38 protein-coding genes, 1 tRNA gene and 1 other annotated feature are annotated in these 41711 nt (G+C 40.2%); of the genes, 7 read left to right on the top strand and 32 right to left on the bottom strand.

From position 1 onward, the window contains the following. The 8 genes from Q0J48_RS00780 to fmt form a co-directional block, all read right to left on the bottom strand. Nucleotides 1–324 (bottom strand): thioredoxin family protein (locus tag Q0J48_RS00780; RefSeq protein WP_296240705.1); only part of this gene is annotated, 324 nt, incomplete at its 3' end. Next, nucleotides 321–959: a tRNA (guanosine(46)-N7)-methyltransferase TrmB gene (gene trmB, locus Q0J48_RS00785; RefSeq protein ID WP_296240707.1), complete on the bottom strand. Its 639-nt coding sequence runs from the start codon at nucleotides 957–959 to the stop codon at nucleotides 321–323. The genes trmB and Q0J48_RS00780, both read right to left, overlap by 4 nt. Before the next feature lies 1 nt (nucleotide 960). Continuing rightward, nucleotides 961–2337, bottom strand: coding sequence for a dipeptidase PepV (gene pepV / locus Q0J48_RS00790; RefSeq protein WP_296240711.1), 1377 nt, complete (start codon nucleotides 2335–2337; stop codon nucleotides 961–963). Between the two features lie 96 nt (nucleotides 2338–2433). Beyond that, complete coding sequence (gene pnp / locus Q0J48_RS00795; RefSeq protein ID WP_296240713.1) at nucleotides 2434–4563, bottom strand: polyribonucleotide nucleotidyltransferase; 2130 nt, start codon at nucleotides 4561–4563, stop codon at nucleotides 2434–2436. Between the two features lie 69 nt (nucleotides 4564–4632). Next, complete coding sequence (gene rpsO, locus Q0J48_RS00800) at nucleotides 4633–4899, bottom strand: 30S ribosomal protein S15 (RefSeq protein WP_296240716.1); 267 nt, start codon at nucleotides 4897–4899, stop codon at nucleotides 4633–4635. A gap of 86 nt (nucleotides 4900–4985) precedes the next feature. Next, a complete protein-coding gene (gene hemW, locus Q0J48_RS00805; protein ID WP_296240718.1) occupies nucleotides 4986–6077 on the bottom strand; it encodes a radical SAM family heme chaperone HemW in 1092 nt (363 codons plus the stop codon). Further along, on the bottom strand, nucleotides 6077–7879 hold the full coding sequence (lepA, locus tag Q0J48_RS00810) for a translation elongation factor 4 (RefSeq protein WP_296240720.1): 1803 nt from the start codon (nucleotides 7877–7879) through the stop codon (nucleotides 6077–6079). Before lepA ends, hemW begins: the two co-directional genes overlap by 1 nt. A gap of 10 nt (nucleotides 7880–7889) precedes the next feature. Next, complete coding sequence (gene fmt, locus Q0J48_RS00815) at nucleotides 7890–8822, bottom strand: methionyl-tRNA formyltransferase (protein WP_296240722.1); 933 nt, start codon at nucleotides 8820–8822, stop codon at nucleotides 7890–7892. Nucleotides 8823–8934: 112 nt separating this feature from the next. On the opposite strand from fmt, the gene rpsT reads away from it, so the two are divergent. Next, nucleotides 8935–9198: a 30S ribosomal protein S20 gene (gene rpsT / locus Q0J48_RS00820; protein WP_183374505.1), complete on the top strand. Its 264-nt coding sequence runs from the start codon at nucleotides 8935–8937 to the stop codon at nucleotides 9196–9198. A gap of 25 nt (nucleotides 9199–9223) precedes the next feature. On the opposite strand, the gene holA is transcribed toward rpsT, so the two are convergent. The 10 genes from holA to Q0J48_RS00870 form a co-directional block, all read right to left on the bottom strand. After that, complete coding sequence (gene holA / locus Q0J48_RS00825) at nucleotides 9224–10153, bottom strand: DNA polymerase III subunit delta (protein ID WP_296240729.1); 930 nt, start codon at nucleotides 10151–10153, stop codon at nucleotides 9224–9226. A gap of 13 nt (nucleotides 10154–10166) precedes the next feature. Beyond that, entirely contained in the window at nucleotides 10167–12083 is a 1917-nt protein-coding gene (locus tag Q0J48_RS00830) for an MBL fold metallo-hydrolase (protein WP_296240733.1), read from the bottom strand. Then, nucleotides 12080–12562, bottom strand: a complete 483-nt coding sequence (locus Q0J48_RS00835; protein WP_296240736.1) for a DUF655 domain-containing protein — start codon at nucleotides 12560–12562, stop codon at nucleotides 12080–12082. The genes Q0J48_RS00830 and Q0J48_RS00835 overlap by 4 nt, the downstream gene beginning before the upstream one ends. A 33-nt stretch (nucleotides 12563–12595) precedes the next feature. Further along, nucleotides 12596–13084 (bottom strand): transcription elongation factor GreA, encoded by a 489-nt coding sequence (gene greA / locus Q0J48_RS00840; protein ID WP_296240738.1) that lies wholly within the window; start codon nucleotides 13082–13084, stop codon nucleotides 12596–12598. 61 nt (nucleotides 13085–13145) lie between these two features. Then, complete coding sequence (gene mltG / locus Q0J48_RS00845; RefSeq protein ID WP_296240740.1) at nucleotides 13146–14231, bottom strand: endolytic transglycosylase MltG; 1086 nt, start codon at nucleotides 14229–14231, stop codon at nucleotides 13146–13148. After that, nucleotides 14224–14478 (bottom strand): DUF1292 domain-containing protein, encoded by a 255-nt coding sequence (locus Q0J48_RS00850; RefSeq protein ID WP_296240741.1) that lies wholly within the window; start codon nucleotides 14476–14478, stop codon nucleotides 14224–14226. Before Q0J48_RS00850 ends, mltG begins: the two co-directional genes overlap by 8 nt. A 38-nt stretch (nucleotides 14479–14516) precedes the next feature. Next, complete coding sequence (gene ruvX, locus Q0J48_RS00855) at nucleotides 14517–14942, bottom strand: Holliday junction resolvase RuvX (RefSeq protein ID WP_296240743.1); 426 nt, start codon at nucleotides 14940–14942, stop codon at nucleotides 14517–14519. After that, nucleotides 14942–15193: an IreB family regulatory phosphoprotein gene (locus Q0J48_RS00860; protein ID WP_296240746.1), complete on the bottom strand. Its 252-nt coding sequence runs from the start codon at nucleotides 15191–15193 to the stop codon at nucleotides 14942–14944. The genes ruvX and Q0J48_RS00860 overlap by 1 nt, the downstream gene beginning before the upstream one ends. Before the next feature lie 110 nt (nucleotides 15194–15303). After that, nucleotides 15304–17925, bottom strand: a complete 2622-nt coding sequence (gene alaS, locus Q0J48_RS00865) for an alanine--tRNA ligase (RefSeq protein WP_296240749.1) — start codon at nucleotides 17923–17925, stop codon at nucleotides 15304–15306. A gap of 39 nt (nucleotides 17926–17964) precedes the next feature. Beyond that, nucleotides 17965–18153: a binding site (T-box leader), on the bottom strand. Between the two features lie 8 nt (nucleotides 18154–18161). Next, the gene (locus tag Q0J48_RS00870) at nucleotides 18162–19463 is read right to left on the bottom strand and encodes a PLP-dependent aminotransferase family protein (protein WP_296240750.1); all 1302 of its coding nucleotides are present in this window, start codon (nucleotides 19461–19463) and stop codon (nucleotides 18162–18164) included. An 87-nt stretch (nucleotides 19464–19550) separates the two neighbouring features. Here Q0J48_RS00870 and Q0J48_RS00875 point away from each other — a divergent pair, with 87 nt between their 5' ends. From Q0J48_RS00875 to Q0J48_RS00890, 4 genes are all read left to right on the top strand, one after another. Then, complete coding sequence (locus tag Q0J48_RS00875) at nucleotides 19551–20051, top strand: ECF transporter S component (RefSeq protein ID WP_296240751.1); 501 nt, start codon at nucleotides 19551–19553, stop codon at nucleotides 20049–20051. A 90-nt stretch (nucleotides 20052–20141) separates the two neighbouring features. Continuing rightward, nucleotides 20142–20228, top strand: a tRNA-Leu gene (locus Q0J48_RS00880). Between the two features lie 94 nt (nucleotides 20229–20322). Then, nucleotides 20323–21492 (top strand): tRNA 2-thiouridine(34) synthase MnmA, encoded by a 1170-nt coding sequence (gene mnmA / locus Q0J48_RS00885; RefSeq protein ID WP_296240752.1) that lies wholly within the window; start codon nucleotides 20323–20325, stop codon nucleotides 21490–21492. Beyond that, entirely contained in the window at nucleotides 21479–23611 is a 2133-nt protein-coding gene (locus Q0J48_RS00890; RefSeq protein ID WP_296240754.1) for an ATP-dependent RecD-like DNA helicase, read from the top strand. The genes mnmA and Q0J48_RS00890 overlap by 14 nt, the downstream gene beginning before the upstream one ends. Before the next feature lie 7 nt (nucleotides 23612–23618). On the opposite strand, the gene Q0J48_RS00895 is transcribed toward Q0J48_RS00890, so the two are convergent. The 8 genes from Q0J48_RS00895 to parE all read right to left on the bottom strand — a co-directional run bounded on the left by Q0J48_RS00895 (nucleotide 23619) and on the right by parE (nucleotide 32550). Continuing rightward, nucleotides 23619–24002, bottom strand: coding sequence for a DUF956 family protein (locus Q0J48_RS00895; RefSeq protein ID WP_296240755.1), 384 nt, complete (start codon nucleotides 24000–24002; stop codon nucleotides 23619–23621). Between the two features lie 55 nt (nucleotides 24003–24057). Continuing rightward, nucleotides 24058–24969, bottom strand: coding sequence for a PTS system mannose/fructose/sorbose family transporter subunit IID (locus Q0J48_RS00900; protein WP_296240757.1), 912 nt, complete (start codon nucleotides 24967–24969; stop codon nucleotides 24058–24060). Between the two features lie 20 nt (nucleotides 24970–24989). Further along, nucleotides 24990–25802 carry a PTS mannose/fructose/sorbose transporter subunit IIC gene (locus Q0J48_RS00905; RefSeq protein ID WP_296240758.1) on the bottom strand — a complete coding sequence of 271 codons (813 nt, stop codon included), beginning with the start codon at nucleotides 25800–25802 and terminating at the stop codon, nucleotides 24990–24992. A 19-nt stretch (nucleotides 25803–25821) separates the two neighbouring features. After that, complete coding sequence (locus Q0J48_RS00910; RefSeq protein ID WP_296240759.1) at nucleotides 25822–26805, bottom strand: PTS sugar transporter subunit IIB; 984 nt, start codon at nucleotides 26803–26805, stop codon at nucleotides 25822–25824. Between the two features lie 182 nt (nucleotides 26806–26987). Next, nucleotides 26988–27203, bottom strand: a complete 216-nt coding sequence (locus tag Q0J48_RS00915; protein ID WP_296240760.1) for a YneF family protein — start codon at nucleotides 27201–27203, stop codon at nucleotides 26988–26990. Nucleotides 27204–27250: 47 nt separating this feature from the next. Then, complete coding sequence (locus tag Q0J48_RS00920; protein ID WP_296240762.1) at nucleotides 27251–28141, bottom strand: DMT family transporter; 891 nt, start codon at nucleotides 28139–28141, stop codon at nucleotides 27251–27253. Continuing rightward, nucleotides 28122–30626, bottom strand: a complete 2505-nt coding sequence (parC, locus tag Q0J48_RS00925; protein ID WP_296240765.1) for a DNA topoisomerase IV subunit A — start codon at nucleotides 30624–30626, stop codon at nucleotides 28122–28124. The genes Q0J48_RS00920 and parC overlap by 20 nt, the downstream gene beginning before the upstream one ends. Then, nucleotides 30613–32550, bottom strand: a complete 1938-nt coding sequence (parE, locus tag Q0J48_RS00930; protein ID WP_296240766.1) for a DNA topoisomerase IV subunit B — start codon at nucleotides 32548–32550, stop codon at nucleotides 30613–30615. Before parE ends, parC begins: the two co-directional genes overlap by 14 nt. A 139-nt stretch (nucleotides 32551–32689) precedes the next feature. Between parE and plsY the strand changes: the two genes are divergently transcribed. After that, nucleotides 32690–33313 (top strand): glycerol-3-phosphate 1-O-acyltransferase PlsY, encoded by a 624-nt coding sequence (gene plsY / locus Q0J48_RS00935; protein ID WP_296240768.1) that lies wholly within the window; start codon nucleotides 32690–32692, stop codon nucleotides 33311–33313. A gap of 52 nt (nucleotides 33314–33365) precedes the next feature. Next, nucleotides 33366–33782 carry a competence protein ComK gene (locus Q0J48_RS00940; RefSeq protein ID WP_296240769.1) on the top strand — a complete coding sequence of 139 codons (417 nt, stop codon included), beginning with the start codon at nucleotides 33366–33368 and terminating at the stop codon, nucleotides 33780–33782. Here the strand turns inward: Q0J48_RS00940 and Q0J48_RS00945 are convergent. The 6 genes from Q0J48_RS00945 to rny form a co-directional block, all read right to left on the bottom strand. Continuing rightward, complete coding sequence (locus tag Q0J48_RS00945) at nucleotides 33779–34210, bottom strand: RidA family protein (protein WP_296240771.1); 432 nt, start codon at nucleotides 34208–34210, stop codon at nucleotides 33779–33781. The two genes, Q0J48_RS00940 and Q0J48_RS00945, sit on opposite strands and share 4 nt — an antisense overlap. A 12-nt stretch (nucleotides 34211–34222) precedes the next feature. Continuing rightward, the gene (locus Q0J48_RS00950) at nucleotides 34223–36514 is read right to left on the bottom strand and encodes a DNA translocase FtsK (RefSeq protein ID WP_296240773.1); all 2292 of its coding nucleotides are present in this window, start codon (nucleotides 36512–36514) and stop codon (nucleotides 34223–34225) included. Between the two features lie 14 nt (nucleotides 36515–36528). Continuing rightward, entirely contained in the window at nucleotides 36529–38217 is a 1689-nt protein-coding gene (locus Q0J48_RS00955) for a ribonuclease J (RefSeq protein WP_296240774.1), read from the bottom strand. Between the two features lie 26 nt (nucleotides 38218–38243). Further along, nucleotides 38244–39677, bottom strand: coding sequence for a tRNA (N6-isopentenyl adenosine(37)-C2)-methylthiotransferase MiaB (gene miaB, locus Q0J48_RS00960; RefSeq protein WP_296240775.1), 1434 nt, complete (start codon nucleotides 39675–39677; stop codon nucleotides 38244–38246). Nucleotides 39678–39759: 82 nt separating this feature from the next. After that, nucleotides 39760–39933, bottom strand: coding sequence for a 4Fe-4S binding protein (locus Q0J48_RS00965; protein WP_183374552.1), 174 nt, complete (start codon nucleotides 39931–39933; stop codon nucleotides 39760–39762). Nucleotides 39934–40068: 135 nt separating this feature from the next. Then, a complete protein-coding gene (gene rny, locus Q0J48_RS00970) occupies nucleotides 40069–41622 on the bottom strand; it encodes a ribonuclease Y (RefSeq protein WP_296240777.1) in 1554 nt (517 codons plus the stop codon). Nucleotides 41623–41711 lie beyond the last annotated feature (89 nt).

Consider the following 41711-nt stretch of genomic DNA (forward strand, 5'->3'; position numbering starts at 1 on the left):
CCCCCAACTACTAATCTTAGATAAATAACCTTCACTTTCCTGTCTTGTTTTTCTTAACGAAGAAACAAATCTGGAAATTTCTTTTCCATCTTTAAAGCTGACAAAACTAGGAATACCCATGATTTCCAGTTCTTGAGCAAGATCCATCATTTCATCACGATCGATTTCGTAAAAATTAAAGTCTTCAAACTCTTTTTCTACTTCCGGCATAAAAGGTTTGATGAACATACAATCTCCACACCATTTCGTAGTGAACAACATAACACTAACGGCAGAAGACTGGATTGCTTGATCAAATTCTTCTCTTGTATGAATCGTCATCATTTTGCACCATCTCCTCTTTTAAATACACAACGATAAATCGGTTGACCCAAACGGATAAATTTTTCTTCATACTCTGTAACAGCATCTTCGGGATGCGGATCCCGTCGATAATCAACATAGAATTCAGATAAAATAAATCCGGCATTCAAGAATTCGATGACAGAAAACTCAAAAAGCGGTCCATTATCTGTTTTCATTTGAATTTCGCCATTTTTGCTTAAAAGCGATTGATAAACTTCTAAAAATCCTGCACTGCTCAATCGGCGTTTGGCATAACGCTTTTTGGGCCACGGATCACTAAAATTCAAATGCAGAACATCAATTTCCTGTTCGGCGAACCAGAGATTAAGATCCGCTGCATCTCCATGAATCAGAATCAAATTTTCACATTCTGATTCATCAAATTTTTTGGCAGCGATTCCGGCAGCGCTTTCATTTTTTTCTACCGCAATGAATAAATCATCCGGATAAAGTTTGGCCATCTCTAAAGAGTAATTCCCTTTTCCGCATCCCAGCTCAACATGAAGTTTTGTATTCCCCGAACGCCAAGCCCCTCGATTTTCTTCAGGATGAGCTGCTTTTTTTTGACTTTGTTCCAAATACTCAACAGCCCATTTTACTTTTCTCATTCGCATACTAGCTACACAGCGAGACAATGGCCTCGGCATAGATGGCAATCGAAAGAATCAAGCTATCCAATTTGATCCCTTCATCTCTTTGATGGCAGCTTCCTACAAATTGATCCGTCGTCTTTTCATCATTAGGAAATTCTGGCCCAAAAGAGACAAAGTTTTCAAATTTACGCGCATATGTACCTCCGCCTAACGTATAAGCACAAGAGAAAGTGTCATTTGTGTATTTTTGATATACACGCATCAATTCTTTCACAAGCGTAGACTGAGGATCCACAAACAATGGAACGGAATCACTTTCCATTTCCGGAACAATGTGACTGTCTAATGCAGCACAATGTGTATCAAATTGTTCCATAATCTCTTTTGCGTTCATATCATTTGGATAACGAATATCGATCAAGATCTTCGTTTCATTGTTTTCAATATCAACAATTCCGGTATTCATTGTAAGGAAACCCATATATAACCCTTGTTTATAAATGCCTAACGGTTTTCCTTGCCAATCCTTTAGAATCTTGTACAAATCTTGAGCTAAACGATCATTATAAGAAGTTCCCACAAAGTTTAACAGATGTAAAGCAGCATTTTCACCTAACCACGGAGTAGCAGCATGCGCAAAAACACCATCAATATGGAACGTTGTATCCTGGATAGAACCAGTCACTCCGTGTGATTTACAATAATAAGCAAACTCTTCTTTCTGTTGATCCGAGATTGCATCCATCGTACAGTCCGCTTTTCCAATCACGATGTTTGGCCGACTGCCGGCATGTAAGGATCGAATTGCCGTTTGATCCGATGATTTCAAAACGACGTGGAGTCCCCCTTTTTCCCCGTAAATGACAGGAAAATCAGCATCCGGAACAAATCCAATATTAGGAATTTCTGCATGTTTCTTATAGTAGTCCATGCATTCCATTCCACTCTCTTCATCACAGCCTGTGATTAACATCACTCTTCGTTTTAAAGGAATGTTTTGTTCTTTGATGATTTTCAAAGCGTAATATGCCGCAAGTGCCGGTCCTTTATCATCCACAACTCCACGGCCAAATACATAACCATCATTGACGGTAACAGCTAACGGATCTTTGGTCCAGTCTTCTCCCACAGGAACGATATCCAAATGGCCCAAGATTCCTAATGTTTCTTCTTGTTCACCATACTCGATGACTCCTGCATATCCATCCACATCTTTTGTACGAAAACCATCTCTTTCTCCGATAGCAAGCATAGTATCCAGTGCTTTACGACAGTTTTGCCCAAAAGGTGCGTTATCCGTCTTAGTAGAAAGATCTCGAGTCGATTCAATTGATACCAGTGATTCAAGATCTTTTAAGTATTCATTTGTCTTTTCTTTTGCAAGATTAATAAAGTCCATTTCGTCAACCCCTTCTCCGGTATTTTATCATATTTGACTAGCACAAGAAATATAAGAGTTCAAAAAAAGGAGATCAAAATGACCTCCTTATCCATTTTATTCTTCTTCCTTTTTTGGCTTTGGCAACAACGCTTTGGCGCTGACATTAATTCTGCCTTTGTTATCGATCTCGGTTACCTTAACATCGATAGTATCGCCAAGTTTCAAGACATCTTCAACCTTTTCTACACGGTGATGAGATATCTTTGAGATGTGTAATAAACCATCTGTATTGCCAAACAAGTTGACAAATGCGCCAAACTTTTCAATACGTACAACTTTAGCGGTGTAAACATCACCCACTTTAGCTTCACGAACGATTTCAGAAATCATTTCTTTTGCTTTGTTGATGACATCATAATCGTGATGATAAATCACAACTTTTCCATCATCATCAATGTCGATCTTCACGTTATCGCATTGAGCAATGATCTCATTGATCATCTTTCCGCCAGGACCAATCACATCTTTGATCTTGTCCGGATCAATTTCCATCATAGCGATTTTTGGAGCATATGGGCTTAATTCTTTACGAGGTTCAGGAATGCATGCCAGCATGTTCTCTAAGATCTCGAAACGAGCTTTATGAGCTTGTGCCAAGGCTTCTTCAAAGATCTCTTTTGTAATGCCGGTCACTTTGATATCCATTTGTAAAGCCGTGATTCCATTTTTTGTTCCTGCGACTTTGAAATCCATGTCCCCGAAATGGTCTTCCATACCTTGAATATCCGTTAACACAGTATATTTTCCAGAATCATCATCCATGATCAATCCCATCGCAATACCAGCAACAGGCGCTTTGATCGGCACACCCGCTGCCATCAAAGACATCGTTCCGGCACAGATGCTTGCCTGAGAACTAGAACCATTGCTTTCCATTACATCCGCAACAGTACGGATCGTGTATGGGAATTCTTCTAAAGAAGGAAGAACTTGTAATAAAGCTCTTTCCCCTAAAGCGCCATGTCCAATTTCACGGCGTCCCGGACTTCCCATTCGACCAGTTTCCCCTACACAATAAGGAGGGAAGTTATAATGATGCATAAATCGTTTTGTTTCCACTTCCGTTAAATCATCAATGATCTGATTTTCATTGATAGCACCTAACGTAGTCGTTGAAAGGACTTGTGTCTCTCCTCGCGTAAACAGTGCAGAACCATGAACGCGCGGCAAAAGATCCACTTGTGAATTCAACGGACGAATTTCGTCAATAGCTCGACCATCTGGACGTACTTTATCTTCAATGATCAAACGGCGTACTTCATCCGCTTCAATCGAACGACAAATCTCTTTGGTTTCTTTAACTGCTTTATTTTTATCCGCTTCAGACGCATATTCTTTCGCTTCGATCATCTGAACGGCTTCTTCTGTCAATTCATCGATCTTTCCGTATCTTTCCAACTTTTCTTTAATGGATACCGCTTCACGGATCTTAGTTTCAAAGGCATTACGAACTTCTTGATCCAATTCTTCATCCACTTTATACAAAGGAACTTCGCGTTTTGCCTTTCCGCAAGCAGCGACGATTTCTTCTTGGAAAGCACATAATTTTTTGATTTGTTCATGCCCGAACATCAACGCAGCCAACATATCTTCTTCGCTGACTTCTTTGGCACCGGCTTCCACCATGTTCAATGCTTGTTTTGTACCAGCTACTGTCAAATCAATATCACTCAATGCCGCTTGTTCAACACTTGGATTACAAATAAGTTCCCCATTAACACGGCCCACTTTAACGCCTGCAATCGGTCCGTTGAATGGGATGTCACTGATACATAACGCTAAACTAGCACCAAACATAGCCGACATTTCAGCCGAACAATCCTGATCGACACTTAAAACCGTGTTCACAACCTGGACTTCATTCCGGAAGCCTTCTGCGAACAAAGGACGGATTGGACGGTCGATCATACGAGCTGTCAATGTCGCATGCTCGCTAGGACGTCCTTCACGACGCAAGAACCCGCCCGGGATCTTACCCACGGAATACAATTTTTCTTCAAAACTTACTGTTAATGGAAAGAAATCAATTCCTTCCTTAGGCTGGTTTGCTGCACAAGCTGTGGATAATGTCACCGTATCTCCATAACGAACGATCACGGCCCCATCTGCCTGTTTCGCGATTTCGCCAGTCTCTACTGTGATCCCCCGACCACAGAAATCTAAATGAAACTCTTGTTTCGCCATACTTTACCTCTCTTTTTTTACCTTTGTAAGTGTACCATAAGAAATACACAAAAAAAAGTAATCTTTCGATTACTTTCTCAGACCTAATTTAGAAATCAAAGTCTTATAACGTTCCAAATCTTTGTTCTTAAGGTAAGCCAACATGTTTTTACGGCGTCCAACCATTTTCATCAAACCTCTTTGAGAATGATAATCATGTTTGTGTTCCTTAAAATGCTCTGTTAAACGGTTGATTTGGGCAGTTAATACCGCGATCTGTACTTCTGGAGAACCTGTATCTCCTTCATGGATCGCATACTCTTTCATGATTGCTTGCTTTTCAGCTTTCAATAACATAATTCTTCCTCCTCTATTGTGCACTAATGATCCAGGAGAAAGGTCGGAAGAATCCAAACTCTTAGATCAAAAGCTCATAAATAATATCAATTTTCATCTAAAAAATCAACTAAAATCGTATTTAGAATCTCCATCCCCTTTTCGGTAGGAGCCAGTCGTTTGTTTTCCCATCGCAGATAAGTTCCTAAATAGTGATTTAAAACTTTTTGATAGCGCTCAAAAAAGTTGATCCCGTAACGTTTTTCCCAGGCAGAAACATCCAATCCAAATTGGGTGCGCAACGACATCATGATCGCATCAAAAGCTCTTTCATCCTTAGTTTCAGATAAAAAGGAAGGCATCGGACCACGGATACAATAAGCGTTGATATCTTTCGTATTCTCATAAAGAATCCCCTTTTCTCTTCCTGTCGCTCCACAACCAATTCCATAAAAATCCTGGTCTGTCCAGTAAACGAGATTGTGCTTGGAATATCGATGATTTCTAGTAAAAGAACTAATTTCATAATGCTCGAAACCGTGTTCCTTGCATAGCTTCACGATTTCTTCAAACATATCTGCTTCTAAATCTTCATCGCAAGGAAGAATTCCTTGTTTTCCAAATATCGAGTTTTCTTCGATCTGCAGCGAATAGATCGATAGATGATCGACCCCAAGGGAAAAGAATATTTTCAGATCTTGTATAACATCATCAAGAGATTGGTCCGGCAGTCCATACATCAGATCAATGGATAAATTATCAAAGCCCAACTTCTGGCACAGATCAATAGCTTCCAACGCTTGTTTGGCATTATGGGGTCTACCTATTTTTTTTAAAAGCCGATCTTGAAAACTTTGAACTCCGATGCTCAAACGATTGACTCCCCATTCGTGAAACATTTGCAGTTGATCTTTTGTGATATATTCTGGATTACATTCCACGGTCCATTCATGATCCTCGGTTAATGATCCGGAAAAAGAAAGCGCTAAATCAGCAAACATTTCTTTGGATAAAAGATTCGGTGTACCTCCGCCAAAATATAACGTATCCAATTTTGAGATCGTCTTATTTTGAATCTCTTTTTTTATTTGATCCAGCCACTTCGTCTTTAGATCATCCGTCGCAAGCCTTTTACAAAATCCGCAATAGTAACAAATACTTCCACAAAACGGAATATGGACATAACACGATCTTGGCATTATTCATCATCCATCGAAAGAACTGCCATAAAAGCTTCCTGAGGAATTTCAACCGAACCAACTTTTTTCATTCGTTTCTTTCCTTCTTTCTGCTTTTCTAACAGCTTTTTCTTTCGCGAGATATCTCCGCCATAACATTTGGCCAAGACATTTTTTCGAAGGGCTTTAATATTGGTACGAGCGATGATCTTTCCTCCGATGGCCGCCTGAACCGGAATCTCAAACTGCTGTTTGGGGATTATCTTTTTAAGTTTGATGGTCATCGCATTCCCGCGATTATAGGCAAAATCTTTAAAGACGATCGTACTCAAAGCATCAATAACTTGTCCGTTCAGTAAAATATCCATTTTCACCAACGCACTCGGTTTATAGCGGCTGAAATGATAATCCAGACTTGCATATCCTTTTGTGTATGATTTCATCTTGTCAAAAAAGTCATAAATGATTTCGCTTAACGGAAGTTCATAGACCATATTCATTCGGAGATCATCGATCACCTGCATATCAATATATTCGCCGCGTTTGGCCTGACATAACTCCATCATAGCTCCTACATAATCTTTAGGAACCATGATCTCAGCACGTACATAAGGTTCTTCGATATGATCGATATTTTGAGCCGGCGGCAAAGCGCTCGGATTGTCAATGGCAATCATGGTCTTGTCTGTTTTATAGACATGATAGATAACAGAGGGCGAAGTTGCGATCAGATCCAAGTTGTATTCTCTTTCCAGTCTTTCTTCCACGACATCCATATGCAGCAAGCCTAAAAAGCCGCAACGAAAGCCAAAACCTAAAGCTTGCGATGTTTCCGGCTCAAAGGTTAAAGAAGCATCGTTCAGTTTTAGTTTAGAAAGCGCTTCTTTTAAATCCTCATATCGGGCATTGTCAACTGGGTAAAGCCCGCAGTACACCATGGGATTCATTTCGCGATATCCATGTAAAGGGGCATCACAAGGATCCCCGGCACATGTGATCGTGTCCCCCACACGAACATCTTCAATATTTTTGATGGCCGCACTGATCCAGCCGACTTCCCCCGTTTGAAGAGAATCTTTGACAATTTCTTTCGGTGTCCGGACACCAACATCGATGACTTCGTATTCTGCTCCAGTTGCCATGAAGCGGATTTTATCTTTTGGTTTGATCGAGCCGTTTTTCACACTGACAAAAGCAATAACCCCCCGATAAGAATCATAAAGGCTGTCAAAGACCAAAGCTTGCAACGGCGCTTGCGGATCTCCGGAAGGAGCCGGAAGTTTTTCAACGATCTGTTCAAGAACCTGATCGACATTCAATCCCGATTTGGCGCTGATCTCTACGGCATCGCTGCAATCCAATCCAATCAAATTTTCAATTTCCTCTTTGACAACGTCCGGCTGTGCACTTGGTAAATCTACTTTATTTAGAACAGGAAGGATCTCCAAATCATTCTCTAAAGCTAAATATACATTGGCGAGCGTCTGCGCCTGCACTCCTTGGGCAGCATCCACGACAAGAACCGCCCCGTCACAGGCTGCCAAAGAACGTGAAACTTCGTAGCTAAAATCCACATGCCCAGGTGTATCAATCAAATGAAAAATATAATCTTCTCCATTTTTAGCGTGGTAGATCAATTGTACGGCATTAAGTTTGATCGTGATCCCGCGCTCGCGTTCTAAATCCATAGAATCTAAGATTTGATCGCGCATTTCACGTTTTTCTACCGTATCAGTCAGCTCCAAGATTCGATCCGCCAACGTAGATTTACCGTGATCGATATGTGCGATTATCGAAAAATTACGTATATGTTTCTGATCCATATCATCACCTCTATTCACAAGTTGTGTTGATCAAAGAGCGACCTTGTCCGTTGGCAAAATCAGCTCCTGATACAACCGGTTTCCCTTCCATTTGGCAACGAATAATTTCAAGAACACCATGATGTAAGGAAAGACCATAACCATTTTTGTATTTCCCAATAAAACAGAAAGGTTTATCAATAGTTTCGACATGATAATGTGCTTCTAAAATTTTGAATTTTCGTTGATTCACAATCACATATCCTCCGGGTTCCAAGGAAAGAGCGCGAATTTGCGCAAAAATCTCAGAATCGGATCTTGACAAATCAATTTTTTCGTCTTCCTTTGAAATTTTCTGAGCATACGTGACCAAAGCTTCATCTTGTTCGGTATAACAAGCATCGTCTCTACAGATCTTATCAAAATCACGAATCAGTAGACGACTGGCGGCATCTGCCATTTTTTCGAACAGAGAAGTCGTAGTCTCTTCTTCATCCAGGATAATTTTTTCCGTAGAAAATACCGGTCCTGCATCCATTTTAGACACCATTTTCATCAAACTCATGCCCGATTCTTGGTCTTGATTCCAAACAGCCCTTTGAATCGGCGCTGCTCCTCGATATTTGGGCAAAAGAGATCCATGAAGATTGACACAGCCAAATCGCGGTGCCTTCAAAATTTCTTCAGGAACTAACTGTCCATAAGCACAAGTTATGATCAAATCCGATTTTAGTTGTAATATCGGATCAAAATCCTCTTTAATTCTCTGCGGTTGAAAAACGGGGATCTCATGCTCCAGGGCACACTCTTTCACAGGTGAATAAACGATCTGTTGTTTTCGGCCGACTTTGCGATCAGGCTGGGTCACAACAAGGTCAATTGAAATTCCCGCATGTAATATATTTTCCAGTAAAGTTTTGGCAATCATGGGTGTTCCCATGAAAACAGTACGAACATGTTTCATTCCCATTTCCTCCAGTCCTGAGCTATTATACCCTATTTTTTCGAACTTGTGTTGCATTGGAAAAGATATTTTGTTATAATTCAAAAGCAATTTAAGTCAGGAGGTGCAAGCCATGCCACAAATTAAATCGCAAAAGAAACGTGTTAAAACCAATAACAAAGCGCACAAATTAGTTGTATCCAAGAAAAGTGCACTGAAAACTTCGATCAAGAAAGTTTTAGCTGCCGTTGATGCCAACGATAAAGAAGCTGCGATCGCAGCTTATAACGAATGCTCTTCAAAATTGGATAAAGCTGTCGCTAAAGGAGTTCATCATAAGAACTATGCAAGCCGACAGAAATCACGTCTTGCTGCAGCTATTAATAATATGAAATAAAAAGTTTCCAGTTCGGAAACTTTTTTTATATCTGATTTAGAATAAAATTTTCGAATCCTTGATCTTTATCAATCTTTCCCATCTTCATATCTTGATCAAGATTTGCTAATAGATTCAATTTCTCCAGAAGTTCTTCACTTTGGAAAGAACGCGCCTTTTCCATATTTAACTTGACTCGATAAGGATGCGCTTTTAAATGACCGGCAATTTGATCTTGATCCATTCCCTCATCCATACATACTCGAACTTGAAACAAAAATCGAACTTGTGATGCCAAAAGGCCAAGAATTGCCAGCGGTTCCATATTTTGGTCACGAAAATTGCGATAAAACGCAAGAAATCGAATGGCGCTGCGCTGAAACAAAGCATCGACCATTTTGAATACGTCGTCGATCGGCTCTGGTTTGATCAATGCTCGTACATCCTCTAAATTAACATGATCGGCGTACGTTTTTAATTTATGGATCTCCGACTCAATTCGTAATGCATCCATTCCAATATGGGAACTAAACCATGAGATTGCTTGCGGTTCCATGACTAAATTCTCTTTTTTTAAGAATTCATGGATCAAAGTTCTTTGACTCTGCTGATCCAGTGTAATACAGGCATAGACCTCGCTTTTTTGAATCAGTTGTTTCACTAGCTTTTTTCGCTGATCCAGTTTGGCCCCATGGTAAACCAAGACAAGAATTGTTGAGGGATCATCCGCCCTTTCTAAAAAAGGAACGATGTCATAAGAAGTTGAATTTTTGGAGGATAAAAAACTGCATTGTTCAACAATGATCATTTTTCTTTCATCAAATATCGAAAACGAATCCATTTCCATCAGGACCTCATTTTGAGGATCGTGCAAAGCATCATATTGAACAACCGTATCGATATGATGTTTCTTTTTTAACGCATTGATTTTTTGTTGGATACGACTCGTATCTTCACCATATATAAGACAAATCATTCTTTCCTCTTTTCTACTTTTGTATTATACCAAAGATATTTCTCCCTGTCTGAAAAATACATAGTCCGTGAAACGATTGGATCTGTATCATTCCCACTTCACTCGTTTTTAAATTAGAAATCCCCAAAATTTTCATCGTTTCCAAGACCTCTATATCAGGATGCCCGTAGCGATTCTCAAAACCAACGGATATCAAAGCAATTTTAGGTTCGATATGATCTAAAAAAGAGAATGAACTGCTGGTACGCGATCCATGATGACCCGCTTTTAAGATCGTACATTTCAAATTAGGATAAGATTGAATCAATTGTTCTTCGACATCCGCCGAAGCATCCCCCATCCATAAATAATCAACACCATCGTATGAAAAATAGTTAATGATGCTTTGATCATTTTCATCCTTTGCCTTACGATCGGCTAACAAAGAATAAAACGGATATTCAACAGGAATTTTTTCTTCATTCAAGCGGATGACTTTATCAATTTGAATATTCTTTTCCAGAGATTCCAATCCGCCACTATGGTCAAAATCCTCATGGGTAATGATGAGACAATCGAGGTGATCGATATGCTTCAATCTAAGATAAGGCAAAACAATATCTTCCATATTATCACGATATAAATTTTGACCACAATCAATCATTACAGCGCTTTGATGGAATGGTTCTGTAATTAACGTACAATCCCCTTGTCCAATATCAAAAACGGTGACGCGAAAACAAAGATCCGAATAAGGCAATGCGAAAGGGATACCCGCTAACAAAAAAGAATATAAGATCTTTTTCAACGGTTTCTTACTTCTATAGATTGCAACAAGAATAAAAATTGATATCAAAATATAGAGCAATCCGGCATCATATGTCCAACTCAATTTGGGGATCGAAGCAAGAAAAGGCTCCCAAATAGCAAACAAATCCAGATCAAAGCATAGTAGGATCCATGAAATCAAGAAAAACATCCCTGCCCCTTTTCTCAAAACACCAAAAAGAATCAAAATCATAAAATCTACTTCTTGGAAATATAAATATTGAAGGCCACATAAAACGCTCTTTTCCATCAAAAACCGACAATAAGAATCAGGACATAGATGATAGATCAAATTCATCAGATTCGGAAGTACAAAGGCAAAGGAAGTTGCTTTTTCCGGCATTAAGATAAAGAAGATGAAACAGCTAAAAATAAATTGAGCCTGCCAATCGGTAAATAAGATCTTCGAAAAGCGATGACAAGCCATGCGCAATATTGAAGTGGTAAAAACAAACAAAGTTCCCCATACAATCAACAGTAAAAAACTGATACCGTAAATCAAATGTCTATGATGAAGCCATCTTCGAAGGCGTTTTTCAAGAATCATGACCAAGCCCAGAATCGGCAACGATAAACGGCTCATCAATTCTGGCAATGAATCGTTATAAATTCCATAAAGCACCATTTTCCAATACGGATCTTTTGTTGAAAAATAATGATAAATTGTACCTTTCCATGTGCTTTGTCTTTGTACCAGCGATGTCGCGTCGGCATTTGCCTGATAATATATATTTTCTTCTTTTAGATAATCTTCAAAGGAAAATAAAGATATATTCTGTAAAGAATGTACTTTTTCAAATTCTGAAAGATGAATAATATCATAAAATTGAGCATCCGATAGGCCATAGACTACCACTTTGACAGATCGATCGTGTGCAAATACATAATTTTCTTTGATCTGATAAATTGTATAATCTCCCTCTTTAGGTGGTGATGGAGTTTGACCATCAAGAACCGCTAAAAACAGGCAGATCCCTGCCCATATTAAGAACCATACGAATTTTTTAGAATAACGATAGAGTACGGTCCCATACAGAAAGATCCATCCCATAACAAAGATCAAATCATCTACAAGCAAAGAAAACCAGCAGCCTAAGACGATCAAGAAACAAATTTTTTTCATAAAGAAATCTGTTCTTTCATTTTCTCAAAAGTTTTATCGCCAATTCCTTTGACATTTTTCAAGTCATCCAAAGAAGTAAATGGCTGTTCTTTTCGATACTCTATGATCCTCTGCGCTATGGAAGGTCCTACGCCCGGCAAGGTATCTAATTCCTCCAAACTCGCATTATTGATGGAAACAAGATCTTTTGTTTCTTGAATAGAAGGAATAACCAGTACCGTATCGGGGGATACTTGTTCCAGCAAGGAAATGGATTGCGTATCTGCTGTCTCAGTTAGTCCTCCTGCCTTCTCGATCGCATCCTGAGCAGTACCTTCCCATTTCAAAGTTACGACACCCGGATTGTTTACTTCTCCTTTTACTTCAACTTGCTTAGTAGAAGGTTTGATCAAATCCAAAGAGACAGGCTGATAGCGACCATAATACGCAAAACAAATCAAAGAGATCCCCATAATAAAAAGAAGAGCTCGCTTAAACATAAACATCACCCTTCTTAAATACGATATATTTTTCTATTTGATCATTAAAATTTTAACTTTGTAAGGTTCTTCGACACGTGTGACCGTTACGATCTCATCGACCTTATGATCCATAATAGCTTCCGCTAATGGTGTATTATTTGATAATTTTCCATTTAACGGATCGGCTTCAATCGAACCCACAATCGAAAATGTGTTCTCTGTATGATCCGAGAGATCTTCTAAAGTAACGATAGAACCTAGTTTCACAACCGCATTTTTGCTTTTCTTTCGTTTTCCATCGGATTCTTCAATGATCTCGGCATTTTTGATCATGGCTTCCAATTCACGAATACGGGCTTCCACCTGGGCTTGATGTTCACGAGCCGCATCATAATCCGCATTTTCAGAAAGGTCCCCTTGTGCACGAGCTTCCTGCAACTCAGCAATCACTTGCTGACGTACATTCTGCACTAAATCTTCATGCTCTTTGACCAGATCATTATATCCATCCTGTGTGACATAAAATTTATCGTTTTCCATATACTCACCTTCTTATTTTATTGCATTGTGATTATAGCATACACGTTGATTTTTTCAATGTTTAATTCAGGATCAGACCGAGTTCCTCACAAATCGCCATATGCTCTTCATAAGTTTTTGAATAGTGAACGGAGCCATCTCCATTGATGTCCGCTGCAAAGAAATAATAGTCAGAGTCTTCCGGTTCTAAAACCGCTACCAGCGCATCCTCTCCCGGATTTAAAATAGGTCCGATAGGAAGGCCCGGATTCAAATACGTATTATACGGTGATTCAACATCGGTTTCTGTCTCACAGTCTTGCGGATCATCGAATTCATCGTATAAGGCATAGCAGACCGTAACACTCGATTCCAGATTCATATGATCCGCCAATCGATTATAGAAAACTCCCGCAATCATCGGCATCTCTTTGGTCGATCCAGATTCAAACTGAACGATACTGGCAAGGGTTACCAGTTCATGCACCGAGTATTCACTCGATTCAAATTCACTTTGATGTTTATTGTAGATACGAGCAAATTGATCAAGGAAAGTTCGTGTGATCGTATCTATATCACTATCCAGATCTAAAAAATAAGTCTCTGGGAATAAGTAACCTTCTAAAGCAACGTTATATTCCGAATGATTTAAATCATCGATGTTCAAAAACGAATAATCGGCTGCCAATTCAGTTAAATAATCTAAATCGTTCCATTGCGCTAAAATCTCATCCTCTGAATACTGCGGAAACAGCTCAGATATCGACGCGGCGACTTCTTTTGCCCAAGTCCCTTCAGGAATCGTCAAAGACACAGATTCATGCAGGATCTTAGACTCATCCGCAATCGTCTCTAAAAGTTCTGAAGCACTCATTCCATCGTTTAACGCAAACAAACCGGCATAATACTGATCATGCGAGGTTAGTTTCGCATAGAGATCCACAACTTGAACGGAAGATATCAAGCCTTCCTCTTTTAAATTTGTTAAAACAGAATCAAAGGTTTCCCCTTCGTCAATCTCAAAATCAACCGATGTAGACCCGTCTCCTGTGGGTCCTAAGTTCTTCCAGGCAAAGAGTCCCAATCCTGCAATTCCTAAAATCAAGATTGCGATCATAAAAACGGCAATCTTTTTTCCTCGTGAGCGTTTTTTGATCCGCTTAGGCATTTTCTTCATCCTCTACAAATGTATTGATCACTTCTTCAACCATATTCCATTCATCTTCTGATTCAATCGGAAAAAGGTTTCCTTTGTCATCGTAACAAGATGCATAAACTTCTTCTGAATCATGATCCGCATCTTGGAATACCACATATTGTTTCTGATATTCATCACTGTCAAAAGTAAAAAGAATGGTCATCTTTTTTTCATTTCCGTTTTCATCTTGTACATAAAGGCAATTTGAATCTAACATAATTTTGGTTCCTTTCTTGGCAAAAAAAATAGGGATAATCAAAAACCCCCATTTTCCCGATCTAAAAATCCTTGTAAAATCTCAACTGCTGCGAGTTGATCAATTACTTTCTTGCGCTTCTTTCTCGAAACATCCCCTTCTAATAAGATTCGAGTCGCACTTACGGTCGTTAACCGTTCATCCCAAAGCGTAACATCATAACCTTCTTTTTTTAATTCTTCCGCAAACTGAATTGAAATCTGAGCACGTTCCCCAATATCACCATTCATATGTTTAGGAAGGCCCAGAACAACTTTCTTTACCTGATGCTCTTCCAATAATTCTAATACTTGATCAAAGCAGAGGTCATAATCATCATGCGGGAAACGAATCGTTTTTAAAGTTCGCGCAACCATCCCGGTGCCATCACTAATCGCTACCCCACACGTTACACTTCCAAGGTCTAAGCCAATAACACGAGCCATTATTTTTCCAAATAGGCACGGACAAGTTCTTCAATGATCTCGTACCGTTCAATACGCTGAATCAAATTTCTCGCATTTTTATGAGAAGAAATATACGCTGGATCATTGCTGATCAAATAACCGGCAATCTGGTTGACCGAATTATATCCTCTTTCTTCCAACGCTTCGCTTACTTCACGTAAAATGGATTTAATATTCTCACGGCGTATCTCTTCCGTGGTAAATGTCATAGTTTCTGTAATGTCTTTCATACTATCACACTCCTTGGCTATAGGTATTATACATGAAACGAAATAAAAAAGAAACACTTTACATCAAACTAAAAAAAGCGAGGATTTGAATAGAAATCCCCACTTTTCAATTAATTTAGACTGTTTTTAATAGTTTCCAGCGCCTCTTCCAGCTTAGAAACATCTTTTCCACCGGCTTGTGCCAAATCAGGTTTACCACCGCCATTGCCTTGGCAGATCTGAGATGCCGTTTTGACTAGATTGCCTGAATGGATCCCTTTAGCGATTGCATTTTTACCAGCACCGCAAACAAAAATCAGTTTATCCTCATTCACGCTGGCAAAGAAACAAATCAGATCCGGATCTTGACTCTTAAGATTGGATACGATTTCTTTCAAAGATTTTCCATCCATGTTAGAAACCTTGCGGATCAGTACTTTATAATCATTGACCTCTTTGGCATCCTGCAGCCATTCTTTCGATTTTAAGGCAAGAATTTGATTCTTTAAATTTTCGTTTTCTTTTTGTAAGGCTTTATTTTGTTCAAAGAAAGACTCCATTTTATGATCTAATTCTTTAATACTCTTTTGTTTGGCGCTTGCCGCAATATTTTCAAGCATCTTATGTTCGAAAACAAAGTCTTTATAGGCTTCCATTCTTGTCTTCGCGGTAATACGACGGACATCCGATCCAATGCTTTCTTCACTGATGATCTTGCATAAGCCGATCTGAGCCGTATTATCTACGTGGCAGCCACCGCAGAATTCTTTGGAAACCGATCCCATCGTAACAACACGTACGCGATCACCATACTTTTCATTAAATAAGGCCGTCGCTCCCGATTGACGGGCCTTTTCAATATCCATGACTTCTTTTTGGACAGGATAGGCTGCCTGAATATATTCATTGACCAAACGTTCTACTTCTTCCAGCTGACTCGGTGTTACTTTTTCGTAATGGTTAAAATCAAAGCGCAGATATTCGTCACAAACATAAGATCCTGCCTGTGAAATATGATCGCCAACTACCTGTTTTAAAGCACTTTGCAGCAAATGTGTACAAGAGTGATTCGCGGTAATGGCTTCACGACGTTGACGATCCACCGTTTGGGATAGAAGCATTCCGTCCTGAACAGTTCCATTTTCCAAAACGATATGAACCAAAGATTGGCCATTCGGAGCTTTTTGCACATCGACAACGCGCGCTTTAAAGCCTTCCGATTCTACCGCACCCGTATCTGCAACTTGTCCTCCGCTTTCTGCATAGAAACATGTTTGATCGAAGATGATATCGCCTTCATCGCTCAGAGAATCGACACGGTTTCCCTCTTTAAAGACACCAATCACTTTCCCCTCACAAGAAAGATGATCATAGCCGATATAAGCGCTTGGATCTGTAAAGTTCATCAGATCTTGATGTTGAGAAGAGAAAGATTCTTTTGCGTTTCGGGCATTTCTTGCTCTTTCTTTTTGTTTTTCCATCTGTTCATCGAATGCTTCACGTGAAACCGTCAATCCACTTTCTTCAGCGATTTCTTGGGTAAGTTCAAATGGGAATCCATAAGTATCATAAAGCCGGAAAACAACTTCTCCGGATAACGTGCCATCCGTTGCCTTGGCAATCTCATCATCCAGCAAGGCTTGTCCGTTCTTCAAAGTTTTCTTAAACGTATCCTCTTCAATGCGGATCAGTTTTTGGTTCAATTCAACATGTTCTTGTAAGTAAGGATAGAAATCTTTCATCGCATCCGCTACAACCGGTACTAAACGATATAAGAAAGAGTCTTCCAAACCAAGCTTTAAACCATAGCGGACAGCACGGCGCAATACACGACGCAAAACATAACCGCGGCCGCTGTTCGAAAAGTTTGCTCCGTCACTCAACGCAAAAGTAACGGTACGGATATGGTCGGCAATGACACGATATGCCATTTTATATTCTCCTTCATAAGGATGTTTGGCCATTTTTTCGGTCGCACGGATAATCGGCAAAAACAGATCTGTATCAAAGTTTGTTTCACCATCCTGGATCAAAGCGACCAAACGTTCCAATCCCATACCAGTATCGATATTTTTCTGTGGAAGTTCTTTATAATCTTTTCGATCGATCGAAGGATCGCAGTCAAACTGAGAGAAGACAATATTCCATACCTCGACATATCGATCGTTTTCTAATTCTTCAAAAAACAAGCGTTCTCCCAATCCATCGGGATCATACTTAGGACCTCTGTCAAAAAAGATCTCAGAATCCGGTCCTCCAGGACCTTTTCCAATCTCCCAAAAATTATCCATCGTTCTTAAAATATGCTTCGGATCTACTCCACATTTTTCCGTCCAAATGCGGTAAGCATCATCATCGTCGGTATACACGGAAATATAGAGACGATCTTTATCGATGCCCATCCATTCTTCGCTCGTTAAAAATTCCCAGGCGAAGGGAATGGCTTCCTCTTTAAAATAGTCTCCGATACTGAAGTTACCCAACATTTCAAAAAAGGTATGATGTCGAGCCGTTTTCCCAACATTTTCGATATCGTTGGTACGAATGCTTTTCTGTGCATTGGCAATTCGATTGCTTCTAGGTTTTTCACTTCCGTCAAAATATTTTTTCAAAGCAGCCACACCGGCATTGATCCACAGCAAAGTGGGATCGTTGTTTGGGATCAGACTTGCTCCTGGTTCAATCATATGTCCTTTACTTTTAAAGAAATCCAAAAACATTTGACGAACTTGATTCCCGGTTAATTCACGCATGTTCATTCCTCCTAGTAAAATAAAAAAAACGTTCCTGCTTCTAGGAACGTAAAATTACGCGGTACCATCCTAGTTCGTTTTCATTGAAAACGCACTTAATTGATCGTTAACGCTGAGCGCGGCCTAACTCCAAAGGAGCTTCAAAGATTCTCACTGCAAGGCTTGCACCTTCCGCCTTGTCTCTCAATGTCCCGATCTTCTTCTACTTATCTTTTTCAATGTTAGACGAATGAATGTTAACATCTTTTCAATATTTTTACAAGTAGTCTAAGACCTTCAATCAATTCATTTTGCCCCATATAAGCAAAAGATAGCGATAAAGTATGATCGACCAGAGGATCTAATGCGATTCCCTGTTGAAAACTGGCTTCCATCAATTGGTTTGGATCGATGTGCGGTAGATCAATGCAGTAACAAAAATAAACCTCTTTAAAAATCAAATTCGGAAAATGATCTTCTAGTATGGTTCGAGTAATTTGATCTTTTATGGCATACTCTTTTTTTAATTTCCGCAAGTGCTTCTCCATATGACCATCTTCCATATAACGAGCTAGCGCAAGCTGTTCAAACTTCGATGAAGTGGGTCCAAACTTGTCTTTATGATTCAGATATCTTTGCAGATACTCTGGATTCAAGACCATATAACTTAAACGCAATGAAGGCAAAAGCAAGCGCGAAAAAGATCCAAAATAAATAACGTTATCATATGGACTGGCACCTTGTAAGGAGTGTCTTGGCTTCGATCGATAATTCAATTCTCCATTATAATCATCTTCTAGGATCAAGAAATGGTTACGATGAGAAACATCAATCAGCGCATCTCGAGTCTTTCGATCAAGATACCTGAAATCCGATCCGAAACAAGAGCTGTTGATATAGAATATATCGATCGAGCTAGAATCCAAATCTTTGATCAAAGTTTCAGAATCAAATTGAACACACGAAAAGCCAAAGGAGCGTAAAACATAGAGAACCTGGCTGTCGACATGTTTTTCCATACCAAACGTATATGTTTTCGGACATAACGAACAAAATTGATACAGAAGAGTTTGAAAACTGGAACCCACTAAAATAGATTTCTCTGTTGTGAGCACCCCGCGATGGTGATAAGCATATTCACTTAAGGCCAAGCGCAATCTTTTTTCACCTTGTGCATCTCCATAAGTAGCCATGGCTTTTGAATCCTGGAACACTTCTTTCATATATCGTTTCCAGATTTTAAGATCAAAAGCTTCCAAACTGACAGAATTTAAACGGAAATCATACCGGATCCAAGAGTCTTCTTTCTGGTTTGTCGCCGTCTGCACTTGATGATGTTTAAGATGCTGCGGCAAAATATCGACTACATAGCCTTTCTGCGGCAAGCTCTTGATATACCCATCTAAGATAAGACGATCATAGGCATGTTCAATTGTCGTCTTCGACACCCCGAATAAAAGCGTCGATTGCCGAATGCTGGGCAAAGTCTCTCCTCGTTTCAGATGTCCTTCCAAAATATCTTGTTTCAATTTTTCACTGACGATTTCATACTTCTTCATAATCTGTCCTCTTAAAAAATATCATAATTGTATATTTTATTAAAGACACTTATTGTTTATTCTAATGACAAGGAACGAGGAATGTCTATGAATGAACAACAAAAACTTAAGCAGCTAGTTTTTTCCAGTCTGGGAATTGCGATTGTCTTTGTCGCAACCATCTTTATACGAATTCCCAATACGATCCATGGATACATCGATCTTGGGGACGGCTTTATTTTATTGTTTGCAAGTATCTTAAATCCGGTCTTTGCGTTTTTAGTCGGAGGATTAGGCAGTGGTCTGGCTGACATCGCCGGGGGCTATGGATTTTACTTTTTCTTCACACTTTTGATCAAAGGAATGGAAGGCTTTATGGTTTCATATCTCGTCAGCAAAAGTAAAAAGAACAAAACTCGATTCTTAGCCTATATCCTAGGATCAATCATCATGATCATTGGATATCTGATCGCTGATTCCTTCATCAATCAAAGTTTCTGGCTTGGACTGGTTGGTGTGTCCGGCAATCTGTTTCAAGCAGGCGCCGGATTATTGATTGCCTTGTTTGGTTTTCCCCTTCTGAAAAAGATTCCTTATTTAGATCAATAGAAACGATCCCTGCGTTTTTTTCAAAGTTTGATTAGGTTTTCAAAAAAGGTGTTGATTTCTAATTTTGAATTCGCTATAATAACAAAGCATCCCCGGGTGGTGAAATTGGTAGACGCAGTGGACTCAAAATCCACCGGTAGCGATACCGTGCCAGTTCGAGTCTGGCCTCGGGGACCATTGATTATTCCCACAGCATGGCTGTGGTTTTTTTATATCAGCGTGAATGAGAAAGGAACTAGGAATTCATTTTGGATTCGACTATAATGAAAATATGAAAAAAGTGCTTGTAGGACTCAGCGGCGGAGTCGATTCGGCAGTAGCCGCCTATTTATTAAAAGAACAAGGATATGATGTCACCTGTTGTTTTATGAGAAACTGGGATTCCTTTGCGAATAACGATATCGAAGGAAATCCAACGATCCAAGATGACATCTGTCCGCAAGAACAAGATTATCTCGATGCCAAAGCGGTAGCGGATCATTTGGGACTCGAATTACAAAGAGTGGATTTCATTCAAGAGTATTGGAATGACGTTTTTATGACCTTTTTAAATGAATATGAAAAAGGTAGAACTCCAAACCCTGATATTTTGTGCAACAAATATATTAAATTTGATGCCTTTTTTGAATATGCCATGAAAAATGGTTTTGATTATGTTGCGACCGGACATTATTGTTCCAATCAAGAAATTGACGGTTTTATGTATTTGACAAAAGCTGCCGATCAGAACAAGGATCAAACTTATTTCCTCTGTCAAATCAATGAAAGAGCGCTCAAAAAAACTCTTTTCCCGCTAGGAACACTCACAAAACCAGAAGTCAGAGAGATTGCGCAAAAACTTCATTTAGACAGTGTTTCATCTAAAAAGGATAGTACGGGGATCTGTTTTATTGGTGAGCGAAATTTTCGTCAATTCTTATCCAATTATCTTCCCAGTCAAGAGGGCGATATCGTCGATATTGATACCGGAAAAAAGATTGCCCGACATGTCGGAGTCCTTTATTATACAATCGGACAGCGAAAAGGCTTAAATATCGATCACGAAAAAGGACCTTGGTTTGTTTGCGGCAAAGATGTAAAAAAGAATATCTTGTTTGTTTGCCGCGTCGATCACAAGGAATGGCTTTATTCAAATTCTTGTTTGGTAAAAGGAATCAACTGGCTCGTACCAGATCCTGATCAAATCGCAACATCCTTAGGATGTAAATTTCGATATCGACAGCCCGATCAGCCTGTCCAGATCCAGTTGGTTTCAAAAGACAGCGTCTTAGTGACTTATCCTCAAAAAATCGCCTCTGTTACAGTAGGTCAAGAAGCGGTTTTCTATGACCATCAAATCTGTCTGGGGGGCGGTGTCATTGAAGAAGTTTACATCGATGACGAAGATTTAAACTCGAAGATCTTGAAAACCTATCAGGAGAAACAATTTGGAAACGATTAAGATCAAAGCATTATTAGAACACATCATTTTTCAAAACGAACAAACTCACTATGTGGTGGGTTCTTTTTCTGAGACCGAAACCTACCACTATTTTGTAGCTGCCGGGACTTTAATGGACCCTTTAGAAGATCAAGAATATGAACTTGCTGGACAATATACAAACCATCCAAAATACGGACTACAATTTCAAATTCAAAATGCGATCAAAATGCTTCCCAAATTTAAAGATTCAATCATTCGGTTTTTAAGCAGCGCTGATTTTCCGACCATAGGAACAAAAACCGCCCAGCTGATCTACGATACTTTGGGTGAAGATTGTCTGGATATCATCAAAGAAAGTCCGGAAAGGCTCGACGAAGTACCGGGATTAAACAAGAAGAAGAAACAAATCTTAAGAGATGGAATCCAAGCCTTTGATCAACATAGCGACTTTTTTTATCAATGCATGGAATACGGTCTTGACCAAAATAAGATCCTCTTATTGGAACAAAACTATGCAGATCCGCAAAAAGTCCTACAAGAGGATTGTTTCAGACCTTACTATGAGATCTATGGATTTGGTTACCGATCTGCTTTAAAATTGGCAAACGGTCTCCAGCTGCAGCCAACCGACCGTCGCCGATTTGATGCGTTTATTTACGAAACGTTACGTCAATTGACCATGGCTAGCGGAAACACTTTTATCCATTTTGTTACTTTGGCCAACCAATGTTCGGCTTATTCGACGCAAGTTCTAGAAGAAAGTTTGGAACGTTTGAAAAATATCTCTAATTTTGAACTTGTAGAAGATCGAATCTATGTATTTGGTCTATATCAGGAAGAAAAAGAAATTGCTCGTCTCTTAAAAGAACATCAATTCCCTGTAGAAACCATCCAGGAACAGGATTTGTCCCATGAGCTCGATCAAGTAGAATTTCGCTTTGGAATCACTTATGATACCCAGCAGAAAAATGCGATCGAAACATTTTTTAAGTCCAGCATCAGTCTTCTCAACGGCGGACCAGGAACCGGGAAAACGACAACCGTAAAAGCAATCTTGGAACTGATTCGAACCTTCTATGCGAATGCAAATATCCAGCTTTGTGCCCCGACTGGCCGTGCCAGCAAACGATTGAGCGACCTGTCCTATGGTGACAGTAAGACAATTCATTCTTTGCTGAAATGGAATAAAGAAGATAATACATTTGGAAAAAATGAAGACGAACTTCTCGATATCGATTTCTTGATCGTCGATGAGTTTAGTATGGTCGATACCCATCTGTTCTGCAGTTTATTAAAAGCTTTACCTTGTAAAACACGAATTTTACTGATTGGCGATGAGGACCAGCTGGAAAGCGTTGGCCCGGGAAAAGTATTTCAAGACTTGATTGAAACAAAGATCTTCCCGATCACACATCTGGAAAAAATCTTCCGCCAAAAGAATGGTTCCGGAATCGTCACACTCGCAAGAGAGATCCGTAAAGAAGAAGCGTGTCATTATCAGGATGGTGTGTCTTTCGTAGAAAAAGAAACCATAGATATTCTTCCTGAATTACAGAAGATCACGGCCGATCTCGATGTTGATCGTTTTCAAGTTCTCTCTTGTATGTATAAGGGTTCCATCGGGATCGATGCGATCAATCAAACTTTACAGGAACAGTTCAATCCCTTTGATTCCGAAAAACATGAGATCAAAGTAGGAACAACGATCTTTCGTGAAGAAGATAAAGTGATGTTGTTGAAAAACCTTCCGGAAGAAGATGTCTATAATGGCGATATAGGGAGCATCATCGAAATCAAATCAGGAAAAAATGAGAAGTGCATCTCCGTCGATTTCGGAAATCGAATTGTTGATTTTACCACCGACTTTTTGTATTACTTAAAACATGCGTATTGTATTAGCGTACATAAATCACAAGGAAGTGAATACGATACTGTCATCGTTGTGGTCGATCGTACAAATATCCATATGTTGAATAAACGCTTATTATATACCGCTATTTCTCGAGCAAAAAAATGTCTTTACATCCTCGGACAAAAATTTGTTTTCGAAAAACAGATCCGTTTAAAAGAAAGACGTATACGACAAACGACCTTGCAGGCACAGATCCTGGATATCCAAAAGACAAAGAACTCTTGATTTATGATCAAGAGCTCTTTTTTCGCTTGAAAAGATTTAAGATTCCACGTTTTAAGACTGCAAAAAAACCTAAAGATCGAAGCATCTTTTCAGGAGAGATATATTTCTGGATTGTCCGTAACAGTTCTTTATTTCGTTTGCCGGCAGAAAAAGAAAAGTGTCCAGATTCATAGGTAAATATGGCAAAACGGTTGATCCACCGATTAAAATATACGGAGGCTGCAATATAATCGATTTGATTCCAAGGGATTTGTATAAAATCCTCCACTTTACGATCATTGTAGTACTCAAATGCCTGATCACCAATCATAATTTTCCCGGTACTGGTTAAACCTAGATAAGAAGTCCCTTTTACTGTGAGATCCACTTTTGTATTCATCGATTGAACCATACAAATCCTCCTTTAAAAAAGGAACCTGTATGTCCACAGGTTCCGATGATCGATCTTACATAATGTTCAATAAAACACCAACGATACCTACGATAAACAATCCGATAATGATAACAATTGGCGAAACATTCTTCTTGAGTAACCAGCAAATAAATAAAGTCAAACATACCGCAAGAAGACCCGGAATCAAAGAATCCAAGTTTGCCTGTAAGGAAGTGCTCGTTGTGTCATAAAGGAACATTCCGCTATCGTATTGTTGTAAAATGGATTTCAAGGCTTCCCCTGTTCCGTCAAACTTACTAAAATCGATAATGTTTACAGCATCATTTTCAACGGTAGATACAATCGGTGTCAAACTGATGCTCACCCAACGCTGGACCAAAGCACCGATGATGAACATCCCTAAGATGCTGGCACCTTGAGTGATTTTTCCTAGTAAACCGCCAGAAAGGTCGTTTGTAATAGAAGTTCCCACTTTATATCCAAATTCTTGTGTGTACCACATAAACGCATAACGGATCACATTCCACAACACAAAGAACAAAATAGGTCCCAAGATATTTCCGCTCATCGCAAACGAAGCACCTAAAGCTCCTAAGATTGGACGCATCGTAAACCAGAATGCAGGGTCACCGACACCAGCCAAAGGCCCCATCATACCAACCTTAACACCTTGAATTGCGACATCATCGATCTGGGCTCCGTTAGCACGTTCCTCTTCCATAGCAAGAGTAACACCCATAACGGGAGAAGAAACATAAGGATGTGTATTATAGAACTCCATATGACGTTTTAATGCGGCGATTTGATCCTCTTTATTCGAATAAAGCTTTTTAATAGCCGGAATGATGGAATAGCACCAGCCTCCATTCTGCATACGTTCATAGTTCCAAGATCCTTGAAGGAACTGATGACGCCAACAAACTTTCATACGATCTTTTTTAGATAATGTGATTTTTTCAGCCATATTCTTTCCTCCTTTAGATCCTAATAATCATTTAAGATATCTCCTAATGGGTCTCCAGTATTGGATGAACCGCCAGAAGAAGATCCTCCGCTTTCTTTTAAAGTCAGATAGATCAAAGCCAAGGCTACCCCAATGACACCAAGTCCAATCAAAGTTAATTCATTGATACAAGCCAGCACAAAACCTAAAGCGAAGAATGGCCAAGTTTCTTTTGTTGCCATCATATTGATAACCATGGCATAACCAACGGCAGCAACCATACCGCCACCTACGGTCATACCATCTGACAACCACGCAGGCATGGCCTGCAAAGCAGTCGTAACAGCACTGGAAGGAACAAAACATAAAATAGCTGCCGGGATCGCAATACGAAGTCCTTGCATGGCAATCGCGATGTATTGCCAAATTTCAATCGTTTTAAAGCTTCCCTTTTCCGCTCCTCCATCCATGATATGAACGATAGGGATTGCCAAAGTACGGCAGATCATCGTTAAGAACAAACCAGCTACAGACAAGGGAACAGCAACTGCGATAGAAGTAGAAATCACGCTGTCAACCGCGGTTGATCCATCTAGACCTAATACCATGATGATTGCAGATGCAACTGACGCTAAAGCAGCATCCGGTGCAACGGCAGCACCAACGTTGGCCCAACCTAAAGCCATTAACTGTAAACTGCCTGCCAGCATGACACCTTCCGTTAAATGACCGCTGACCAAACCAATCAATGTACACGCAACCAGTGGCTGATGGAATTGGAATTCATCCAAAACACCTTCCATACCAGCTAAAAAGGCTACGATCACAATCAATAATACTGTAATAAAACTCATAGTGATCCTCCAAACCCTATTACTCAAGCTCTGCTTCGGCTTTCTTAATGATAGAATCCATATCTTCTGGACTGTCTGCCGGAACTTTACGAACATCAAATTCTACACCAAGATCTTTCAAGTCTTTGATGGTCTGAACATCGTCTTTATCAAAAGCCAACGCTTTTGTAACAGCCACTTTTCCTTGTGAATGAGCCATGGAACCAATGTTCAACTTTTTGATCTCTACCCCACCTTGAATCGCTCGTAAAGCATCTTGTGGTGTTTCAAACAACAGTAAAGCTTTTGTTGCCCCAAAACGCGGGTCTTTATCCACGGCGATCATCTTGTCGATAGGAACGACGTGCGCTTTAACGCCTGGAGGTGCCGCCTGAATGATCATATTTTTTCTCAAATCATCATGAGCAACACTGTCAGAAACGACAATGATACGATCTGGCGAAGTAGATTTCGTCCAAGTCGTAGCCACTTGTCCATGTAACAAGCGGGTATCCACACGAGCAAGAACATATTTAATATGGCCATCTCCTAGAACAGTTCCTTCAGGAATTGCCTGCTGTGGAGCTGAATTTTCTTGAGCCGACGTTTCTGATTCTTTCTGCGGTTCAAGATCTTCTGGCAATGAACGTACCCCTTCACGAGCCGTAGTAACAATATGAGTTGCAATCGCGTGAGCCGTATCCATACTCATTCGAGACGCATAAGCTTCAATCAACATCGGCAAATTCAGACCGGTTACGATTGCCCATTTGTCATGCCCTTCTTTTAAGGCACTGGCTTGATTGAAAGGAGTTCCTCCCCAAAGGTCAACCAGGAATAAGACTTCTTCCTGATCCGTGAAAGAAGCGATGGCTTCTTCCATTTTGCTGCGAATGTCTTCAGGTCCTTCGCTAGGCTTCAATATGCATGGTTTGACATTGGCTTGTTCACCAAAGATCATAGAACCAGAATGATAGATGCCTTCGGCAAAGTCTCCGTGACTCGCAAGAATAATTCCTACCATATATACCTCCTAAACTAATGTGCGGGCTTATCAAGTATAAAGTTCTTCATAAGCTTACTTATACATGGTTACACCTAACTTTATTAAATCACATACCCGTTGAAATTCAATGCTTTTCACAATAAATTCACATAATATTACATAATGTGAAAATGACAAAATAAAAGCGGAATTTTATTCCGCTAACGACTCTGATTAATGGATTTCATGATTTGGCGAATCTGTGCTTCGCTCGGTTTACGTCCCATCTGAAGGAACATGGCCCGAATCATTTTCTCATTGATTGGTGGATTTTCCTTTAATTCTTTTTCAAATTTTTTCTTAGTGAAGTAAAATCCCAAGCCTCCACCGATAGCAACGCCAATCAACGTGTAAATTATTGAAGTTAACCATTCCATAAAAAATCATCCTCACTGTTATCACTATTAGATATATTACTATTTTTTTATTCTTTTGACAACCGTTTGAAAATCCGATTTGTTTGAAAGAAATCCGATCCCTCGACCAGCAAGACAGAAGAAAAGATCAACAATCCTCCGACGATCATCACAAAAGATTTTTGTTCATGTAAAAGCAAAAAACCAAAAACATTCGCAAAAAGAGACTCGGTGCACAACAGTACGCTGGCACTGGCGGCATCTGTATATTTTTGTGCAAATGTCTGAAGTTGAAAAGCCAGCCATGTGGCCACTAAGATCATATAAAGGCAACTGAAGATCGCCTGCAATGAAATATGAGCCGGCCAAGTTTCCAACAAGAAACACCCCGGTATTGAAAGAAGAGCGGCTACGCTCATCTGGATCGCATTGATCACCGTCACATCCTGATCTTTTGAAGAATATTCCAAAGACAAAATATGGCATGCGAAAAACAATGCACAGATCAAAGACAATAAATCGCCAAAAGACAAGAAGATCGATCCTTGCGATAAAGACAAACAACCAATCCCGCACAAACAAACCACGCTCGCCAAAACTTGAATACGCAGCGGTCGTCTGCGAAATACGATCCAGGCTATATAAGGCACCAAGACAACATTAACAGCCGTCAAAAAAGCATTCTGTCCCGTATTCGTCAAATCCAAGCCAAATGTTTGAAACGCAAAAGCTAGGTATAAAAAGACACCGGATATTGCACCTTTTTTTAAAGCGTCGCGATTGATAGAACATCCTTTGACTTTGACAACACACCAACTTACGATGCCGGCTCCCAGAAAACGTATCCATAAGACAGTAAATGGATCAAAGGTAGAAAGGGCGGCATCGGTTGCGATGAATCCTCCGCCCCAAATTGCTGCAACGAGCAAGCACACGAAATTAGCTTTGTTTTTCGTCATGGCCTACCTCAAATAAAGTCAGCTGCTGCGTTTCCTTTTCATGGATCCAGTCGCCATCTATGATCGTTTCAATGCCCTTAGAAATTACAAAGTTTTCAATCTGACCATAAGGCGAAGAGAAAGTAGATTCTGGACTCATCAAAGGTACCGAAGCAGGAAGAACCGAAATTCTTTCGCTAGCCTCGACCATAACAGGAACCTGAATATCCTCTAACGGCTGGATATACTGCACTTGACTTGGGTTGGATTTTACCAACTTACAGATTCGGTTTCCTTTGGCCGGACGTCTAAATTCTGGAATCTGGGCAAGCTTTAAACGTTTCATCTGTCCTTTTTGTGTGATAAACAAGACTTGTCCGTGTTCTTTACTTAAGACACATACAGAACAAATGGAATCTTTGGCCTCCAGATTCATAGCTTTAACACCCTTAGAACGCAAGGAAATCACCGGAACCTGATCCGCTGCATAAGAGAGCGCAAACCCATTGGTCGATGCCAGCAAGATCTTATCATCTTGATGGAAAGACGGGAGCGCCGCAATCATTTCGTCGGCTTCTCCGATCTTCATGCAGCAAATTGTTTTATTAGCCCGCGAAACCTTTAATTCCTGAAAGGCAGTTCGTTTGATCATTCCATAACGAGAAGCATAGATCATATCTACATTCTTATCAAAATCATCAACGATCAATGCCTGGATGATCTTCTCGTTCGAATCAATCTTTAAATAATTGTTTAAATGTTTTCCAAGATCCTTCCATTTTGCTTCTTCTATGGAGTAAACCGGTAAATATCCATATGTTCCCCGACTCGTAAAGAATAGAAGTGTAGTGCGTGTGCTGCATTGTCCGGAGAATAAAATAGGATCTCCTTCTTTATGCCCGCTCATGCTTTCTCCAGATGCATTATAAGAACGCAGGCTCACTCTTTTTACATAGCCGTCCCGACTCATCGTGACCATCACTTGTTCGTCTGCGATCATGGCCATAGGATCGATCACCAGTTCTTCGATTTCATCTTGGATCACCGATCGACGCGGTGACTGGAAAATCGTGTTCACTTCTTTTAACTCTTTGATCAAAAGAGAATGCAACTTTTTGCGGCTGGTAAGAATCCCCTCCAATAAGTGAATTTCTTTCTGTAAAGAATCATATTCATCCCTAAGTTCCTGGATGTCGGTATGCGTCAATCGATATAATCGCATCGTTACGATTGCCTCGGCTTGAGCTTCTGAAAAAAAGAATCGTTCGATTAAATGATTCTTCGCGTCTTGTTTGTCTTTAGAAGAACGAATCAAGGCAATGATTTCATCCATCACCGATACAGCTTTGATCAACCCTTCTAAGATATGAGCACGTGCACTTTTCGCATTTAAATCAAATCGACTGCGACGTAAAACGACCTCTTCCCTATGATTGATAAAAGAATCCAGTGCCATCGCTAAAGACATCTGTACTGGCGCCTTGTTTACGATTGCGATCATATTGTAATTATAAGAAATCTGTAAATCAGTATTCTTATATAAATAGTTTAGAATAGACTCATCGTTTGCCTCTTTCTTAAGATCCACAACGATACGCAAGCCATTTCGATCACTCTCATCACGAACGTCGAGAATTCCATCGACTCCTTTATTCAATCGGATATCATCGATCTTTTTGACCAATTGACTCTTGATCACTTCATAAGGAATCTCCGTAACAACGAGCTGTTTGATCGTTCGCGTTTCTTCCACATGGACTTTGGAACGAATCAAGATCTTTCCTCTTCCCGAGGAAAAAGCTTCTTTGATGCCCTGGATCCCCATAACAATACCGCCGGTCGGAAAATCCGGACCCTTCACAAACTGCATCAAATCCTCTAAGGAACAGTTTGGATTTTCAATGCGGTAGATGGCTGCCTGAATCACTTCATTCAGATTATGCGGCGGAATATTGGTCGCATAACCGGCTGCAATCCCGGAAATCCCATGAGTCAGTAAATTAGGGTATCGGGCCGGCAGAACCGTAGGCTCCATTTTTTCATCGGAGAAATTGGGAGCCCATTGCACTGTATCCTTTTGTATATCTTGTAATAAAAAATCGCTGATTTTAGAAAGCCTGGCTTCGGTATAACGCATGGCCGCTGCCGGATCGTCATCAATCGATCCATTGTTTCCTTGCATATCCACCAAAGGATGCGTGATCTTCCAAGGTTGAGACAAACGAACCATAGCATCATAAACCGAACTATCTCCATGCGGATGATAGTTCCCAATGACATTACCAACGGTTTTTGCACTTTTTCGATACGGTTTCTGAAATGTGTTACCATCTTCATACATTGCGTATAAGATCCTGCGCTGTACTGGTTTAAGACCGTCACGCGCATCCGGCAAAGCGCGCTCTTGAATGATGTATTTTGAATATCGCGCAAAACGATCCGCCATGATATCTTCTAACGAATTTTTTAAAATTTGTTCTTGATGAGCGTTGTTATTCTTTTTCATGGCGCACCTCCTTTGCATAATCATCTTCTAAGGTAAAGACGACATTATCCTCAATCCAGTTCCGACGAAGTTCGGCTTTATCACCCATCAGTTCATGCACACGGCGTTCAGCCATGACTGCATTTTCAATCGTCACACAAAGCAAGGTTCTGGTCTGTGGATTCATTGTCGTATCCCATAACTGCGATGCGTTCATTTCCCCAAGACCCTTATAACGAGTGATCGTATACCCTTTTTTGAGTTCCTGTTTTTTCTCTTCCAGCTCTTCATCGGTATACAGATAATACTCCTCTTTTCCTTTTGCGATGCGGTATAAAGGCGGCAAGGCGATATATAACATTTCATGATCGATCAGATCGCGCATATATCGGTAAAAGAATGTCAATAAAAGATTTTGTATATGCGCACCATCATCATCCGCATCGGTCATGATGATCACTTTGTAATAATTAGAATCCTCGGCATTAAAGTCTTTGCCGACACCAGCACCTAAAGCGTGGATGATCGTATTCAATTCTTCGTTTTTTTCAATGTTTTCTAAACTTGCTTTTTCGGTGTTCAAAACCTTCCCACGCAACGGCAAGATCGCCTGATATTTTGAATCTCGTCCTTGTTTGGCACTGCCCCCGGCAGAATCCCCTTCGACCAGATACAATTCTTTACGGCGTGCATCTTTACTTTGAGCACTGGCGAGTTTGCCCGACAACACTCTTTCTGATTTTTTATTCCCTTTTCCTTTTCTGGCATCTTCGCGGGCTTTTCGAGCAGCCATACGAGCACTGGCGGCTTTTAACATCTTACGAACCAGTGTATTGGCAATCTCTTTATTTTCTTCTAAAAAATATCGTAGATTTTCGCTTACAATCGATTCTGTAGCCGCTTTAGCTTCCGGCGTTCCTAACTTTTCCTTCGTCTGTCCTTCAAACTGAAGAAGATTTTCAGGTACAGTCAGGTTGATCACCAGGGTCAATCCTTCGCGAATATCGTTTCCTTCAAATCCTTTATCTTTTTCTTTTAAAAAGCCATTCTTTCTCGCATATTCGTTGAAGACTTTGGTAAATGCCTGCTTGGCCCCCGTTTCATGACTTCCTCCGTCACGTGTTCGCACCATATTGGTGAAACTAAAGACATTTTCTTGGTAATCATCTGTATATTGAAAACATCCACGAATTCGAATTCCATTAGACAAGCCTTCAAAGCTGACAGGCTCGTGCATCGGAACATGATCTTGATCAATTTCTTGAATAAACGCCTGCAGTCCATTTTCATATTGATAAGAAGTTTCTCTTTTCTTATTCCTTAGATCGGTAACGACCATTTCCAGTCCTTCAAGCAAGAACGCATCTTCTTGTGCTCTTTCACAGATTTTTGAATAAGAAAAATGATTTTGTTTAAATATGTTTGGATTCGGCAAAAATTGTACAGTACTTCCTGTGCGATTGGTCTTACCGACTTTTTCGAGTTTACCGACTTTTTTACCGCCGTCTTCAAATAAAAGACTCCATACATCTTTTCCATCATGTACCGTCACTCTACACCAGCTACTCAACGCATTCACAACGCTGGCACCGACACCATGCAACCCTCCGGCACTTTGATAACCGCCAGAACTTGTAAATTTACCGCCGGCATGAAGGACCGTAAAAATAACTTCAAGCGTGCTGACGCCGGATTTATGTTTTCCCACCGGCATACCGCGGCCATGATCTTCAACAGTGACACTATTATCTTTATTCAAAGTAATTTGGATCTTATTTCCATAACCGTTCAACGCTTCATCGATCGCATTATCGACGATCTCCCAAACCAGATGATGGAGTCCTCGAGTATCCGTTGAACCGATATACATGCCTGGACGCTTTCGTACTGCTTCCAAGCCTTCCAAAATCACTATACTGTTTTCATCATAAGAACTTTTAGGCATCTGATCATCCTTTCAACAACCATTGATTATAAGGGAAAAATCAGTATTTTTCAAAAACATTCTTCAAATGATGAAGCCCTGGATTTTCATTTGGAACAAAAACTGATAAAATAAGGAAGAAATGAAAAGGTGATGGATCATGAGTTTTCTAATTTTAGTGATTTGTATCGTAATGGGATATCTTTTAGGTTCAATTCCTTTTGCCCTGGTCATCGGAAAAGTATTTTATAAAACCGATGTCAGACAATATGGTTCGGGGAATCTGGGTGGAACCAATGCCGGAAGAGTCTTGGGGCGAAATGCCGGGATTGCCGTCATTGCCTGTGATATCTTAAAAGTAGTCCTGGCCATGGGACTAGCCAGCTTACAAAGCGAGACTTGCAGTATATGGTGCGGGGTCGCTTGTTGTTTGGGACATTGTTATCCGGTCTTTGCGCATTTTAAAGGCGGAAAAGCTGTCAGCACAATGTTTGGTTTTTTGGTTTCTCTATGGATATTTACTTTCCATGATATCAGCTATGCACTCGTTCCTTTAGGAATGTTTCTCGTGATGTTGTATCTGTTTAAATATGTCTCTTTGGCAAGTATCGCCAGCTCGATTGCCAGCTGTATGTATATCACGGCACGGATCCTATCGCTTGATTTGAATCATTTAATGATTATTTTAGCCAGCTGGCTGATGATGATCCTCGTTGTCTATCGCCATCGTTCCAACATTCATAAGATCATGAATGCCACTGAAAATAAAATTTCCTGGATGTAACAAAACCGTAAGAACACCTCTTTAAAATAATGATGAAAGAGGTGTTTTTTTTATGTCTGATAACTATTTGTATTACGATTATGCGACAAGTTCTGTCTGTAAAGTTAAAGAAGCAAGTCACGAATATGTTCCCGATTCCAGTATGCATCACTTTTTGGACCATCTTTGTATTCTTCATGGTTCTACATTGGAAGGACGACGCGATGCGTTTCGCGCATTAATGAAAAAATCGCGATTTATTCCTATCGTAGTCAACCAAAATCCTCACGAAATCTATTTTCCCATCAAATCTTTAAAAGATCCGACCAATAAATGGATCTGTTATGAAAATATAGAAACAGTGATCGATCATAAAAAAACATGTACGATCGTGTTTAAAGACCATACATGTTTAGAATGTGAATATCCGCAACGAATCAAAGAAAATATTCGCGCGATTCGAAGATATATCAAAACTTTAAATCTCTAATTGTGGCAGTCTCCATCGCAATGCGAACAGCCGCCCGAACAGCTGTGTTCACTTTGTGCTTTCTCATAACGCAACGTATTTACACCTAAGGCCTCTACACAAACCAAGGCATCGTTTTCTAAACGATCCGCTTGAATAAATGTGCAAGATGGAAACGGTGGTTCAATAAATTTAGAGAAAACATTCAAAAACTCTGATTTATCATCCAAATTTCTTAAGTAGACAGTATATTTAACCAGATGATGCATTTTTAAACCAAAAGGCTCGATTGCATCCATTAAGGTATTGCAGCAAGATACAGTTTGTTCAGTGATCGTATTTCCTTTTCCAATCTGCCCGCTGACATAGACAAAATCACCTAAACTTACCGCTTTAGAAACACAAGATCCTTCCTCTTGGATTCCGCTTGAATTCAAAAAAATATTCATAAAATCGATCTCCTATTCTTCTTCTGGTTCTTCTAAAGTGTTTTTCACAAGAATCGCTCTCGGTTTTGATCCATTGGCAGGTCCAATAATTCCCTGCTCTTCCAATGCATCGATCAGACGAGCAGCGCGAGAATATCCCACCGAAAATTTTCTTTGGATCAAAGAAGTGCTGGCTCTGCGTGACTGGATCACAAAGTTCTTCACTTGATCATAAAGCGGATCTAGACATTCCCCTGCAACTTCATTGCCCTGACCTTGTAAATCTTTCAGTTGAATGAACGCATCGTCATAATGTGGACACGCCTGGGATTTAACATATTGAGCAATTCGATTCACTTCTTCATCATGGACAAATACCCCTTGAATTCGTTTCGGCGTACTTTCTCCGTTTGGAAGATATAACATATCTCCATAGCCCAGCAAGCGTTCGGCTCCTGCTTGGTCCAAAATCGTCCTTGAATCCGTAGCCGAGCTGACCGCAAAGGCAATACGCGAAGGTATATTCGCTTTGATCACACCGGTAATAACATCCACGCTTGGACGCTGGGTTGCAACGATCAGATGAATACCGGCTGCTCTGGCCAATTGCGTGATTCTTTGTATACTGGATTCGACCTCTTTCGCGGCAACCAACATCAGATCCGCTAATTCATCAATGATGATCACAATTCGCGGTAAAGGTTTGAGACTTTCACCAGGATGATTGAGTACTTGTTCATTATAGGATTGAATGTTGCGAACACCTAACCGGCCAAACAGATCGTATCGATGTTCCATGATATTCACGATGACTTTCAAAGCTTTGTTTGCCAGATCCCCATCCGTGATGACAGGGGCCAGCAAATGAGGCACATCATTGTATGGTGTAAACTCGACCTTTTTAGGATCGATCAAAACCAGTTTGACTTCATCCGGACGCGTACGCATCAAAAAGGAAGAGATGATCGAATTGACACATACCGATTTACCAGAACCGGTTGCTCCGGCAATCAGAAGATGCGGCATCTTATCCAATTCTCCATAGACAGAATTTCCCATCAGATCTTTCCCTAAGCAAAATAGAAGTTTCTTTTCACTCATAGATTTGGGAATATTACATAACAATTCCTTGATCTGCACTTCGGTTTTTTCAACATTTGGAATCTCGATCCCAACTGCATTTTTGCCGGGAATAGGTGCTTCAATACGGATATCTTTGGCCGCAAGAGCCATCTTGATATCATACTGTAGATTACTAATCTTATTCACGCGAACGCCCGTCTCAGGACGAACTTCAAATTTAGTGACACTTGGTCCGATGTGAACTTGGATCAATGTCGCTTCGACTCCAAATTCATGAAGGATAGAGATCAGTTTCTGTCCTTGCACCTTAGCCGTTTGCGAGTTTACATTGTTCTTGCGAGAACGTTTGGCAACTTCATTGAGAATCGTTAGGCGCGGCAACCGATAATTCGCATAGGCTTCTTCTTCATTCGCAATATACTCGGCAGGTTCCATTCGCGGTTCTGCTGGAATATCCACAACTTCTTCTTTTTCCTCGTTTTCAATTGTATGATAGGCAGGTTCCAAAACTTCCGGTTCTGGTTCTGGCATGATCACTTCCGGTTCCACATCGATGAATAAGGATGATCGGTCGATTGCATCCGATTGAGATTGTTTATACGTCTTGCGCTTTGGAGAAGCGGAAGGTTGTTTTGTTTTTGGTTTTGGTTTCGATCTCTGTTCGCGGATCGCTTGAACGATAAAATCATAACAAAACAAGAAAACTGCGATCACAAACAAAAAAGCCAAGATCACATAACATCCGGTGGAATCAAATAAACTATGGAAAATCCCGGTCAACAAAGCCCCGAGCAAGCCACAGGAAGTGGTATTGATCCCGCGTATATAGGCAAACAGATCCCCGAAAATAGACTGAAGAGCACTCCAACTCTGCCCTTGCGTCAATTCATGTAATCCCTGCAACAACAACCAGCCAATCATTGCCAATAAAACAGCAATCCCGTAACGGCTGTTGATCTTTCTAAAATCAAAATGAAAGAGATCAAGCACGCAGAAAAGGGCCGCCATCAGCAAAAACAGAATCGTAAGATTTCCAATAAAGACCGAAATCAAATGGAAAATAATATCGCCTACGATTCCAAACTGAAACAACGCTATGATACTCAAGGCAACACAACAAAGGAGAAGACACACGCGGACAAGATTTGTATCATTCCTGGCTGCCTGTGTCTTAGACTTTGTATTTCTTCTTGTTGATTTTGAGCGGGTGTTTGATTTTCTTTTTGATTTGGCTGCTGCCATTTCACCAACTCCTTTTATTGATTAATTTCTAAAATAACCGGCAAGACCATCGGTCTTTTTGCGGTCTGTTTGAATAAATACTTAGAAATTTTATCACGAATCTCATTTCGTGTTTGCATATTTTCATACGTTTTATTCTTTACAGCTTCCTGAATGGTCTCTTCCATGATCTTTGCGACATCAGTCGTGATGTACTCAGCATCTTTGACATAGATCAAGCCGCGCGTTTGCACATCAGGACCATTGATGATCTTTTTGGTCTTGGCATCTAGACCGATGGCCAAAATCATCACACCGTCTGTCGATAAAATCTCGCGATCTTTCAAAACGACACCGGCCATATCCCAATTTTCTTTTCCATCGATCATCACATCATGTAATTCTAATTCCATAGAACAAGAACGCAATTTCTGATTTTCGAATGTCGCAACTTGGCCATTATCCAACAAAATGATCTGAGAAGGACTATAGCCCATTTCCATCGCAATTTGCGAATTCATATAGAGATGACGATATTCTCCTTTGACCGGGATATAATACTTAGGCTTAGTCAAAAAGATCATCATCTTTAAATCTTCTTTCGATGGATGCATGCTTAGAACATTCTTATCCAAAACAATGATCTGGCCTTCTTCTTTATAGATGTCGTTTTCCATGGATTTAAAGACTTTTTCAACCCCTGGGATCACTGGTGAAGCGATCACGACCACATCATTTTGATCAAAGTCAATATCTTCCACTTCATCATTGGCAATGTTCGATAACGTCTTAAACAAAGATTTTCCCTGCCCGCTGATGATCACGACCACATCGGTTTTCTGTGTTTTGATCATGGAAGGATCCAAGATCAGCTCATGCGGAATAGAGAATCCCATCTCTTCCAGGTGTCCGATCAGTTCTCGCAGTTCCTTTGTATAAAAAATCATGGGACGTCGATACCGAATGCAGGCGTCGATGATCTCCTGGATCCGGTAAACACTTTGTGTATACACGCTGATAAATACGCGATTGTGCTCATTTTGTTCCAAGACGCGGGCAAACCGATCTTCCACACGATGATTGGGCGAAGTATGTCCGGTTCTTTCTGCTCCTTTACTTTCTTGTAAAAGAACGAGCACTCCTTCGTTCCCCAGTTTTGTACAAGTGGTAAAATCACCGCGGTAGCTGTCATGAAGATCATCATAATCTTCAATAAACTCACCGGAATAGACAATATACCCTTGCATCGAAGAGATCGCCACACCAAAGGTTCCTGGATAAGCGTGTGTCACTGGGAAGAAAACGACCTTGTGATTCCCGATTTTACGACTGTCATGTCTTTTGATCGTATAAACTTTCGCACCCGTAATTCTTTCTTTGCGGAAAGCTTTATGGATGGCTTTGCTGGCAAGGGGTGAAGTGTAAATATTCGCTTTGATATTTTTCATCAAATAAGGCAGAGCTCCCATCACATCATCATGACCATGTGTGATAAAGATCCCGGCAATGCGATCTTTATTCTCAATTAAATAAGAAAAGTCTTGAACAATGAATTCAATTCCTAAGGACTCTTTCTCGTCCGGGAATTTGATCCCCGCTTCAATGATGTAAATGTCTTGGTCCACTTCAACGACCAACATGTTTTTTCCGTCTTCGTCCAATCCGCCTAACGCAAAGATCCGAATTGTTTCTTTGAGGTTTTGTTTTTTGTTGTTTGTTTTCATATTTCCTCGTTTCTTAGACTATTATATCATATGGCTTCCCCATCGAGAGAGAATGTTTTTCCCTTTGTGATACGAACTTGCACGAAAGTTCCCGGCTCAATATTGTGACCCGTAAAATTGACTAGTTTATTTGTATCCGTATAACCGGAATAAACGTGTTTATCCTTTTTACTGAACCCATCTACCAGCACGGTTACGATTCTTCCTTCATAGGCTTTATTTTTTTCAAGCGCATACTGATTCCATATTTTATTTAAACGTGCCAGACGTTTTGACTTTGTATCCATATCGATAGGGTCTTCCATTTTGCTGGCAGGGGTTCCAGGACGAGCCGAAAAGATAAATGTATAACAGTTATCAAATTGACACTCTTCAACTAAAGAGATCGTATTTTCAAACTGCTCATCACTTTCATCCGGAAAGCCTACGATGATATCAGTACTGATGGCAACATTAGGAATGCGTTCTTTGATCTTATAAAAGAGTTCCAGATAAGATTCTCTTGTATAGCGTCTTCCCATTCTTCGCAAGATCTCAGAGTCGCCAGACTGCAATGGCAAATGCACAAACGGCATTACATTATCATATTGCGCAATCACATCAATCATATCATCTGTAAAATCCCATGGATGGGATGTTGTAAAACGAATTCGAGGGATCTCGGTTTTTGCACAAGCTTCTAACAAATCCGCAAAATTTAAATGTGGATCAATATCCTTTCCATAGGCATTTACGTTCTGTCCCAGTAAAGTGATCTCCTTGTATCCTTGTTCTTTAAGTTCCTGGACTTCATCAAGGATCTCCTGCATTTGACGAGAACGTTGTTTGCCACGTGTATAAGGGACGATGCAATAGGTACAGAACTTATCACAGCCGTACATGATATTGACCCAAGCTTTTGTTTTTCCAAAGCGATGAACCGGTAAATTCTCATAAACTTCTCCTTCTTTGGAGTAGATTTTCACGACGCGTTTACCTTCGTGCATGACTTCATACAACATTGTAGGAAGATCTTGAATGTTATGGGTCCCAAAGATCAGACGCACTTGAGGATATTTGGATAAAAGATTCTCCACAAATCCCTCTTCCTGGGACATGCAGCCGCAAACACCAATCACTAGATCTTCATTTTCTCGATATAATCGTTTAAAATTTCCAATCTCTCCTAGAACTTTCTCCGTTGCATTCTGACGAATTGCACAAGTGTTGATCAAAATTACATCAACATGTTCAGGAGACTCGCTTTTTGTAAATCCGAGGGCATCTAAAATCCCTGCCATCGTCTCGCTGTCTCGTTCATTGGCTTGACAGCCATATGTAGAAATATAATACGTTTTATTTTGACCCATCCATTTTGCTTCTTCCGGGATCACAAAATGATCGATCCTTGGTACGGGACTATTTGTTCGTTTTCTCGCTTCATTCAAATCAGGCAAGATCCAATCCGGTCTTAGTTTCATGATAACCTCCTATGATATTGAAAGTATTCCATCTTATTCAAAAAAAAAGCCAAGCACTCGGCCTGGCCTTACCTATCGATAATTACTGAGAAATAGCTCCTACTGGGCAAGTTCCTACGCAAGAACCGCAGTCGATGCAAGTTCCTTCGTCACAAGTAGACTTTCCTTCATCATCCATAGAAAGTGCCCCAACAGGACATCCACCAACGCAAGCAGCGCATCCGATGCAAGCATCTTTATCAATAGTTACAGCCATATTTATGCTCCTCCTTATTTAACTTTATTTATAGTATAGACGTTAAATTTAGGGGATTCAAGCCAAAGTAGTAAGTGAACACTTACTGTAAATAAAATGGAAGACGGACGTTAATAACGTCCGTCGATCTTTGTCTTATTTTGCCAGCTCTTGAGCTCGGACTTCGCGAATCACATTGACTTTGATCTGACCTGGATAAGTCAATTCTTCTTCAATTTGTTCACGAATCTGACGTGCCAATTTCACACAAGTTTGGTCATTGACGGATTCTGGATTGACCATGACACGAATCTCGCGGCCTGCCTGGATCGCATAGGCACTTTGTACCCCTTCATAAGATGTTGCGATCTTTTCAAGGTTTTCCAGACGATCAATATATGCTTGTGCACTTTCTTTTCTGGCACCTGGTCTGGCAGCGCTGATCGTATCGGCTGCAATAACCAAATGACTCGTTAAGAACTTAGGTTCTGCATCCCCATGATGAGAAAGGATGGCATTAAGGACGATCTCTTTTTCACCGTGTTTTTTACAGAACTTGTATCCCAGTTCAACATGGGATCCGTCTTGCTGTTCGATATTCAGGGCTTTCCCGATATCGTGTAAAAGTCCGGCACGTTTTGCCATCTGTTGATTCAGACCTAGCTCAGCAGCCATGGCACCCGCTAAATAAGCAACTTCCATAGAATGCTGCAAAGCATTTTGTCCATAAGAATAGCGATATTTCAATGTACCGATCAATTTAACGATTTCACGATCGATCTTGCCAATTCCTAATTTAAAGATGGCATCTTCCCCAGCTTTAACAATTTCCTGGTTGATCTCTGTCTGATATTTCTTAACAACTTCTTCGATACGGCCAGGTTGGATCCTTCCGTCACGAATCAAGTGTTCGAGAGCTAAACGAGCTACTTCTCGACGAATCGGATTAAAGCAAGTAATCGTGATCAAATCTGGTGTATCATCGATATTCAACTCCACACCAGTAGCTTGTTCAAAAGAACGTATGTTTCGACCTTCACGACCGATAATGCGTCCTTTCATCTCTTCTCCAGGAATGCTGACAACACTCACAGTGCGTTCCTGTGTTTCCTGTTGCGACATTCTTTCAATCGCTAAAGCAATGATATTCTGGGCTTTTTCTTTAGCAGTAGCTTTAGCTTCTTCTTCTTTGTCCTTGATATATGCGATTGTCTCATGCTCCATCTTCTTTTCTACAACGGAGAACAATTCTGACTTCGCATCCTGCTGCGACATCTTCGCAACACCTTCCAGAATAACGATCTGTTGATCAATTTGATCCTGAAGTTTTTTCTCTTTAGTCTCTAAGGATGATAGTTTATCAGTAACTTTTTGCATTTTTTCGGTAATCTGACGCTCTTTTTGATTTAAAGCTTCATCACGAAAATTCAAATTATCTTCTCGACGAAGTAATTTGTTCTCAAGATTTTGGATTTCTTGACGTCTTTCCTTGATGTCTTTTTCGGCTTCGATCTTTAAATCATGAGCCTGTGTCTTACCGTCTAAAACCGCCTGTTTCAATTTTGCTTGCGCTTCTGATTCGGCGTCTTTTAAAATTCTTTCTGCTTCTTGCTGATTTTTATTGAATCCGGCTTTGTTGTAAACGACCATACCGCCGCCACCAATAGCCAGTCCTATGATCCCTGAGATAAGAGCAGTAATTGGATCCATACTCATACCTCCTAATCTTAGTTTTTTCAAACAAAAACTATTAGTATTATACATGATAGATTTCTTAAAGTCTATTGTTAAATAGAGTT

The sequence above is a fragment of the uncultured Faecalicoccus sp. genome (assembly GCF_944325745.1).
Lineage (GTDB): Bacteria > Bacillota_I > Bacilli_A > Erysipelotrichales > Erysipelotrichaceae > Faecalicoccus.

Excerpts from the sequence above, each read along its gene's own strand:
- Q0J48_RS00875 (WP_296240751.1), top strand. The coding sequence starts at position 19,551 with ATGAATGAACAACAAAAACTTAAGCAGCTAGTTTTTTCCAGTCTGGGA.
- lepA (WP_296240720.1), bottom strand. The coding sequence starts at position 7,879 with ATGGATCAGAAACATATACGTAATTTTTCGATAATCGCACATATCGAT.
- Q0J48_RS00955 (WP_296240774.1), bottom strand. The coding sequence starts at position 38,217 with ATGAAAACAAACAACAAAAAACAAAACCTCAAAGAAACAATTCGGATC.
- mnmA (WP_296240752.1), top strand. The coding sequence starts at position 20,323 with ATGAAAAAAGTGCTTGTAGGACTCAGCGGCGGAGTCGATTCGGCAGTA.
- holA (WP_296240729.1), bottom strand. The coding sequence starts at position 10,153 with ATGATTTGTCTTATATATGGTGAAGATACGAGTCGTATCCAACAAAAA.
- Q0J48_RS00915 (WP_296240760.1), bottom strand. The coding sequence starts at position 27,203 with ATGGAATGGTTAACTTCAATAATTTACACGTTGATTGGCGTTGCTATC.
- greA (WP_296240738.1), bottom strand. The coding sequence starts at position 13,084 with ATGGAAAACGATAAATTTTATGTCACACAGGATGGATATAATGATCTG.
- pnp (WP_296240713.1), bottom strand. The coding sequence starts at position 4,563 with ATGGCGAAACAAGAGTTTCATTTAGATTTCTGTGGTCGGGGGATCACA.
- Q0J48_RS00920 (WP_296240762.1), bottom strand. The coding sequence starts at position 28,141 with ATGACGAAAAACAAAGCTAATTTCGTGTGCTTGCTCGTTGCAGCAATT.
- rny (WP_296240777.1), bottom strand. The coding sequence starts at position 41,622 with ATGGATCCAATTACTGCTCTTATCTCAGGGATCATAGGACTGGCTATT.
- Q0J48_RS00950 (WP_296240773.1), bottom strand. The coding sequence starts at position 36,514 with ATGGCAGCAGCCAAATCAAAAAGAAAATCAAACACCCGCTCAAAATCA.
- Q0J48_RS00830 (WP_296240733.1), bottom strand. The coding sequence starts at position 12,083 with ATGAAAAAAATTTGTTTCTTGATCGTCTTAGGCTGCTGGTTTTCTTTG.
- Q0J48_RS00945 (WP_296240771.1), bottom strand. The coding sequence starts at position 34,210 with ATGAATATTTTTTTGAATTCAAGCGGAATCCAAGAGGAAGGATCTTGT.
- pepV (WP_296240711.1), bottom strand. The coding sequence starts at position 2,337 with ATGGACTTTATTAATCTTGCAAAAGAAAAGACAAATGAATACTTAAAA.
- Q0J48_RS00895 (WP_296240755.1), bottom strand. The coding sequence starts at position 24,002 with ATGGTTCAATCGATGAATACAAAAGTGGATCTCACAGTAAAAGGGACT.
- rpsT (WP_183374505.1), top strand. The coding sequence starts at position 8,935 with ATGCCACAAATTAAATCGCAAAAGAAACGTGTTAAAACCAATAACAAA.
- parE (WP_296240766.1), bottom strand. The coding sequence starts at position 32,550 with ATGCCTAAAAGTTCTTATGATGAAAACAGTATAGTGATTTTGGAAGGC.
- miaB (WP_296240775.1), bottom strand. The coding sequence starts at position 39,677 with ATGAAACTAAGACCGGATTGGATCTTGCCTGATTTGAATGAAGCGAGA.
- Q0J48_RS00910 (WP_296240759.1), bottom strand. The coding sequence starts at position 26,805 with ATGGTAGGAATTATTCTTGCGAGTCACGGAGACTTTGCCGAAGGCATC.
- mltG (WP_296240740.1), bottom strand. The coding sequence starts at position 14,231 with ATGCCTAAGCGGATCAAAAAACGCTCACGAGGAAAAAAGATTGCCGTT.
- hemW (WP_296240718.1), bottom strand. The coding sequence starts at position 6,077 with ATGCCAAGATCGTGTTATGTCCATATTCCGTTTTGTGGAAGTATTTGT.
- parC (WP_296240765.1), bottom strand. The coding sequence starts at position 30,626 with ATGAAAAAGAATAACAACGCTCATCAAGAACAAATTTTAAAAAATTCG.
- plsY (WP_296240768.1), top strand. The coding sequence starts at position 32,690 with ATGAGTTTTCTAATTTTAGTGATTTGTATCGTAATGGGATATCTTTTA.
- Q0J48_RS00860 (WP_296240746.1), bottom strand. The coding sequence starts at position 15,193 with ATGAAAGACATTACAGAAACTATGACATTTACCACGGAAGAGATACGC.
- Q0J48_RS00870 (WP_296240750.1), bottom strand. The coding sequence starts at position 19,463 with ATGAAGAAGTATGAAATCGTCAGTGAAAAATTGAAACAAGATATTTTG.
- ruvX (WP_296240743.1), bottom strand. The coding sequence starts at position 14,942 with ATGGCTCGTGTTATTGGCTTAGACCTTGGAAGTGTAACGTGTGGGGTA.
- Q0J48_RS00965 (WP_183374552.1), bottom strand. The coding sequence starts at position 39,933 with ATGGCTGTAACTATTGATAAAGATGCTTGCATCGGATGCGCTGCTTGC.
- Q0J48_RS00900 (WP_296240757.1), bottom strand. The coding sequence starts at position 24,969 with ATGGCTGAAAAAATCACATTATCTAAAAAAGATCGTATGAAAGTTTGT.
- Q0J48_RS00905 (WP_296240758.1), bottom strand. The coding sequence starts at position 25,802 with ATGAGTTTTATTACAGTATTATTGATTGTGATCGTAGCCTTTTTAGCT.
- Q0J48_RS00835 (WP_296240736.1), bottom strand. The coding sequence starts at position 12,562 with ATGTTTAAGCGAGCTCTTCTTTTTATTATGGGGATCTCTTTGATTTGT.
- Q0J48_RS00850 (WP_296240741.1), bottom strand. The coding sequence starts at position 14,478 with ATGTTAGATTCAAATTGCCTTTATGTACAAGATGAAAACGGAAATGAA.
- trmB (WP_296240707.1), bottom strand. The coding sequence starts at position 959 with ATGCGAATGAGAAAAGTAAAATGGGCTGTTGAGTATTTGGAACAAAGT.
- fmt (WP_296240722.1), bottom strand. The coding sequence starts at position 8,822 with ATGAAACATGTTCGTACTGTTTTCATGGGAACACCCATGATTGCCAAA.
- Q0J48_RS00940 (WP_296240769.1), top strand. The coding sequence starts at position 33,366 with ATGTCTGATAACTATTTGTATTACGATTATGCGACAAGTTCTGTCTGT.
- alaS (WP_296240749.1), bottom strand. The coding sequence starts at position 17,925 with ATGCGTGAATTAACCGGGAATCAAGTTCGTCAAATGTTTTTGGATTTC.
- rpsO (WP_296240716.1), bottom strand. The coding sequence starts at position 4,899 with ATGTTATTGAAAGCTGAAAAGCAAGCAATCATGAAAGAGTATGCGATC.